This is a genomic window from Methylobacterium sp. EM32 (assembly GCF_040593685.1).
Classification (GTDB): Bacteria; Pseudomonadota; Alphaproteobacteria; order Rhizobiales; family Beijerinckiaceae; genus Methylobacterium.
In genome coordinates, this window is record NZ_JBEXZS010000003.1 from 1 (window position 1) to 55,689 (window position 55,689).

52 protein-coding genes, 1 tRNA gene and 2 pseudogenes (1 of these 55 only partly in view) are annotated in these 55,689 nt (G+C 72.2%); 35 read left to right on the forward strand and 20 right to left on the reverse strand.

Translation table 11 applies throughout. The annotated features are described in order from the left end of the window. The first annotated feature begins 19 nt into the window (after positions 1-19). The 21 genes from ABZT49_RS00490 (at position 20) to ABZT49_RS00590 (ending at position 18,869) form a co-directional block, all read left to right on the forward strand. Positions 20-96: transfer RNA gene (locus ABZT49_RS00490), tRNA-Met, on the forward strand. 241 nt (positions 97-337) lie between these two features. Further along, the gene (locus tag ABZT49_RS00495) at positions 338-598 is read left to right on the forward strand and encodes a hypothetical protein (RefSeq protein ID WP_355281602.1); all 261 of its coding nucleotides are present in this window, start codon (positions 338-340) and stop codon (positions 596-598) included. Between the two features lie 233 nt (positions 599-831). Further along, complete coding sequence (locus ABZT49_RS00500) at positions 832-2,943, forward strand: caspase family protein (protein WP_355281604.1); 2,112 nt, start codon at positions 832-834, stop codon at positions 2,941-2,943. Continuing rightward, on the forward strand, positions 2,940-4,280 hold the full coding sequence (locus tag ABZT49_RS00505; protein ID WP_355281607.1) for a hypothetical protein: 1,341 nt from the start codon (positions 2,940-2,942) through the stop codon (positions 4,278-4,280). The genes ABZT49_RS00500 and ABZT49_RS00505 overlap by 4 nt, the downstream gene beginning before the upstream one ends. Positions 4,281-4,303: 23 nt before the next feature. Continuing rightward, entirely contained in the window at positions 4,304-4,801 is a 498-nt protein-coding gene (locus tag ABZT49_RS00510; RefSeq protein WP_355281609.1) for a hypothetical protein, read from the forward strand. Between the two features lie 73 nt (positions 4,802-4,874). After that, a complete protein-coding gene (locus tag ABZT49_RS00515; RefSeq protein ID WP_355281612.1) occupies positions 4,875-6,272 on the forward strand; it encodes a hypothetical protein in 1,398 nt (465 codons plus the stop codon). Beyond that, complete coding sequence (locus ABZT49_RS00520) at positions 6,269-6,793, forward strand: hypothetical protein (protein WP_355281615.1); 525 nt, start codon at positions 6,269-6,271, stop codon at positions 6,791-6,793. Before ABZT49_RS00515 ends, ABZT49_RS00520 begins: the two co-directional genes overlap by 4 nt. A gap of 133 nt (positions 6,794-6,926) precedes the next feature. After that, positions 6,927-8,111, forward strand: a complete 1,185-nt coding sequence (locus tag ABZT49_RS00525; protein ID WP_355281618.1) for a hypothetical protein — start codon at positions 6,927-6,929, stop codon at positions 8,109-8,111. A gap of 83 nt (positions 8,112-8,194) precedes the next feature. Next, positions 8,195-9,190: a serine protease gene (locus ABZT49_RS00530; protein ID WP_355281620.1), complete on the forward strand. Its 996-nt coding sequence runs from the start codon at positions 8,195-8,197 to the stop codon at positions 9,188-9,190. A gap of 102 nt (positions 9,191-9,292) precedes the next feature. Then, positions 9,293-10,117: an OmpA family protein gene (locus ABZT49_RS00535; RefSeq protein WP_355281622.1), complete on the forward strand. Its 825-nt coding sequence runs from the start codon at positions 9,293-9,295 to the stop codon at positions 10,115-10,117. 29 nt (positions 10,118-10,146) lie between these two features. Beyond that, a complete protein-coding gene (locus ABZT49_RS00540; protein ID WP_355281625.1) occupies positions 10,147-11,085 on the forward strand; it encodes a hypothetical protein in 939 nt (312 codons plus the stop codon). A gap of 17 nt (positions 11,086-11,102) precedes the next feature. Further along, positions 11,103-12,065, forward strand: a complete 963-nt coding sequence (locus tag ABZT49_RS00545) for a hypothetical protein (protein ID WP_355281628.1) — start codon at positions 11,103-11,105, stop codon at positions 12,063-12,065. A gap of 8 nt (positions 12,066-12,073) precedes the next feature. Beyond that, complete coding sequence (locus ABZT49_RS00550) at positions 12,074-12,328, forward strand: hypothetical protein (protein ID WP_355281630.1); 255 nt, start codon at positions 12,074-12,076, stop codon at positions 12,326-12,328. A 62-nt stretch (positions 12,329-12,390) separates the two neighbouring features. Then, positions 12,391-12,654, forward strand: coding sequence for a hypothetical protein (locus tag ABZT49_RS00555; protein ID WP_355281633.1), 264 nt, complete (start codon positions 12,391-12,393; stop codon positions 12,652-12,654). Next, the gene (locus ABZT49_RS00560; RefSeq protein ID WP_355281635.1) at positions 12,651-13,247 is read left to right on the forward strand and encodes a hypothetical protein; all 597 of its coding nucleotides are present in this window, start codon (positions 12,651-12,653) and stop codon (positions 13,245-13,247) included. Before ABZT49_RS00555 ends, ABZT49_RS00560 begins: the two co-directional genes overlap by 4 nt. Positions 13,248-13,279: 32 nt before the next feature. Then, positions 13,280-14,695: a hypothetical protein gene (locus tag ABZT49_RS00565; protein WP_355281638.1), complete on the forward strand. Its 1,416-nt coding sequence runs from the start codon at positions 13,280-13,282 to the stop codon at positions 14,693-14,695. A gap of 74 nt (positions 14,696-14,769) precedes the next feature. Next, on the forward strand, positions 14,770-15,237 hold the full coding sequence (locus ABZT49_RS00570; RefSeq protein WP_355281640.1) for a cytochrome c family protein: 468 nt from the start codon (positions 14,770-14,772) through the stop codon (positions 15,235-15,237). A 132-nt stretch (positions 15,238-15,369) separates the two neighbouring features. After that, positions 15,370-16,050: a Crp/Fnr family transcriptional regulator gene (locus tag ABZT49_RS00575; protein ID WP_355281643.1), complete on the forward strand. Its 681-nt coding sequence runs from the start codon at positions 15,370-15,372 to the stop codon at positions 16,048-16,050. Between the two features lie 26 nt (positions 16,051-16,076). Next, positions 16,077-16,598: a FecR domain-containing protein gene (locus ABZT49_RS00580; RefSeq protein ID WP_355281645.1), complete on the forward strand. Its 522-nt coding sequence runs from the start codon at positions 16,077-16,079 to the stop codon at positions 16,596-16,598. Continuing rightward, positions 16,599-18,464 (forward strand): adenylate/guanylate cyclase domain-containing protein, encoded by a 1,866-nt coding sequence (locus tag ABZT49_RS00585; RefSeq protein WP_355281648.1) that lies wholly within the window; start codon positions 16,599-16,601, stop codon positions 18,462-18,464. A 66-nt stretch (positions 18,465-18,530) separates the two neighbouring features. Then, positions 18,531-18,869 carry a hypothetical protein gene (locus tag ABZT49_RS00590; protein ID WP_355281651.1) on the forward strand — a complete coding sequence of 113 codons (339 nt, stop codon included), beginning with the start codon at positions 18,531-18,533 and terminating at the stop codon, positions 18,867-18,869. A 1,196-nt stretch (positions 18,870-20,065) separates the two neighbouring features. Here ABZT49_RS00590 and ABZT49_RS00595 read toward each other — a convergent pair. Then, a complete protein-coding gene (locus ABZT49_RS00595; protein WP_407943411.1) occupies positions 20,066-21,286 on the reverse strand; it encodes a replication initiator protein A in 1,221 nt (406 codons plus the stop codon). A 326-nt stretch (positions 21,287-21,612) separates the two neighbouring features. Here ABZT49_RS00595 and ABZT49_RS00600 point away from each other — a divergent pair, with 326 nt between their 5' ends. From ABZT49_RS00600 to ABZT49_RS00630, 7 genes are read left to right on the forward strand one after another with little or no spacing between them, the layout of a single operon-like run. Continuing rightward, complete coding sequence (locus ABZT49_RS00600) at positions 21,613-22,272, forward strand: helix-turn-helix domain-containing protein (protein ID WP_355281656.1); 660 nt, start codon at positions 21,613-21,615, stop codon at positions 22,270-22,272. Further along, positions 22,269-23,069, forward strand: coding sequence for an ABC transporter ATP-binding protein (locus ABZT49_RS00605; protein WP_355281658.1), 801 nt, complete (start codon positions 22,269-22,271; stop codon positions 23,067-23,069). Before ABZT49_RS00600 ends, ABZT49_RS00605 begins: the two co-directional genes overlap by 4 nt. Continuing rightward, positions 23,069-23,803 (forward strand): ABC transporter ATP-binding protein, encoded by a 735-nt coding sequence (locus ABZT49_RS00610; protein WP_355281661.1) that lies wholly within the window; start codon positions 23,069-23,071, stop codon positions 23,801-23,803. Before ABZT49_RS00605 ends, ABZT49_RS00610 begins: the two co-directional genes overlap by 1 nt. A gap of 10 nt (positions 23,804-23,813) precedes the next feature. Continuing rightward, positions 23,814-25,004, forward strand: a complete 1,191-nt coding sequence (locus tag ABZT49_RS00615) for an ABC transporter substrate-binding protein (RefSeq protein WP_355281663.1) — start codon at positions 23,814-23,816, stop codon at positions 25,002-25,004. Positions 25,005-25,006: 2 nt separating this feature from the next. After that, positions 25,007-25,870, forward strand: a complete 864-nt coding sequence (locus ABZT49_RS00620; RefSeq protein ID WP_355281666.1) for a branched-chain amino acid ABC transporter permease — start codon at positions 25,007-25,009, stop codon at positions 25,868-25,870. Positions 25,871-25,874: 4 nt separating this feature from the next. After that, positions 25,875-26,774 carry a branched-chain amino acid ABC transporter permease gene (locus ABZT49_RS00625; protein ID WP_355281669.1) on the forward strand — a complete coding sequence of 300 codons (900 nt, stop codon included), beginning with the start codon at positions 25,875-25,877 and terminating at the stop codon, positions 26,772-26,774. After that, complete coding sequence (locus ABZT49_RS00630) at positions 26,771-27,259, forward strand: GAF domain-containing protein (protein ID WP_355281671.1); 489 nt, start codon at positions 26,771-26,773, stop codon at positions 27,257-27,259. Before ABZT49_RS00625 ends, ABZT49_RS00630 begins: the two co-directional genes overlap by 4 nt. A 66-nt stretch (positions 27,260-27,325) precedes the next feature. Here ABZT49_RS00630 and ABZT49_RS00635 read toward each other — a convergent pair whose 3' ends face one another. Both ABZT49_RS00635 and ABZT49_RS00640 read right to left on the reverse strand, forming a co-directional pair. After that, positions 27,326-28,135, reverse strand: coding sequence for a TIM barrel protein (locus tag ABZT49_RS00635; RefSeq protein WP_355281674.1), 810 nt, complete (start codon positions 28,133-28,135; stop codon positions 27,326-27,328). A gap of 14 nt (positions 28,136-28,149) precedes the next feature. Then, on the reverse strand, positions 28,150-28,842 hold the full coding sequence (locus ABZT49_RS00640) for a GntR family transcriptional regulator (protein ID WP_355281677.1): 693 nt from the start codon (positions 28,840-28,842) through the stop codon (positions 28,150-28,152). Between the two features lie 421 nt (positions 28,843-29,263). Here ABZT49_RS00640 and ABZT49_RS00645 point away from each other — a divergent pair, with 421 nt between their 5' ends. Continuing rightward, on the forward strand, positions 29,264-30,148 hold the full coding sequence (locus ABZT49_RS00645) for a dioxygenase (RefSeq protein WP_355281680.1): 885 nt from the start codon (positions 29,264-29,266) through the stop codon (positions 30,146-30,148). Positions 30,149-30,176: 28 nt separating this feature from the next. Beyond that, positions 30,177-30,959: a 2-oxo-hept-4-ene-1,7-dioate hydratase gene (gene hpaH, locus ABZT49_RS00650; RefSeq protein ID WP_355281683.1), complete on the forward strand. Its 783-nt coding sequence runs from the start codon at positions 30,177-30,179 to the stop codon at positions 30,957-30,959. A 28-nt stretch (positions 30,960-30,987) separates the two neighbouring features. Here the strand turns inward: hpaH and ABZT49_RS00655 are convergent. The 8 genes and pseudogenes from ABZT49_RS00655 to ABZT49_RS00690 all read right to left on the reverse strand — a co-directional run. Continuing rightward, positions 30,988-31,179, reverse strand: a pseudogene (locus ABZT49_RS00655) (hypothetical protein); the annotation flags it as partial. Positions 31,180-31,389: 210 nt separating this feature from the next. Beyond that, on the reverse strand, positions 31,390-31,749 hold the full coding sequence (locus tag ABZT49_RS00660) for a hypothetical protein (protein WP_355281686.1): 360 nt from the start codon (positions 31,747-31,749) through the stop codon (positions 31,390-31,392). A 46-nt stretch (positions 31,750-31,795) separates the two neighbouring features. After that, a complete protein-coding gene (locus ABZT49_RS34250; RefSeq protein WP_407943412.1) occupies positions 31,796-32,080 on the reverse strand; it encodes a hypothetical protein in 285 nt (94 codons plus the stop codon). A gap of 179 nt (positions 32,081-32,259) precedes the next feature. Beyond that, on the reverse strand, positions 32,260-33,090 hold the full coding sequence (locus tag ABZT49_RS00670; RefSeq protein ID WP_355281689.1) for a heme ABC transporter ATP-binding protein: 831 nt from the start codon (positions 33,088-33,090) through the stop codon (positions 32,260-32,262). Next, the gene (locus ABZT49_RS00675) at positions 33,083-34,150 is read right to left on the reverse strand and encodes an iron ABC transporter permease (RefSeq protein ID WP_355281691.1); all 1,068 of its coding nucleotides are present in this window, start codon (positions 34,148-34,150) and stop codon (positions 33,083-33,085) included. Before ABZT49_RS00675 ends, ABZT49_RS00670 begins: the two co-directional genes overlap by 8 nt. Then, the gene (locus ABZT49_RS00680) at positions 34,143-35,045 is read right to left on the reverse strand and encodes an ABC transporter substrate-binding protein (RefSeq protein WP_355281694.1); all 903 of its coding nucleotides are present in this window, start codon (positions 35,043-35,045) and stop codon (positions 34,143-34,145) included. Before ABZT49_RS00680 ends, ABZT49_RS00675 begins: the two co-directional genes overlap by 8 nt. Positions 35,046-35,050: 5 nt before the next feature. Then, positions 35,051-35,248, reverse strand: a complete 198-nt coding sequence (hemP, locus tag ABZT49_RS00685; RefSeq protein WP_355281697.1) for a hemin uptake protein HemP — start codon at positions 35,246-35,248, stop codon at positions 35,051-35,053. Between the two features lie 442 nt (positions 35,249-35,690). Next, positions 35,691-37,115: a phosphomannomutase gene (locus tag ABZT49_RS00690; protein WP_355281699.1), complete on the reverse strand. Its 1,425-nt coding sequence runs from the start codon at positions 37,113-37,115 to the stop codon at positions 35,691-35,693. A 765-nt stretch (positions 37,116-37,880) separates the two neighbouring features. Here ABZT49_RS00690 and ABZT49_RS00695 point away from each other — a divergent pair. The 5 genes from ABZT49_RS00695 to ABZT49_RS00715 all read left to right on the forward strand — a co-directional run bounded on the left by ABZT49_RS00695 (position 37,881) and on the right by ABZT49_RS00715 (position 43,730). Beyond that, positions 37,881-38,822, forward strand: coding sequence for a DMT family transporter (locus ABZT49_RS00695; protein WP_355281701.1), 942 nt, complete (start codon positions 37,881-37,883; stop codon positions 38,820-38,822). 619 nt (positions 38,823-39,441) lie between these two features. Next, positions 39,442-41,559: a M48 family metallopeptidase gene (locus tag ABZT49_RS00700; protein ID WP_355281764.1), complete on the forward strand. Its 2,118-nt coding sequence runs from the start codon at positions 39,442-39,444 to the stop codon at positions 41,557-41,559. Next, positions 41,556-42,065 (forward strand): hypothetical protein, encoded by a 510-nt coding sequence (locus tag ABZT49_RS00705; protein WP_355281704.1) that lies wholly within the window; start codon positions 41,556-41,558, stop codon positions 42,063-42,065. Before ABZT49_RS00700 ends, ABZT49_RS00705 begins: the two co-directional genes overlap by 4 nt. 135 nt (positions 42,066-42,200) lie before the next feature. Beyond that, on the forward strand, positions 42,201-42,680 hold the full coding sequence (locus ABZT49_RS00710) for a hypothetical protein (RefSeq protein ID WP_355281707.1): 480 nt from the start codon (positions 42,201-42,203) through the stop codon (positions 42,678-42,680). 6 nt (positions 42,681-42,686) lie between these two features. After that, a complete protein-coding gene (locus tag ABZT49_RS00715; protein WP_355281709.1) occupies positions 42,687-43,730 on the forward strand; it encodes a zinc ribbon domain-containing protein in 1,044 nt (347 codons plus the stop codon). 19 nt (positions 43,731-43,749) lie between these two features. Here ABZT49_RS00715 and ABZT49_RS00720 read toward each other — a convergent pair. The 9 genes and pseudogenes from ABZT49_RS00720 to ABZT49_RS00760 all read right to left on the reverse strand — a co-directional run. Beyond that, a pseudogene (locus ABZT49_RS00720) lies at positions 43,750-43,971 on the reverse strand (helix-turn-helix domain-containing protein); the annotation flags it as partial. A 246-nt stretch (positions 43,972-44,217) separates the two neighbouring features. Next, positions 44,218-45,054 (reverse strand): alpha/beta hydrolase-fold protein, encoded by an 837-nt coding sequence (locus tag ABZT49_RS00725; RefSeq protein ID WP_355281711.1) that lies wholly within the window; start codon positions 45,052-45,054, stop codon positions 44,218-44,220. 24 nt (positions 45,055-45,078) lie between these two features. Next, a complete protein-coding gene (locus ABZT49_RS00730; protein ID WP_355281714.1) occupies positions 45,079-47,373 on the reverse strand; it encodes a TonB-dependent siderophore receptor in 2,295 nt (764 codons plus the stop codon). 163 nt (positions 47,374-47,536) lie between these two features. After that, entirely contained in the window at positions 47,537-48,418 is an 882-nt protein-coding gene (locus ABZT49_RS00735) for an AraC family transcriptional regulator (protein ID WP_355281717.1), read from the reverse strand. A 467-nt stretch (positions 48,419-48,885) separates the two neighbouring features. Beyond that, positions 48,886-51,111 carry a TonB-dependent siderophore receptor gene (locus ABZT49_RS00740; RefSeq protein WP_355281720.1) on the reverse strand — a complete coding sequence of 742 codons (2,226 nt, stop codon included), beginning with the start codon at positions 51,109-51,111 and terminating at the stop codon, positions 48,886-48,888. Between the two features lie 161 nt (positions 51,112-51,272). After that, positions 51,273-53,411 (reverse strand): Fe(3+)-hydroxamate ABC transporter permease FhuB, encoded by a 2,139-nt coding sequence (fhuB, locus tag ABZT49_RS00745; protein ID WP_355281723.1) that lies wholly within the window; start codon positions 53,409-53,411, stop codon positions 51,273-51,275. Continuing rightward, positions 53,408-54,229, reverse strand: a complete 822-nt coding sequence (locus ABZT49_RS00750) for an ABC transporter substrate-binding protein (protein ID WP_355281726.1) — start codon at positions 54,227-54,229, stop codon at positions 53,408-53,410. Before ABZT49_RS00750 ends, fhuB begins: the two co-directional genes overlap by 4 nt. A gap of 71 nt (positions 54,230-54,300) precedes the next feature. Continuing rightward, complete coding sequence (locus ABZT49_RS00755; protein ID WP_355281729.1) at positions 54,301-55,101, reverse strand: ATP-binding cassette domain-containing protein; 801 nt, start codon at positions 55,099-55,101, stop codon at positions 54,301-54,303. After that, positions 55,085-55,689, reverse strand: partial view of a siderophore-interacting protein gene (locus tag ABZT49_RS00760; RefSeq protein WP_355281732.1) — the 3' portion only. Its footprint extends 175 nt past the window's final position; 605 of the gene's 780 nt are visible here — the last part of the coding sequence; its start codon lies beyond the right edge, outside the window; the stop codon is at positions 55,085-55,087. Before ABZT49_RS00760 ends, ABZT49_RS00755 begins: the two co-directional genes overlap by 17 nt.

Here is a 55,689-nt window from a genome sequence, read left to right on the forward strand (position 1 = left end):
CACTCAGATTACACCCTGGCGCGGGGTGGAGCAGCCCGGTAGCTCGTCAGGCTCATAACCTGAAGGTCACAGGTTCAAATCCTGTCCCCGCAACCAAGACGACGACAAAAGCCCGTCAGCGAAAGCTGGCGGGCTTTTGTCGTCGTGCCCGCCCGTGAGAGGCGACACGGCAGCCGGGCCGCATAACCACCGCAGCGCGTCGTCTGATCTGCTCGATCCGCGGCATTCACCGGCAATCCAGAAAAATCCGCGTCCCGGCCGCATCCGCCGCACGAAAACCAGTCTGACCGGCCCATGGCCTCGGTGAGGGCGAACAGCGCCCGATCGGAGATGTGCCATGAGAACGATCACGATCCTCACCGTCCTCGGCCTGCTCTGCGGCACGGTCCCGGCTCTCGCCCAGGACCATGACTCGTCGGGCGGCCGCGGCAACCAGGAATTCATCGGTGTCGACCTCGACAACGGTGGCGTCTACTACAACGGCCGCAATTCGGGGCGCTATTGCGTTTACCAGACCGTCGAGGTGTTCAACCGCCTCACCGGCTACGTCGAGCCGCGGCGGGTGCGCCGGTGCGGGCGCGGCCTCTATCTGCGCTGAGGGAGCTCGCGATGCTGACCACCCTCTCGCCGCTCCACCTCGCCCTCAGCCTCGCCCTTGGGCTTATCGCACGGTAGCGATGGCGACGCCGACAACCGCGACTTCGATAATCGCTACGCCATGCAACGGCCGATTTTTCCTTCCACGCTCCGGCTGCTCGCGCCGGGATGCCGGCCATCGCAGGAGCCAAGATCGGGAGGCCGCCTCCCGCTGAAGGGGCAAGGAGACCACGCATGACGAAAGCCATGGCGGTGCGGGGGCGTGTCGCCCGCATCGGGTTCGCCTTCCTGCTGCAGGTCGCGGCAGCCCTGGCTCCGGCCGCGGCGCGGGCCGCGGCCGAGGCGCAAGCTCCCGAAGCCTTCGCCGACAACGCCGATTCGGTCGCCGTCGTGATCGGGAACAGCCGCTACAAGCAGACGGTGCCGGTCGATTACGCGCATCACGACGCCGAGGCGATGCGGTCCTGGCTCGTCCAGCGCCTCGGCTACCGCGATGCCAACGTCTTCGTCCTGAAGGACGCGACGCTGAACGAGTTCAACCAGGTCTTCGGCACCGAGCGGAACCCGCAATCCGGCCGGCTGTGGCGCAGCGTGCGCGAGGGACGCTCGAACGTCTTCGTCTACTATTCGGGCCACGGCGTGCCGGATCTCGCCAGCCGCCAGCCCTTCCTCCTGCCGGAGGACGGCAACCCGAACCAGGGCGAGAGCGGCTACGCCCTCGAAACGCTCTACCGCAACCTCGACCTCGTGAAGCGCAAGATCGGGCCCGGGCGCCAGCTCGTGGTGATGGTCGATGCCTGCTTCACCGGCGAGACCGGACGGAAGGGCGAGAGCCTGCTCGCGGTCTCCGCCCCCGGCTTCGCCCCGGCGAAGCCCAAGGCCGAGAGCGGAATCGTGCGGCTGGTCGCGACCTCGGGCGCGACGCCGGCGAACTGGGACGAGGCGAACCGCCTCGGCCTCCTCACCAGCCGCTTCCTGATGGGCGTCTCCGGCCTCGCCGACCGGACGGACCGGCAAGGAGACCGCGGCGGCGACGGCGACGGGCAGGTGTCCTGGGCCGAGCTGAAGGGCTACCTGCGCCGCGAGGTGGAAGAGGCGGCGCGGCGCGCCTCCGGCCGCGAGCAGGTGCCGGAGATCGACGACGCGCCGATCGTGCTCAAGGCCTCGCTGCCGGTGGACGCGGTGGCCAAGGGGGTCGCGACGGTCCGCGACGAGGCGGCGTGGCGGCGGGCCGAGAGCGCGGGCACGCGGGAGGCGTTCGAGGCGTATGTCGGCACCTGCGGCGAGGTCTGCGCCTACCGGCCCCAGGCGATGGACCGGCTGCTCGCCGGGCGCCAGCGCGACGCGGCCGCGATCGACCAGGAGAATTGGGCGAAGTACGGCACGGCGCGGCAGTACCAGGCCTATCTCGATACCTGCACCGAGGTATGCGCCTATCGCGGCCTGGCGGAAGGCTATCTCGGCGGGTCCGATCCGAACGGCGACAAGCGGGTGAAGACTTGCGACGCGCTCGCTGCCGGCACCGACGATCCCGACCGGCCGAGAGGCGTGACGGGCGTGAAGTACGGGCGGATCGAGGCGGCGTCCGCGATCGACGCCTGCCGCGGGGCGTCCGCCGCCTATCCCGGCTTGCGCCGCCTCGCCTACCAGCTCGGCCGTGCCTACGACCGGGCCGACCGCTCGAAGGAGGCTTTTGGGGCCTACGACAAGGCGGCCAAGGCCGGCAGCACGGCGGCGATGAACAACCTCGCCACGCTCTACGAGAACGGCCAAGGCGTGAAGCGCTCGCAAGCCGAGGCCCTGCGCCTCTACCGCCAGGCCGGCGAGGCCGGCAACGTGGTGGCGCTCGCCAACGCGGCCCGGATGCTCGAATACGGCAACGGCGTCCCGAAGAACGAGGCCGAGGCGGTGGCGCTCTACAAGCGTGCCGTGGAGGGCGGCGACGTCGCCTCGATCAGCAAGCTCGTGCCGCACTACGCCACCGGCGCCTACGGCTTCCCGAAGGACCTGCGCCAGGGCTTCGACCTCTTCCGCAGGGCGGCCGAGAAGGGCGATCCCGTCGCGATGGCGACCATGGCGACCCTGATCGACAACGGCTTCTCCCGCTACTTCCCCGGGGTGAGCGCCGCCGACATGGTGCTGCGGGCGTTGAAGCGCGGCGAGATCGGCGCCGCCTCGGTCTCGGCCACCGACACCGCGGCGCAGAAGCTGAAGCCGGAGACGATCCGCACCGTGCAGCGGGCGATCAAGCAGGCCGATTACTATCCGGGCGCGCTCGACGGGCGCTTCAACCCGGTCTTCGTGCGCGCCCTCGACCAATACGCCAAGGCGAACGAGGCGGAATGAGGCGCCGTCTCGCCGCGTCGCTCGCCGGGCTCCTGGCGGTCCTACCGGCCCGGGCCGATCCCGGCACCGAGGCGCTCGCGCCCTTCCTCGACGCGGTCGCGGCTTGCGCCGGGCGGCCCGATCCGTTGCTCGCCGTGATCGGCCCCGAGCCCGGCCAGACCGCGTGGTCGCGCGAGCAGGCCGAGGAGGTGCGGCTCGCGGTCGAGAGCCGGCTGCAGGCGACCGGCCGGGTCCGGCTCGCGGCCGCCGCCGACGTGGTGCGGGTGAAGGCCCTACGCGAGGGCACGACCGGCTTGTCCGGTCCGGAGGCCGAGGCGCAGATCCGCGCCGCCTTCGCGGGCGATGCCAGCGTGTTCCTGGTCGAGCCGCGCCGGGCCGGCGAGACCGCGTCGCTCCGGCTCCAAGCGATCACCCGCTCCGCCGCCTGCAAGGCGACGAGCGAACCCCTGACGGTGCCGATCCACGTCGGCGCCGGCGTCGCCGACGTCGATGCCGAGATGGAGCGGGCGGTGAAGGCCTTCGGGCAGGCGGCGCCGAACGCGAGCGCGATCGAGGTCTGCCCGTTCGAGGCCGAGGGCGGCCACTCGACCTGCGCCAGCGCGCTCACCGACCGCCTGCTCATCGCCCTCGACGCCGAGGCGCGCTCGGCCAACCGCATCCTCAAGGGCGGGCGGCTCGAGGTGCGCCGCCGCCCGCCCGGCACCGCCTGCGCCGGCCCGGTCACGGCGCGCGGGCGCTTCCTCACCGACCGCGAGCGCCGCTCCTGGATGGAGCTGGAGTTCCAGCGCGACGGCGCGGTGCTGGCGCCGACCGGGCGGCGGCGCATCGCCGTCGAGGGTTTGGGCTGCGACCCGACCCCGCGCCCCTTCCTCGACCACCTCGCGGCGACCGCGCGCACCGATGGCGGCCGCCTCGCGGTCGCGGCGACCGCCACGCCGTTCTCGGCCGGCCAGCGGCTGGAGCTGCGCATCGAGTCGCGGGCGCGCCAGACCCTCTATTGCTGGGTGTTGGCGGCGGACGAGACCGCCTTCGTGGCGCTGCCGGTGCGCGGCAACCCCACCTCGCAGAATCCCCTCGGCCCCGGCGACGTGCGGCGCTACCCCCGCGGCTACGGCCTCGATGAGATCGTCGCGGGCGAGCCGTTCGAGAATCTCTTCGCCTGCTTCGGCATCCCCGGCGGCCTGCCGCCGGAGCTCGCCGCGCGCTGGCTCGCCGCCGCGCCTAGCAGCGAGGGGGAGGCGCGCCTGCTCCAGCCGCCGGAGGTGCTCGACCTCGTGGAGAAGATCCGGGCGGTGCCGGGCGTGACCGAGGCGACGGCGCGGATCGTGGTCCGGTGATGGGGCTTCGTGGGGACGATCGCATGCGAAACCTCTTCATCGCCCTCCTCTGCCTCGCCGCCGCACCAGCTCATGCCGAGGGCTTCGCGATCCGCGACCTCACCGCGGTCGCGATCGAGGCCGGAGCGGCCCTGGGCACCGGCTACGTCTCACGCGCCGCGCCCGACCGGCTGACCCTGATGTGCACGGCCTGCGAGGGCGCGCCGGTCGTCGATCTGCTCCTCGGCCGCCAGGCCGACGGGACCGAGGAGCGGGTGCGCGCAGGGCAAACCGCGATGGCGCAGCTGGAGGCGCTCTGCCGGGCGCGCCGCCCGGATTGCCGGCTGTCCGGGCTGTCGGTGGCCCCGGCGGTCGGCTGGGTCACGCGCTACGGCGTCGGGTCGAGCGCGGGCGCGACCGCCATCATCCTGCGCGGCGGCGACCTGTTGACGATCCGGGTGCTCGCCGGCAGCGGCGAGGCGGCGTCCCGGCCGGTCGAGATCCTGGTGCGCACGGTCGCAGCCCGCATCGTCGGCCCCTGAGAACAGCCTCGGGGTGACGGATGAGCAGGCCCGGAGTATGCGAAGGACGACGCGCAAGGCTGAAGGCGGGCGCATGACCGGCGGATACGACGAGCGCTGCGCGGCCGACCTCGCCGCGGTGGCGGAGGGCCGCGACCTCTCGCGCGAGGACCGCGCCTGGCTCGCCCGGGTGGTCGCCGGCGCGGTGCGGCCGAATCGCGACAAGCCGCTCTGGGACCTCGCCCACGCGCTCGCCGCCCTGGCGGGGCTCACTGAGGCCCGGGACGGGCGCGACCTCGTCACCCTCGCCCTCGATCCGGGGCTGGCGCGGGCCGACCGGCTGGAAGCGCGCTTCGCGGGGACGGGCACCGCCGTCGATGCCCGCGGGCTCAACGGGGCCTCGGGCTGGCGCACCACCTGGGCCGGGCTCGCCCGGCTCCTTGCGCTGGCCGAGTTCGTGCTGACGGCGGAGGACCTCTCGCATTTTCCCACCCTCTCCGGCTGGCTCGGCGACCTCGCCGCGGCGCCGGACGCGGAGGGCGCGGCGGCGTTCAGCCGGCGGCTCGCCCGCCACCTCGCCGCCTACCGCCAGGCGCACCTGCCGCTCGCGCCGCTGGAACGGCGCTTCCGGGCGATCCTCGGTTTCCTCGACGGGCGGCGCGCCTTCACCGACGACGACATCCTCGCGTGCTGGCGAGCCGAGATGAGCGAGGGGGAGCGGCCGGGCTTCCGGACGGTGGCCGAGCATTTCGTGACCTTCGAGGCGGCCTCCGCGCTCCTCGGCGGGCTCGCGGAACTCTCCGCGCCCGCCTCGCTCGACGCGGTCGAGGGCTGGGAGGAGCGGCTCGACGCCTCGCTGGCGGATCTCGCCGCCGCCGAGCCGGCCGAGGCCCTGGCCGCCCTGCTCGAAGGCCTGCCGGAGGGGCCGAAGATCCTGACCGGGGCCGAGCGCGACGACCTCGCCGAGTTCCTGCGCCTGGAGCCGTTCCACCGCACCCGCCCGCTCACGACCCTGCGGGCCGCGAGCTTCGGGCGGGTGCAGTCGGGCCTCGCCAATCGCCTGCGCCGCGGCGGCGGAGGCCTCAGCATCGCCGAGCGCACCGCCTGCGCGGACGCCGAGACCTACCCGGCGCTCGCCGCCCGGGCCGAGGCGCTGACGGCGCATCTCGACCGGATGCTGCGGATCGCGGCGGCCCTCCGGGTGCCGGCGGATGCCGACGGGCTGGCGCCGGAGATGCGCGACGCCCTCGCGGCGGCCCTCGCCGACATCCGCCGGGTGCGGCGCGCCGGCTTCGACGATCCCGCGCGCCTCGCGGCGGGTTTCGCGGCGGCGGATGCGGCGCTGCTGCGGCTCGCCGCGGAGGCGGGCCGGCTCGCTCGCGCCATCGACGGCCTCGCCCGGCACCGGCCGCTCGACGCGGCCTTCGCGGCCGACCGGGACGTCTTCGCCCGCACCTTCGCCGAGGCCTACGCGGCGGAGGCGGGCGCGTGAGCGACGAGGCGCGCCTGCTCGCCGAGATCCACGCCGCCCGCGCGCTGATGCGGGACAGCGGGCCGCCACGCGGGGCGGGAACCGGCCCGAGCGCCGCGTCGCTCTGGGCCTACGCCACCCGCGCGGCGGGCGGGCCGGTCGACCTCGCGGTGGTGCGGGCGATCCGCACCGATCCGGCGACCGCCCGGCGCTACCGGGCGCTGCTGGCCGGGCAGGCCATCGCCCACGCGCCGCTCGCGGTCGCGGCCTCGGACGGTGCGATCGCTGTCCGGCGCGTCGGCGCCTTCACCCTCGAGATCCTCCCCGAGACCGAGGACGGGCCGCCGCTCCTGGTGCTGCGGGGCGAGGAGGCGCAGGCCTTGCGGGCGATCGAGGCGATGCTCGGCGACGAGGCCGTCCGGCTCGACCTGCCGCCAGCCCTCGACGATGCGATCGTGGTCGCCCTCGATCCCGAGGTTCCGGAGGCGGCGCGGCTCGGCGCGATGCTGCGGGATCCGGCCTGCGCGGTGTTCCTGCTGTGAGAGAACGCCTGCGAACCGGCCAGACGCCTGAATCTTTCCGGGCCCGTCGTGAGTCTGCAAGCCTCTCCCTCTTTCCCGGATCTCCTTTGACTTCGTTTCAGTCGTCCGGGGCAGGGGCGGAGCCCGCGACGGGATGAGCCCGACCTCGATTCTGATCGTGGTGCCGACGACCGGTGGTCCGGTGGTCGTGCGCAGCCTCAAGGCCCGCCCCGGCCTGCCGGCCGCCGCCGCCTTCGCGGCGGGCGATTACCGGCCGCTGCCGTGGTCGGCGGACTACGCGCGGCTCGCGGCCGGCGGCGGGCCGCTGTCGCGCCTCGCGGAGGCGGGCCCCTACGAGCTGCGGCTGTCCGGCTCCTTCGATGCCGGCCGCTCGTGGGAGGTGCCGGTCTGCCTCGCCCACGGCCTCGTGGCGCAGGGCCACACGCTCACGTCCGAGCCGGAGGCGGCCGACCTCGTCCTGTGGGCGACGGGAGCAGTCGACCTCGACCTCGCGGTGCTGGCGGGCGATTACGCGCTCCTCGACAAGATCGCGCGCTCCCGGGCGCTACTCGACGCGGCCGAGCGGTCCGAACTCGCGGTGCTGTTGCCCGATGGGCCCGAGAGGGCCGAGGCCGAGCAGGCGTTTCGCGCGCTCGGCCGGACCCGGCCGCCGGTGTTCCTGCCGGGCACGGACGTGCCGGGCGCGCTCGCGGCCCTGGCGCGACCGGCGCCAGTCCCAGCCGTTCGCCGGCTCCCTCTCCTTCCCCTGGCGCTCGCCGCCGTCTCGATAGCAGCGAGCTTCGTCGCTGGATTCGCGCTGCTCCGCGCGCACACGGCAGCGGACCGGCCGGTCGTAGCCGACACGACCTCCACCGCGGTCGCGCCGCGCCCCGACACGGCACCCGTAGCGGAACCGGTCAGCCCGGTCTTGGTCGAGGAGCTGGCCGCCCCGGCGGGCTCGTCGTGCCGGCGCGTCGCCTTCGGGGCCGATCCGCCCGCGCGGCGCCCGGTCTCCCTCGAAGGGCCTGGTCGGCTACGGGCGAGCCGCCTCGCGCCGGAGCTGTGCGGCCTCGCCTTCCGCCCCGCCGCGCCCGGCGCGCGCGTCGCGGTCGGTCCCGAACTGGCGGCCGCCGCGCTCCCCCCGACGCGCCTGCCCGACGGCGCCGAGGCTTATTTCCTGCGCGAGAACGGCCGGCGAAACCTCGTCTACGCGGTCCAGGTCATTGCAGACCAAGTCGGTCCATCAGGCTCGGCCGTTTCCGGCCAAGTCGTTGAGAATTCAGTCGAGACGGGCGCCCGGATTCCGGGCGGGCGGCTCACCCATGCCCTCGTCCCGTAACGACTTGATCGGTCCGAAAAACGACTTTCTTTGACTTGCGCGTCGGCAGACGGCATAAAGCCGCCGCCGAGAGGAGGACAGCGATGGCCACAAGCCACCGGACACGCCGCTCGACCAAGGGGGAAACTTGGACAATCATCGGCCTGATCCTGGCGCTCGGCGCCGCTGAGCCTGCGCGGGCGCAGAGCGTCGGTTTCGATCCTGCGGATTACGGTCGCGCGCAGCTGCCGCTGCGGCAGACGACCGGCGATGCGGCGGCCTATGTCGACCGCAACAAGGGCGCCTTCGAGCCGATCGCCGAGCTCGATCCGAAGGACGGTCTCGCGGCGCTCGCCCGCCCGATCGGCCGGGTCGACATCGTGCTGAAGAACGGTCGCACCGGCCAGATGGTCGGCGCCTCCTGTACCGGCACGCTGCTGCCGGGCGACTACGTGCTGACCAACCACCACTGCCTGCCGCAATCGGGCGACCTGACCCCGGTCAAGGCCTCGATCCTGATGGATTACCTGACCCTCGACGGGGCGGGCTCGCGGCGGTTCGAGATCGACCCGAAACCGGTCGAGTTCGACGCGCGCCTCGACTACGCGCTCGCCCGCACCGCCGGCAACCCGGCCGCCACCTACGGCGCCGCCCGGCTCTCGGGCGAGGCGGTGGCGGGCAACCGCTCGATGCTGGTCATCCACCACCCCCTCGGGCGGCCGAAGGTGATGAGCCGCTTCCGCTGCTTCGCCCTCAAGGAGCAGGACGGCGGCCCGGACCTGCGCCACCGCTGCGACACGCTCGGCGGCTCTTCCGGCTCGCTGATGTACGACGCCTCGGTGGCTGGCGTGGCTTTGCACAAGGAGGGCGGCCTCGACCCGAAGGATCCGTCGAGCTTCAACGCCGCGACGCGCCTCTCGGCGATCCTCGGCCGCAGCCGCATCCTGTCCGAGATCGCCGCCCGCCAGGGCCGGCCGCCCGCCGCCACGGCCGCCGCCGACCCGGCGCCGCAGCCGGCACCGGCGGCCAAGGCCGTCCCGCCCAAGGCCGACGGCCCCCTCGATCCGGCCGGGATGAACGCGATCCTGCGCGGACGCTGACCTCGTCACGAAAAAACCGTCCGCCGGCGCGGCGAAAGCCGCTCTGGCTCGTCCAGGCACGGGGTGTGGGGGCGACAAGCAACGCCCGCGAGGAGAGCCATCATGGAGAGGATCGACGCGCGGCCCGCCCGGCCGGCCGCCCCGGAGGAGAGCGCGCTGCGGCGCACGGCGCAGCGGCGCCTCGGCCGCTCCTGCCTCGCCCTGCTCGTCGGCCTCGCCGCCGCGCTCAGTGGCACGGCGCGCGCCAACCCGCTGACCGAGGCGCCGGGGCTCCCTGAGCGGGCCGACGAGGCCGGGCCGGCGGAGGCGCAGGCCCGCAACCCCTCCGCCACCGCGATCATCCGCTCGCTCGCCCCCTTCGCCGACGGCAATCCCGGCCTCCCCGCGCGGGCACTCAGACCCGACGACGGCGGGCCGTCGGTCCGGGTCGCGGGCCGCTCGGTCGATCTCACGGTCTTCTTCGCCTATGACAGCGCCCGCCTGACGCCGGAGGCGCGCATCCAGCTCGAGCCGCTCGGCCAGGCTTTGGCCTCGCGGGAGCTTGCCGGCCACGGCTTCCTCATCGCCGGCCACACCGATGCGGCGGGCGCGCCCGCCCATAACCGGCGCCTGTCGCTCGCCCGGGCGCGGGCGGTGCGCACCCACCTCGTCGAGACCTACGGCCTCGATCCCGCCCGCCTGCGCGTGCACGGCTGGGGCCCGAGCCGCCCGCGGGATCCGGCCGCGCCGCTGTCGCGGGTCAACCGCCGGGTCGAGGTCAGCCTGCTCGCCCCAGCCCGCCACGGCGCGCTGCGCTTCATCGGCCCGGCCGTCGAGGCGGATTGCGGCGAGCCCGTTGCAGACACCTTGGCCGACCCGCGCCTGCGCGTCGCCCTCGACCTCGACGACTTCGCCGCGGCGCCGACGCCGCGCCCCTGCTCCGAGTGAACCGACATCCCCGCTTCAGGAGGACCACGATGCTGCCCATCCGTGCCGCCGCGCGTCTCGCCGCGCTCTCCCTCGGCCTCGCGCTCGTCGCCGGCCCGGCCCTCGCCCAGCCCAAGCCCAACGTCGTGGTGATGGGCGAGGATGCCGACGAGGACGCGGTGCCGCGCGGCAACCGCATCTTCCAGCGGGTCATCGCCGAGCTCTCCGAGACGATGAACCTGCGCGGCTACAACGTCTACGACGAGACCGCCGTGGCGATGGGCTTCACCCAACCCAACCGAGTGCGCCGGCGCGACGCCGAGCTGATCGAGGTCGCCCGGGCGGTCTCGAACCCGCCCCTCGACGTGGTGGCGGTGTTCCAGATCTACGCCTCGGCCTCGAAATCGGCCTATTCGGACATCGTGCGGCCGGAGGTGCGGATCCCGGGCCGGCTCCTCAACGTGCGCACCGGCCAGTCCCTCGGCTCCTTCGAGGTCGCGGGCGTGCAATTGCCGCCGCTGCCGCAGGGCTGCGACCGCGAATGCCTGCTGGAGCGGGTCGGCGCCGAGGCGAAGGTGATCGCCGGCGACGTCGCCGCGGCGCTCACCGCGAAGCTCGACGGGGTGGTGGCGCCGCGCCGCGGGGCGGAGCCCGGCGCGGGCGCGGCGCCCGGCGCAGGCGCGGCGGTGGCCGCCGCGCCCGGGGCCGAGGCCTGCAGCGGCCTGCCGACGGCCTACGTGGTGCGGATGACCGGCTTCTCCGCCCAGGAGGTCCAGGCGGCCGAGGAGTACATGGCGGCCTTCCGCTGCTACGAGCACCACCGCCCGGTGCGCGCCGGGGCATCCGCCGCCGAGTACTGGTACGAGACCCGCTCCGATTCCGCCCGGCTCGGCCGCAACCTGCGCCTGATGCTGGAGCACATGAGCGCGCCGGGACAGGTCCAGTTCTCCGGCAACACCTTCGTGCTCAGCCGCGTCGCGACCCGCTGATCCTCCGGAGATCCACGATGACCACGATGACCTCCGCCCTCCGCGCCGCCCGGGTCCTGGCCGTTCTCGGCCCGCTCGCCTGCGCCACCCCGGTTCTCGCCGCCGAGGCGGTCTTCCCGCCCGCCGCCTCCGTCGGCCTGGCGCCCCCGCCCGGCATGACGCCATCGAAGGCCTTCGCCGGGTTCGAGCACCGCTCCGGCGCCTCGATCCTCATCACCGAGATGCCGGCCGAAGCCTACGGCCAGCTGGTGGAGAAGTTCACGCCCGACGCCCTGCGCGCCACCGGCTTCGAGGCGAGCGGATCCGGCGCGGCCCTGACCGTCGCCGGCGGCGAGGGCCGGGTGCTGCGCGGCCGCCAGGCGGCCAACGGGCAGAGCTACACCAAGTGGGTCGCGGTGGTGCGGGGCGGAGCCGGGACCGGCCTCGTCACCGTGCAGGTGCCGGAATCCGCGCGGGCGCAGGTGCCCGACGCGGCGGTTGAGGCGGCGCTGACCACGATCGCGTTCCGGGCCCCCGGCAGCCTCGCCGAACAGATGGCCGCCCTGCCCTACACCGTCGGCGACCTCGCGGGCTTCCGCCCGGTGCGCACGCTGATGGGCAACGCCCTGATGCTCACCGACGGCCCGAAGGACATCGATCCCGACGGCGCGCAGCCGCTGGTCGTCGTCGCCCCGGCGATGGGCCGCGCCGCGATTCCCGCCGGCCAGGAGGGCGCCTTCGCCCGCAAGGCGCTCGCCACCTTCCGGGAGATCACGACCGTGACGGTCACCGACGAGGAGCGGACGACCCGCGACGGCACGGTCTTCCTGCGGCTGCGGGCCAACGGGACCGATCCGAAGAGCGGCCGCCCGGTCGCGGTCACGCAGGTGATCCGCTTCGACGGGCCGGGCTACCTGCGGGTGCTCGGCCTCGCGCCGGCGGACCGCGCGGAGGCGCTGGCCCGGACCGAGCGGGTCGCCGCCTCGGTGGCGATGCGGTGAGGCGGGGCGTGGCGCTCCTCTTGCTGCTGCTCGGCCCCGCGACGGCAGCACAGGCCGGCGGCGTCGCGCCGCTGCTGCGGGACTGGACCGCCCTCAACGGCGCCTGCCGCGGCGGGCGCGGCGACGATCCCGCCACGCTCGCGGCCTGCGAGCGGCGCGACGCGCTCCATCGGCGGCTCACCGCGGCGGGCTGGTGCTACGGCCGGCCCGGCGATGCCGGCTACCAGCGAGCCTGGCGCACCTGCGGCGGGACAGGGCGGTGAGCGCATGGCCTCTCCTCCGGCTCGTCGTCCGGCCCCTTCCCCGGCGCAGAGGGACCCGGCTGATGCTCCTCCTCGGCCTGGCGATCGTCTGGACGCCGTTCCTGCTCCTCCTCCTCTCCCTGGCGATCGCCCGCCTGACGGGGTGCGAGGTCAACGAGGGGCGGGCGAATCCTTGCCGGATCGCCGGCCTCGACATCGGCGGCGCGCTCTACGCGATGATGGTGATGGGCTGGCTCGTCCTCCCGCTCCTGCCGTTCATGGCGCTCTCCCTGGTCGGCGGCGCCGTCGCCGGGATCGTGGCCCTCGTCAGGGCGTTGTGGCCGTGAGCCGGGTAGGTCGTCTCGCGCTCGCCGCCGCGGGATGTCTCGCCGCGCTCCTCGCGCCGCCGGGCGCGTGGGCGGGAGTGGTCGTCGCCGAGCGTGCCTTCCCGCCGGCCGGGGCCTGCTACGGGAGGCACTACGACGCCGCTCACCTCGCCCGCCATCCCGGCCAGGTCGTGACCGGCCTTCGCCTCGGCGGCTCGTCGCGCGGCCTGATCCGGATGCGTGCCGCCGCGAGCCGGGTCGATCCCGAACTGACCCTGACGCTGCGCATCGACTTTTCCGACGGCACCTCGTCCACGGGCGAGATCGGCTGCCTGGAGGAGCGGGGCCGGATCCGGCGCTGCGGGCGGGCGGCGAGCTGCGCCGGCGATTTTGCGCTTCACGCCCTGCCAGACGGCCGCCTGGAGATCGTCAACGACGATGCGGCCTCGCGGGAGCCCGGAGCCGTGACCGCAGGCGCGGGCTTCAGCCTGGACGCCGGATGCCCGCCGGGCGGCCGGGCCGGGCGCTTCGTGCCGCCCGATGCGCAGAACCGGCTCTTCCGACTCGAGCGGCTGCCGCTCGCGGCCTGCGCCGCGGCGGGCCCGCGCCGCTGACCATCCCTCGTCGCCTGAGCGCGGAGCGCGTCATGATCCTCAACGCCCGGCTCGTCGCCGTCCTCCTCCCGCTGCTGCCAGCCGCAGCGCTCGCCCAGGACGCTGGCGGCCCACCGCTCCCGGCGCAGATCCGCGGCAACGCGCCGGACGCTCCCTCGGCCGAGGCCCCCGCCCTCCCCTTCGCCACCTCGGCGGCCTTGCGCGCCGAGACAGTCGCGCGGCACGTCCGGGAGCTGCGCGCGACCAACCCGATCGCGGCCGCCGAGGTCGCCCGGGAGATGGCCCGGCACGATTACGACGCGATCTTCCAGGGCTTCCTCGACGGTACGGAGCTTCGGGCGGGCGATGCCGGGGACGTGCTCACCGCCTTCATCGTGCTGCAATGGATGGTCGCCAACGACGCGACGGTCGAGCCGAGCGCCGCCGCGCTCCGGGCCGTGCGACGGCAGATGGTGGTGCCGCTCGCCGACAAGCCGCCCATGTCGCAAGAAGCATCGCGCGCCGCCTTCGCCGAGCAGGTGAAGCTGCGCGCCGTGCTGCACCATGCCGGCTGGCAGGCGGCGAAGCGGCTCGGGATGCTGCCTTCCTTCCTCGCCGGTCTGTCGAAGGATTTCATCCCGCCGGCCAAGCTCCGGGCGGTCGTGCTCACCGATGAGGGGCTGGTCGGCAAGGGCGACAGGCGACCGGCGTGGGAGGCACCGGCCACCGCGGCCGCCCCTCATGCCGCCCCTTCTGCCGCCCCTCCTGCACCCGCCGCTCCGGAGCCGCCGGCCGAGCCGCGCCATGCGGAGAACTGGGCCGGAATCGAGGGCGTGTATTTTCGCGCCGCGACGGGCGTCGGGGTCGGCGGCATGGTGGTGATCGAGTACGAGCCGCTGATCCTGTTTCGCGATGGCACCAGCTACGAGATCGCGGATGCCGCCCTCGAAGATGTCGACCTCGCGGCCGAGCGGGCGGCCCATCCGCGCCGGTTCGGCCGCTGGACCCGCACGGGCGACGCCTACCGGCTGACCGGTCAGGACGGCAAGCCGCAGGAGCACAAGCTTCAGGACGGCTCGTTCTTCCGCGCCTTCCCGGCGGAGGACGGGGAGCGGACGATCGCCCGCGCCTACCGGCGCCTGTCGGGCGGCGGCACCAGCGCGATGGGCGGCGACGTCACGGTCGCGGTCTCGAACCGCTACGACTTCCGCCAGGACGGGACCTACGGCCGCGGCGGCTCGGTCGGGGCGACGAATTCGGGGGCGAGCACCGGGGTCGGCTCGGCGATCGGCCGTCGGCGCGCACCGGAGGGCGGGCGCTACGTGCTCGACCGCCACACGCTCACCCTCACCGGCCCGGACGGACGGAGCCGCCGCCTGTTCTTCGCCTTCGGCTCGCAGGGCGACCCGGCGCGCCCGGACCGCGAGATGGCCTTCATCGGCGGCAGCGTGTTCTCGAATCCGGATTGAAGTCACGCCTCGCCATTCGCGTCCGGCTCGTGCATGGCGGGTCCATGGGTGGCTGGCGGGACGGAGGGGCGCGGTTGAGTCGGGGAGCACGAGTTCGTCGCTGGGTCATCCTGCTCGTCCCGCTCCTGCTCGCAGCCTGTGCGGACGACGACGGGGCGGAGCGGCGGCGGGCGCTCGGCGAGCGTCCGGGCCTCGACGCCGCGATGCGGGTCGCGGATCCACGCCGGGGCGGGCACCTCTTCGCCCGGTGCGCGGCCTGCCACACCATCGGCCCCGGCGCGGGCGACCGCAACGGTCCCAACCTGTTCGGCGTGATGGGGCGGCCCGTCGCGAGCAACAGCCCGCGCTACGGCTACACGGCGGCGTTGCGCTCCGTCGGAGGGACCTGGACGCCGGAGACGATGGACCGCTGGATCGCCGACCCGGCGAAGGTCGCTCCCGGCACGCGCATGACCATCGCGGGTCTTCCCGATCCGTTGGACCGGGCCGATCTCATCGCTTACCTGAAATCGCAGTCGGCAGAACGGCACTCCACGCGATGACGAGCCCGGATGAGCGCGATCCGACGCTGTGCGACGTCGCACAGGGCGGGCGCCGGCATTGGCGGCGCCGCTTGCACTAACATCGACGGCACGCTCATAAAGCACGGCGACCGAGAGCCGGGAGGCGATGTCATGAGCGCGCCGCAGGGGCTGGCCCGGCTGCTCGCCACCAACGCGTTCTTCGCCGAGATGGGCGAGGACGCGATCGCGGCCATCGCCGGCCTGTGCCGGACGCGCAGCCTCGCGCGGCACGAGGTGCTGTTCCAGAAGGGCGACCCGGGCGACGCGCTCTACGCCCTGCGCCGCGGCCAGATCCGCATCGCGACCGGCACCGCCGATGGACGCTCGGTGACGCTCAACCTCCTGGGGCCGGGCGACGTGTTCGGCGAGATCGCGCTCCTCGACGGCCATCCGCGCACGGCGGAGGCGGTCGCGCTCGAGGCCGCCGAGCTGTTCGTCATCGAGCGGCGGGACTTCCTCGGCCTCCTCACCCGCGACGCGGCGATGGCGGTCCGAATCATCGGGTTCCTCTGCGGGCGGCTGCGCTGGATGAGCGAGCGCATGGAGGAGGCCACCCTGCTGCCGCTCGACACGCGGCTGGCGCGGCGCCTGACCCTGCTGTCGGAGGATTACGGCGCGGAGATCCAGGTGACGCAGACCGAGCTCGCCGCCTTCGTCGGCGCGGCGCGGGAGAGCGTCAACCGCGTCCTCCAGGACTGGCGCCGCGCCGGCATCATCGATCTCGGCCGCTCGCGCGTGACCGTGAGGACCGCCCGGCGCCTGGCCGCCCTCGGCGCGCGGTCGGGGGTCTGACGGGTGGCGAGAAGGAGTTTCACCGCATGAGACACGTCGCCCGCGCGGCGAGCGCCCTCGCCCTCACCCTCGCCGCCGGGGCCGCCGCGGCCCAGGCGCCCTGCCGCGAGGAGACCCGGTTCGATCCGCCCCTGCGCGTGCTGCGCTGCGCCGACGGTCTCGTGCTCGAGACCGAGCAGGGCAGCGGGTTGCGGCCGATCGACCGCAACGGCGACGGGCACCTGGAGGGCGCCGAGCTCGGCGGCCGCGCGGTCCTCGTCACCCTGCCGCCGAGCCGGCGCGTGCGCCGGGACGGCTTCCAGATCCTGACCCCGCACGCCATCGCCTCGGTGCGCGGCACGGTCTACGCCGTCGACGTGACCAACGCGCGGAGTTCGGTCTTCGTCGAGCGGGGGCGCGTCGCCGTCGCCCGGCGGCAGGCCCCGGAGAGCGCGGTCACGCTCGGGCCGGGCGAGGGCGTCGACGTCGATGACGAGCAGGGCCCGCTCACGGTGCGGCGCTGGCCGCAGGAGCGCGTCCGGGCGCTGCTGGAACGCTTCGGGCGCTAGATGGCGTCCGCCCGGCCGGGACCGCGCCGCCGGGGGGACCGGCTCTTCGCGCTCGTCGCGCTCGCCGCCGCCCTCTCCTGGAGCGGCTGGCTCGCCCAGATGCACCTCGCGGGCCGCGCGACACCCCTCGACCGGATCGAATCCGCCCTCGTCGACCTGCGACTGCGGCTCGCCGGCCCGCGCCCGCCGCCGCCCGGCGTGGTGATCGTCGCCATCGACGACGAGACCGTGCGGCGCGAGGGCGGGTTCCCGGTCTCGCGCGCGACGATGGCGCGGCTGATCGACGGGATCGCGGCGGCCCGGCCGCGCACGCTGGCGGTCGACATCCTGTTCCTGGAGGCCGGCCGCCAGCCGGATTCCGACCGGGCGCTCGGCGCCGCCCTCGCCCGGGTGCCGGCGGTGCTGGCCGCGGCGGCCGTCTTCGAGGGGCTGGCGAGCGAGGACGGCATCCCGGTCGCCGCCTCCCTGCACGCGCCGATCCCGGCGATCGCCGGCGCGGCGGCGTCGGGCATCGTCAACGTCTCGGAGGACGCCGCTGGCGTGCCGCGCCACCTGCCCCTCGTCGTGCGGACGGGCGAAGGGATCGCCGCCGCCTTCGTGCTGCGGGCCGCCGCCCTGGCGGCCGGGCACGATCCGGTCGTCGACCGGGACGCCGTCCGGATCGGGGACAGGACCGTCCCGCTCGACCTCGGCCGCTACCTCCCTTTGCGCCCCTACGGGCCGCGGCGCACGATCCCGACGGTGAGCGCCGCCGGCCTCCTCGACGGGACGGTGCCGTCCTCCACGCTCGCCGATCGCGTCGTCGTGGTCGGCGTCACCGCGCTCGGCGGGAGCGACACCTTCGCCACCGCCTTCGATCCGGTCCTGCCAGGAGTCGAGCTCCTGGCGACCGGGATCGGCCAGCTGACGACCGGCGACGAGCTCCGGCGCGACGTCGGCGTGCGCCGTCTCGATGCCGCAGCCAGTGTCATTCTCGCCGCCGCCGCCGCGCTCCTGATCGCGCTCGCGCCGCCCGGCCCAGCCATCCTCCTCGTGCTGCTGCTCCTGGCGGGGTGGCTCGCGGCGGGCGCCGTCGCCTTCGCCCAGGGCGCGTGGTGGAGCGCCGCCCTGCCGCTGGCGGCGGCCGGGCTCCCGGTGCTGCCGCTGGCGGTCGCCCGGCAGCTCCTCGACCGCCGCCGGGCCGCGGGTCTCGCGCGCTCGGAGGCCACCTTGCGCCGGCTGCAGCCCGCCGCGCTCGCCGACCGCCTCGCCTGGGATCCGGGCTACCTCGCCGAGCCGGTGGCGCGGGACATCCCGGTCCTGTTCATCGACCTCTCCGGCTTCACCCGCCAGAGCGAGCGCCTCGGGCCGGGCCGCACCCGGGCAGTGCTGAAATCGTTCCACGACCTCGTCGACGAGACCGCCGCCGGGCATGGCGGCCTCGTGGTCAACTTCATGGGCGACGGGGCGATGGTGGTGTTCGGCGCCCTCGACCCCGATCCCGCCGCGGCCGCCGGCGCCGTCGCCTCGGCCGCGGACCTCGTCGCGCGCACCGCCGCCTGGATCGCGACCGACCCGGAGCTCGCTGGCGCCGGGCGCGCCCTCGACGTGCGGGTCGGCGCTCATTACGGCCCGGTGATCCTCTCCCGGCTCGGCAGCGACACCAACCAGCACGTCACCGCGACGGGCGACACGGTCAACGTCGCGAGCCGCCTGCTCGCGATCGCCTCCGAGGCGGGAGCCCGCCTCGCCGTCAGCGCCGACCTCCTCGCCGCCGCCGGAATCGCGGCACCGGGCCCCCTGTTCGAGCGGCGCCAGACGATGGCGATCCGCGGTCGCGCCCAGACCCTCGACGTGTGGCTGGGGCGCGGCGCCGGGTCTGTGTGACCCGGATCACGGATCGCCGGCGGAATCGGATCCAGGGTGGCGTCACCCCAACAGGGAGACACGACCATGACGACGACCTCGACGACGATGATGATGGCGGCCGGCCTCGCACTGGCGACTGTGGTGGGCGGTGCCGGTCAGGCCGAAGCCCGCGGATTCGGGCATGGAGGCTTCGGGCGCGGTGGATTCGGCCACAACGGTGGCTTCGGCACTCGCGGCGGGTACGGCCACCGCGGATTCGGGCATGGCGGGTTCGGCACTCGCGGCCGCTTCTACGGCCGCGGTTACCGCCACCGCTTCGGCGGCCTGGGCTTCGGCTATCCCGTGAGCGTCGGCGCCTATGACGGCGAGTGCCGCGTGGTCTTCAGTGCGGTGCTCGGCGGCTACACCCGCATCTGCGGCTGACCGGACCCGTGCCCTCCGCACCGCCGAGGCTGGACGGTGCACCGTGACATCGGGGAGCGGGCGGATCGGCCCGGCCGCTCCTTCAGGCGAGGGCCTGAATCCGAAAGCTTTTGGGGCCTCTCATGCGGTGAATTATGCATATTCACCGCACGGTCTCGCTCGTCAGGAACTGGGCCCTGTGAGTTCCTGGTGGCTCGCTGCCTGGGACACGATCGGGCGGGTTCGGCAGCGCAGCCGAGCTTGCCATCCTCGAACCCGCCGTGCGCGGACCGATGTGAAACCCTCCTTGTCATCCCGGGTTCCGCTCCGCGGCCCCGGGATGACAAGGAGGGGCGCAGGTCGGACCGCGAACTTGACCAAGCTCTTGCGTGACTGTCGTGGCCCCGCCGGGTAGCGCTGCTGCCACTCTTCGGTCTTGCCGCATCGTCCGCGACGAACCGGTATCCACATCATCGGACGAGGCGCCGGAGCCACCTCCGACTGAGCCGGTCGCCGCATACACGGCGCGGCGCGGCGCGATTCCAACCCACGACCATGCTCACCGGCTCCTTCGCTCGAATCCAGTTCCGGCGGAGGAACGCCGGATGGCGGCGGCGGGTTCGGACGCGCTGCCGGAGACACCGCGGTTATCCACGGCGCAAAGTAGCGCGCGGCGGCGTCATGGTTCTCGATGATCGACGCTCTCGGGCGCGGGTCGAAGTTCCCGACGATCGCGAATCGTGACTCCGGAAGGCCTGCCTTGTCTGGCACATTCATCTTGCCGTTGCGAGTCGACGGCGCAACGGATCGAAATACGCTCCCCTCTTTGTCTTCTGAAGATTCGAAAAATCTGTCAGCCGCAGGCGTTTCAAGAGTCTGTTTCTATAGTTTTGATTCTAGGTTTTAGGTCCGCGAGACCCCCTCAAGCCGCTGGCGGTTAAGGTAAATTTTCGAATCCAAGAGTCCCAAGTACGGCGCTGCCGGATCGATCTACGCCGCCGACAGAATGATGTACGGCGCGCCTGGGAGCGATGTACGCCGGAATCCGACTTATCCACAGGTGTCCACAGGCCCGGTTTTTGTCACGCCGGGGCCGGACCGATGTACGGCACCTGCCAAAACCGGAAGCCCGCCGATTCGCTTTTTGGCAAACCCGGGCGGACCGAAATACGGGGGTTTTGGCAGCCCCCCTCCCCGCGCCCTGCCGGCCGGTTTTGTCACGTATCGGCGGACCCATGTACGGCCGATTTGTCAGTGGCCCGGTTCACCATGCGCAGCACCGGCTCGCGCTCGCCGTCGATGATGCTGAGGTCGTAATCCGGCAAGGGCACCGCCGCCTCGACGATCTCCTTGATCGCCTGACGGAACTTGTGCTTGGGCAACTTCGAGCCGCTGCGCTTGTGCAGCTCGGTCATGCCGTAGCGCGCCTCCGTCTGCCCGGCGGCCTTGCGCGCCAGCCGGTACAGGAACTTGGCGATCGGCCGGGTGATCAGGAAGTAGTCCGGATTCAGCGTCAGGATCGACGGCTTGCCGTCCGGCTTGACGACGCCCTCGTAGACCCAGTCCGGAATGTCGATCTCGACCTGGTCGATGCGGTCGGCGCTGGTGCGCGACACCACTTTGTAGCGGCCGATCAGCGGGAACGCCTCGGTCTCGCGGCGGCGCGTCTTCGCCCGGTCGCTCGACAGGTTGGTGATCTTGATCCGCGTCGCCTGGAGGCGGTCGAGCGCGCGCTCGAGGTCCTCGTACTGCTTGCCGCCGAGCTCGCGCCGGCAGAACTTCAGGATCTCGGACGCCGCGGGACGGTAGGTCCGGGGCGGCAGCGACGGACGCAACCCCTTCGAATCGTCGATTCGGTACTGGCGCGTCTGTTCCGCCAGGTGCGAGATCATGTTGATGACGATGTCGTAGTCGTAGGCCGTGGCGAGCCCGACCTCGGCGCCGCCCTCCACCGTGATGACCGAATCCTTCAATTCGTAGCGGATCACCCCCTCCCCCGTCGTCTTCGACAGGGCGAAGGGCGCGATGTCCATCAGGTTCATGTCGTCCTTGATCGGGGCGTCATGGACGGTCGGCACGAAGAACGCCATCTGGGCGTCGTCGATCGGCGGCGGGCGGACGAGGGCGCGCGGCTGGCGCGGCACCTCGTGCTCGATGATCTTGGCGACCTCTTCGGAGCGGATCGCCTCGGCGAGGATCGTGAGGGACTTCCGGAGCGGCTCCCCCTCCTCGAATTCCGCGAGCTTCAGGTCCGCGAAGGAGCGGCGGCTGTAGAAGCGCCGGATGCGGCTGAGCCCGTCCTTCGGCAGGGGGATGAACGCGTCGCCGCGCAGGTGCGCGACCTGCTGGGCGATGCCCTGCAGGTATTCGTTCTTCTCGTGCAGCGAGAGTTGGGCGAACTCCTCGCGCGTCTTGAGATGCAGCTTCGCCATCGGCACACCAGTTCCTCAAGCGCTACCATAGCACGGCACCGCCTTGCGCATTCGTCTCGCCCGGTCCCGGCCCATGGTCGCACCGGTCTTCCCCCGGAATCGTGTCGCGCGACGCGATGCATGGATGAGCATCCGGTCTCGGCCCGGGCGATTGGGCGGCTTCGAACCCCCCTCCCCTCCTCTCGTACGATCGTTGGGGGGAAGGCGGCGCCGGACGCCCCACCGGCAGGCACGGTGCCGCAAAAATAAACAAGCAGCGATGTATAAACATACTTGCATGTTTGTTTATGCTCGACGATGCTAACCCGAGGTGAGCGCAGGAGCCGGTGGACATGGCCGAGGCCCGCAGGCGCCGAACGCAGCAGGAGCGGTCGGCCGACACAATCGACGCCATCCTGCGCGCGACGATCGACCTGCTCTACGAGCGCGGCTTCTACCGCACCTCGGCGACCGACATTGCGGAACGGGCCGGCGTCTCGCGCGGCGCGCTGAACCACCACTTCGCCTCGAAGGAAGACGTCGTCGTCTCGGCGATCCGGCACCAGCTGCAGGCGAGCACCGCCCGGCTTCATGCGATGGCGCGGACCATCCGCGAGCGCGGCGGATCGACCGACGAGGTCGTCGACTTCATCTGGTCGCTGATGACCGACCGGCTGTACTTCGTGACCATGGAGTACCTGCCGGAGGTCCGGCACAACCGGGACTTCAAGGACAAGGTCGTCGTCGTCGTCAAGGAGTTCCACGCCGGCCTGGAGGCGATCTGGTCCGAGCTGGCCGAGCAGTTCGGCACCGACGCCGTGCGCACCGCGACGGTGATGAACGCCACGATGTGCACCGTGCGCGGCATGATCGCCCAGTCGGCGAGCAAGGACGACGCCCGGTACTTCGACGATCTTCTGAATTACTGCAAGGAGCAGGTCGCCCGTGAGATCGACAGGATGAAGCCCGCCTCCGAGCCGTCCCGGCGGCACCGCGTCGGGGGCCGGCCGTGACCCGCCCTGCCCTCTCGAAACCCGCCTCCTCGGACTCCGTCGCCCTGTCGGTCCGCGACGTGACGCTCTCTTTCGGCGGGTTGCGCGCCCTCGACGGCGTCAGCTTCGACGTCGCGCCGGGCCGGGTGACCGGGCTCGTCGGCCCGAACGGCGCCGGCAAGACGACGCTGTTCAACGTCGTCTCCGGCCTCCATCGGGCGCAGTCGGGTGCCATCACCTATGCGGGGCGACGCATCGAGGGCGAGAGCCCGCACCGCATCACCCAGGCCGGTCTCGTCCGCACCTTCCAGATCGCCCGCGGCTTTCCCGCCCTCACGGTGTTCGAGCACCTGATGGTCTACGGCGTGCGCCAGCCCGGCGAGAGCCTGACGACCGCGATCCTCGGCTCCGCCGCCGCGCGCCGGCGCGAGGCCGAGCTCGCCGAGACGGCGCTGGCCGTCGCCCGCCGCCTGCGGCTGTCGCACGTCATCGACAACCGGGTGACCGACCTGTCGGGCGGCCAGAAGAAGCTCCTGGAGATCGGGCGCGCGCTGATGGCCGAGCCCGGCATGATCCTGTTCGACGAGCCGGCGGCCGGGGTGAACCCGACGCTCGCCGAGGAGATCGGCGACGAGCTGCTGGCGCTCGCGGCCGAGGGGATGACCGTCCTGCTCATCGAGCACGACATGGCGCTGATCGAGCGCCTGTGCCGCCACGTCGTCGTCATGGCCCGCGGGCGCACCCTGGCGGAGGGGACGTTCGACGAGGTCCGCGAGAACCGCGAGGTCCAGGACGCCTATCTCGGAGGACGGCGCTGATGCTGCTGGAGGCCCACAACCTCGTCGGCGGCTACCCGTCGGCCGAGCAGATCGTGAAGGGTGTCGCGCTCTCGGCCGATGCCGGCGAACTGGTGACGATCATTGGCCCGAACGGAGCCGGCAAGTCGACGGCGCTCAAGCTCGTCTCCGGCCTGCTCCGGCCCGCCTCGGGGACCGTCCGGCTCGCCGGGCAGGACATGGCCGGGCGCTCGCCCCAGGCTCTGGCACGCGCCGGGCTCGGCTTCGTGCCGCAGGAGCGCAACGTCTTCGCCTCGCTCACGGTGGCGGAGAATCTCGACATGGGCTGCCTCTTCGCGCCGCGCGAGACCAAGGCCCGGGCGGCGGAGGCGTTCGCGCGCTTCCCCATCCTCGCCGAGAAGCGGCGGGCGGCGGCCGGCACGCTGTCGGGCGGGCAGCGCCAGATCCTCGCCATGGCGATGGCCCTGATGGCGCGGCCGACGGCGCTCCTCCTCGACGAGCCGACGGCGGGCCTGAGCCCGGCGGCGGCCCACGACCTCTTCAGGACCATCCGGGCCATCGCCCGCGACGGGCTCGCGGTGCTGATGGTCGAGCAGAACGCCCTCGAGGCGCTCGCGATCTCCGACCGCGCCACGGTGCTGGTCGACGGGCGCAACCACCTCGACGGCCCGGCGGCCGCAGTCGCCGACGACCCTGACATCCGCCGCCTCTTCCTCGGCGGCCGCTCCTCGAAGCCCACCACACCGAACAGTTGAGCCAGGAACCATGATCGCTCGCCGCACCTTTCTCGGATCGGGCCTCGCGCTCGCCGGCACGCTCGCCATGCCGGCGGTCCTGCGGGCCCAGTCGGGCCCGATCCGCATCGGCACCCTCACCCCGCTGACCGGCGCGGGCGGCGCCTACGGGCCCGTCATGGCGAACGTCGCCAAGCGCGCGGCCGAGGAGATCAACAAGGCCGGCGGCATCAACGGCCGCGAGCTCGTGGTCGTCTCCGAGGACGACCAGACCAACCCCGAGGCGGGCCTGCGCGCCGCCCGCAAGCTGATCGACGTCGACAAGGTCGCGGCGATCATCGGCACCTGGGCTTCCTCGGTCACCACCGCGGTCGCGCCGGTCTGTTGGGAATCCGGCACCTTCCTGGCGACGGTCTCGGGCGCCGATTCGATCACGCTCCTGCCGCATCGCGGCTTCCTGGTGCGCACCCAGCCGAACACCACCCTGCAGGGCCGCAAGTTCGGCGAGTTCGCCCTCGAGAGCGGCGCCAAGACCGTCGCCTTCCTATCGCCGCAGACCCCGTTCACCGACAGCCAGTACGCCGAAATCACCAAGGTGGTGACGGCGGCCGGCGGCAAGACCTCGAAGCTGATCTACGACGACAAGAAAACGACCCTGCGCACTGAGGTCGATTCGGTGCTCAGGACCAAGCCCGACGCGATCGTGATGGGCGGCTACACCACCGACACCGCCGTGCTGGTGCGCGACCTCTACCGCGCGAGCTACCGCGGCAAGCTCCTGGGCTTCGGCTACGCGGTCAACAAGCAGCTTGTCGAGGCGCTGCCGCCCGACGTGAGCGAGGGCATCCTCACTCTCTCCCCCTCGGCCGCGGCGGATTCCAATGGCTATAAGCACGTCGCGCGCCTGGCCGGCGTCGAGACGCCCGATACCTATAGCTGCCAGGTCTACGACCAGCTCAACCTCGTGGCGATGGCGCTCGGTCTCGGCCGCGGCGACACCGGCAGCGTGATCAAGGCCAACATCCGCTCCGTGTCGCAGGGCGGCGGCGAGCGCGTCGACAACGCGGTCGACGGCCTCAAGCTCATCGCCGCCGGCAAGAAGGTCGATTACGACGGCGCCTCCGGCCCTTGCGACTTCACCGAGACCGGCGACGTCGCCGACGCCAAGTTCCGCTACGAGCAGGTCCGCGGCGGCAAGATCACCCTGATCAAGATCGCCTGACCATGGAGGCCCTCCTCCAGACCCTCGTGAACGGGCTCGTGGCGGGATCGCTCCTCGCGGTCCCGGCCTTGGGCTTCAGCGCGATCTTCGCCGTCCTGCGCTTCCCCAACTTCGCCGTCGGCGCGCTCGCGACGGCGGGTGCCTACGGCGCCTGGCTCGCCAATACGAGCCTCGGGGCGCCGGTCGCTCTGGCGATCGTCGTCGGCTTCGTCGTCGCGGGCCTCGTCGGCGTCGCGGTCGAGGCCGCGGCGCTCGACCGGCTCGGGCGGGCCGGTCCCCTGATGAAGGCGATCGGCTCGCTCGCCGCCGGCATGCTGCTCGAGAACGTCATCCGCTTCGCCTTCGGCAACGACCTCAAGGCGTTCGACCTGCCGCTCGCCCGCGACATCGTCTTCGGGCCGATCCGGATCGGCCCGCAGCAGCTCGCGAGCGTCGGATTCGCTCTCGCCGCGATGGCCGCTTTCTGGGCCTTCCTGTCGCTCTCGAGCCTCGGCCGGTCGATGCGGGCGGTCGCCGACAACCCGGACCTCGCCCGGCTCAAGGGCGTCGATCCGACTCGCGTCGCGCTCGTGACGGTGTTCCTCGGCGCGGGGCTCTGCGGCGTCGGCGGCACCCTCGTCGGGCTCGACGCCTCGCTCGATCCGCTGACCGGCGGGCGCGTGCTGCTCTCGGTCTTCGCGGCCGCGGTGGTCGGCGGCCTCGGCAGCATCCCGGGCGCGGTCGCCGGCGCCTTCCTGATCGGGATCACCGAGGAGATGTCCTCGCTCGCCCTCGCGCCTGCCTACCGGCTGGCCGTCAGCTTCGCGGTGATCTTCCTCGTCCTCAGCTTCCGGCCCTCGGGCCTCCTCGGCCGGGCCGTGCGGTGACGCGATGCTGACCTACCTCCTCTTCGCCCTCGTCATCGGGTCGATCTACGCGCTCCTCGCGCAGAGCCTGATGCTGTCCTGGGGGCTCGCGGGCCTCGTCAATCTCGGGCTTGCCGGCCTCTTCGCGGTGGGCGCCTACGCCTCGGCCATGGCGACGACCTGGGGTCACGCGCCGATCCCGGTGGGGATCGCCTTCGCGATGGTCGCCGGCGGCGCCGTCGGCCTCGTCGTCTGCTTCTCGACGCTCAAGCTGCGGGACGACTACCTCGCCATCGTGACGCTGGGCTTCGCCGAGGTGGTGCGGGTCGTGGCCTCGAACGAGGTCTGGCTGACCGGCGGGACCGACGGCATCCCGGGCGTGCCCGTGATGGTGCCGCGCGACCTCGGCCTCGGCTTCCATGCCGGCACGCTCGCCATCGTGCTCGCGGCGGTCGCCCTCGTCTACGCGCTCCAGCGCCGCCTGCTCGCCGCGCCCTGGGGCCGGACGTTGCGGGCGATCCGCGAGGACCAGATCGTGGCCTCGGTCGCCGGCAAGAGCACCGTGCGCTTCAAGGCCCAGGCCTTCTGCATCGCCTCCGCGATCGCGGCGCTCGCCGGCGCGCTCTACGGCCACTACACGAGCTACGTCGCGCCGGACCAGTTCCAGCCGCTGGTCACGATCTACATCTTCCTCGCGGTGACCGCCGGCGGCAACGCCCGCCCGGCCGGTGCGGTGATCGGCGCCTACGCCCTCGTCGCCTTCCTGGAATCGACGCGCTTCCTCGCCGAGCTGGTGCCGGGCCTCGCCCCCGTCCAGGCGGCGGCCTTGCGCGAGATCATCGTCGGCCTCGGCCTCCTCCTCGTCCTCAGCGTGCGGCCGAACGGCATCCTGCCGGAGCGGTCCCAGAAGGCACCCGCCCGATGAACGATTGGCTCGATCCCCTCACCGCCGTCGCCGAGGCCCTGGCACGGGACGCGCGCCCCGAGGCGGCCTTCGCGGCCGTCGAGGGCGCGCTCCAGACCCTCCTCGGCCACCGGCTCTTCACCGTGCTCCTGTGCCGGCCCGGCGACGAGGTCGAGCGCGCCTACTCGTCGGACCCGGTCAACTATCCCCTCGGCGGCCGCAAGCGCTTCGCGTCGACGCCCTGGGGCGAGCTGGTGCTCCGGCGCCGCCAGCCCTTCCTCGGTCCCGACCGGGCGGCACTCCGCTGGGCCTATGCCGACCACGCCCTCATCGAGAGCCTCGGGCTCGGCAGCGCCATGAATGTCTGCGTCGAGCACGGCGGCGACCTCCTCGCCGTGCTCGCTCTCCTCCACGAGGAGGGGCACTTCCACGATTCGCGCCAGGTCGCGACCGTGCGGGCGGTGACGCCGTTCCTGATTCCGGCCCTGCGCGCGCTGCGCGGCTGATACGACGTCCGGACGAGTGCGTCCGGACGTCGTCGCGTCATTCCGGGGCCGCGGGAGCGCAGGCCTTCAGCCGGCGAGCAACCGTCGGGCCGCCGCCAGGTTCGCCCGCACATGCGCCTCCGGCGAGACGGTCCCGGTGATCGGCACCTCGATCGAGAGGGAAGCCGTGTGCGGCAGGGCCGCGATCAGCGCCCCCAAGGGCAGCGCCCCCTCCCCCGGCGGCAGGCGCCCCGCCCGTGCCTCCTGGATGACGGCATCCGTCGATCGCGGCCTCGCGGCGGGTGCGTCGCAGAGCTGTGCGTGGCGGATGAGGCCGGGCGGCACGGCGCGCACGTCCTCGGGCGATCCGCCGGTTCGGGAGAGGTGGAGCGCGTCGACGAGGACGCCGCCATTCGGCCGGGCGGCGGCCTCGACCACCCCGACGGCATCCGGCAGGCTGGCCACCCGGCGCCAGGCCATGCATTCGAGGTCCACCCCCATGCCGAACCCGGCCGCGAGATCGCAGAGTTCCGCGAACCGGGCGACGAGGCGCGAACGGTCGGGATCGTCGCCGCACACGCTCAGGCGCCGGGCGCCGAGCCCCGCGGCGGCCTCGAGGATGCCGGAGAGCGAGGCCGGGACGAAATCCTCCCCGATGGTGATGAACTCGATGTCGTGGACGCGCATGCCCTCGTCGGCGAGGGCCCGCCGCATCGCCCGGAAGGCGTCGGTCCCGGTCGGCAACTCGTAGAACGGAGCACCCGGGAAGGCCGGGGAGAGCCGCAGGCCCACCGACGCGCAGCCGGTCCGGCCTGCGAGCCGGACGAGATCGACGGGCGGCACCCCGATGCAGGTGAAGTGGGCGAGGCCGAGCGGCCAGTCGGGAGAGGCGTGCATGGGGGCTCGGGACATCAGGGGGCGAGCCTGTCGGCGAGGTGCCGCTGCAGGTTGGTGCCCGTCCGGTGGATGTGCTCGCGCAAGGAGTCACAGGCGAAGTCGGCGTCGCGCGCGACCGCCCCTTGCGCGATCTCGCCGTGCTCGTGGGCGACGTCGCGGTCGCCGCCGGGCGTCCGGCGCAGGAACGAGCGGCGGTAGCGGTCGTTCAGGTTCAGGAGCACGCTGCAGAACCGGACCAGCAGCGGCATGCGGCAGCCGGCGATCAGCGTGAGGTGGAACTCCCGGTGATACGCCTCCCACCGCTCCAGCGTGTCGGGCTGATCCGGGACGCGCTCGATCCGGTTCATGCGGTGGAGCGCGCGCATCACGTCGCCCTCCCAGTCCACGGTGCCGATCGCGATCGCCTGGCGCAGGGCCAGGACCTCGAATTCCTCGCGCAGCCGCGTGATCTCCGCCAGGTTCGACAGCGAGACCGGCGCGACGCGGTAGCCGCGATTGTCCTCGAACACCACGAGCCCGTCGGCGATCAGCCGGGCCAGGGCCTCTCGGAGCGGGCTCAGCGAGACCTGGAAGCTCCCACGGGCGCGCTCCAGGTTGATCTTGCTGCCCGCTTCGAGCTGGCCGGACACGATCGCCTCGCGCAGCCGGTCGACGAGCTGGCTCGCCATCGTGTTCTTGCCGTCGTCGACCAGGGCGAGGCCCGGCATGGCCGATGCGGGAACAGGCTGGATCCCGTCCCGGTCACGTGCAGCGCGTCGCCTCCTGGCCTCGGTCAAGGCGCACTCCCTCCGAGACGACGGCTCGCCTCTTCATCGATGATCCGTATGAAAAACGATTTTTTCTGTCAATCGTGATGGTGCTGCCCGTGCGGAGAGACGCCGGAGGGCGCGACCGCGTCCCGGCCGTGCCGCCGGCTCTTACCGTCGCGGGCCGGCTATTCGAAGGACATCCTTCCGATCCCGGAATGCATGTGCCGATCCACCGACCATGACCGTGCGCCTGCCGGCGAGCGACCCGACGCAGCCCCGCCCGGCTCGTCACGGCATGTCGGCATCCATCGCAGACAATCGTTTCTTGACCGATAATCGATGATATGGGACCAGGGTCGAGTGTGAGGGAGGCAGGACCATGCGCATCGAGCGCCAGCAGGACGTGACGCCGGCCGTTCTGGAGGTCATGGCGCGGACCCGCGACCCGCGCCTGCGCGAGATCATGACCTCGCTCGTCACCCACCTGCACGGCTTCGTCCGCGACGTGCGCCTCACCGAGGCCGAGTTCCGCGACGCCACCGCGATCCTCAACGAGATCGGGGCGCTCGCCTCCGACACCCACAACGAGTTCGTGCTGATGGCCGGCTCGCTCGGCGTGTCGTCCCTGGTCTGCCTCCTCAACAACGGAGACCACGGCAACACCGAGACCTCGCAATCGCTGCTCGGGCCGTTCTGGCGCCTCAACGCGCCGCGGGTCGAGAATGGCGGCACGATCGTGCGCTCCGACACGCCGGGCGACCCGCTCTTCGTCGATGCCCGCGTGGTCGACGGCGAGGGGCGGCCGGTCGCGGGCGCGGAGGTCGATATCTGGCACGCCTCGCCGGTCGGCCTCTACGAGAACCAGGATCCCGAGCAGGCCGAGATGAACCTGCGCGGCAAGTTCACCACCGATGCCGAGGGCCGGTTCCGGTTCCGCTCGGTGATGATGATCGGCTACCCGATTCCGACCGACGGGGTCGTCGGCCGGCTGCTGGCGGCGCAAGGCCGCCACCCGATGCGCCCGGCCCACCTGCATGCCCTGATCGTCAAGCCGGGTTTCAAGGTGCTGATCTCGCAGGTCTACGACGCGAACGACCCGCACATCGCGTCCGACGTGCAGTTCGGGGTGACCAAGGCCCTCGTCGGTCACTTCGTGCGCCATGACGGGCCGCATCCGGACGCTGCGGCGCCCTGGTTCTCGCTCGACTACACCTACGTCATGGAGCCCGGCGAAGCCGTGCTGCCGCGTCCGCCGATCAAGTGAACCCGACATTCCCCCGGAGCGAACAGCCGTGCTGAGCGACGACGACCACCGCAAGGCCGCCGAGGCCATCCTCAGGGCCGAGCGCGAGCGGGTGCCCTGCCCGCTTCTCTCCAAGACCTTTCCCGGCATGGAGATCGCCGACGCCTACCGGGTCCAGGACCTCTGGGCCGAGGCGCGGCTCGCCGCCGGCGCGCGCCTGGCCGGCCACAAGATCGGCCTGACCTCGCGCGCGATGCAGATGGCCTCGAAGATGACCGAGCCGGATTACGGCCGCATCCTCGACGACGCCCTGTTCAACGACGGGGCGCAGATCCGCACCGACCTGTTCATCAAGCCGCGGCTCGAGGTCGAGCTCGCCTTCATCATGGGCGAGGACCTGTCGGGACCGGGCTGCCGCATCTACGATGTGATGCGGGCGACCGAGTTCGTGGTTCCGGCCCTCGAGATCATCGACTACCGGACCGAGGTGCCGCGGGCGATCGTCGACACCATCGCCGACAACGCCGCGTTCGGCGCCATCGTCGTCGGCGGGCGCACGATCCGCCCCTTCGACGTCGACGTGCGCTGGATCGGCGCGACCTTGTCGCAGAACGGCATCATCGAGGAATCCGGCGTCTCGGCCGCCATCATGGGCCACCCGGCCGCCGGCATCGCGTGGCTCGTCAACAAGCTCGCGGCGGTCGATGCGGGGCTCAAGAAGGGGCAGATCGTGCTCGGCGGCTCGTTCACCCGCCCCGTCGACATCAGGAGGGGCGACGTGATCCAGGCCGATTACGGCCCCCTCGGCGGCATCGGCGTTTCCTTCGTGTGAGGCCGTAACGGCCCTCCCTGCCGGAATAGGCGTAGGGGCCGATCGCCTCCAGGGCGACCTTGTGGATCCCGCGCTGCTTGAGCGTCGAGATCAGCTTGGTGATGCCGGTCTCTGTACTGTCCTTACGTACCGGCTTGGCGGCCGGGAAGAAGCCGAGATCAAGGAAGTGCTTGCCGACATCGATGCCGGCTACACTGGGGATGGTAGCACTGTGTGACATGGGTGATCCTGTCCTGTACGCGGGCGCCTGCACGAGGCAGGGCCCGATCGACTGTTCGGAGCATCCATCAGGACATCCGAGATCAGGCCGGAAGGCGATCGTGCGGCCATCGCCGTTGAGCGACATTGGACGCAGACCGGGAAACCGTGAGACTGCCGGATGCCCCCGCCGTAGCAGCCTACGGCCACACATCAGGTGCAGGACATCGTATCACGGGTTGGCCTGGGCGGTCTTGCAGGTGACGGCGGGCTTGCTCCTCTCGGACCAGGTCACCTCGCGTCCCCGGCCGCGCAATTCATGGCCCGCATCGCTGTACCGGAAGCCGTCACCGCTCTGCAGGCTCGGCAAGGTGACCGCCGGCCCCGCGGATGGACGAACGAGAGCGGGAGCCCGCGGCTCACCCATCGCGAACTCGACCACGAGCGTGAGATCACCTGGACAGGCGAAGGTGACGCGCTGAGTCGAAGGCGATGTGGCCTGCGCAGGAGGCGACAGGAGATCCCCGCCGATCGGTACTGCGGCGATGGTGAGTGCGAACCAGACGCAGGATCGTGAACTACGCTTCGCCATGTCGTCTCCTTGCCCCATCGATGTCGAGACGAGAGGATACGTACGACTAGCCGCACACGGTATAAGGCGCCACCGCCTGCGACTGCGGCCCGGTGAGCGGATCGCTCGGCGAGGGCTCGGTGTCGACGAGCAGCCAGTCGTGGCCCAACCCCGTCACGGCCTCGGCGGCGCAGGAACCCATCGGGCTGGTGTCGAGGGCGATCGGCGCCTCCGACGGAATGGTCGCGGATGGCGGGGCCGCGATCTGCGCGTGGGCGGATCCGAGGCAGAGGAGCGAGACACTGACCCGGAGACCGGGTCGGCACGACGGGAGGGTACGGCGGGAGATCATCACCAGTTCCGCGAGGCAGGGCGCAACGTCGAAGAGTTGGCTGGCTGGCGGAGGGCTGGCTGGCTGGGACTCTTCATGCGAGCCCGGTTGCGTCGGCGTCAACGCGTGCCGCGAAGAACAGGATTAGTCTCGCTCGAACCTACGATGGCGCGGGTTCGTAGAGATTCCAGAGTGGTCGTCTAACCTGCCGTGGAGTTGCCGTCGGGCAACATACGGGCCGGCAGGAGGAAGGGCTTGCCGCCGGCCGGGACCCGTCCGACGGGCCACCTCACGCCGAAGACAGCGCGGATCAGGTCGTCGCGCAGGATCTCGCCGGGGGCGCCGCGCGCGACGAGCCGGCCGCCGTCGAGCACCAGCAACGTGTCGGCGTAGGCCGCCGCGAGATTGAGGTCGTGCAGGATCGCCACCACGCCGACACCCGTGCGGCGCAGGCCGTCCACGGCCTCGAGGATCGCGCCCTGATGGCGCAGGTCGAGGCTCGCCGTCGGCTCGTCGAGGAACAGCACCTGTCCCGCTGCCATCGTGCGGCCCGCCGCCAGTTGGCAGAGCACGCGCGCGAACTGCGCGCGGGCCTGCTCGCCGCCCGAGAGGCTCTGATAGGAGCGCCCGGCGAGGTGCAGGATGTCGGCCTGCCTCAGGGCTTGCTCCAGCAGCGCATCCCTGTCCCGGCGGTTCAGCCCCCGGCCGATCCCGTCGAGGCCGATGCGCGCCACCTCGGCGACCGCGAACGGAAAGGCGATCCTCGTCTGCTGGGGCAGCACGGCGCGCAAGGTCGCGAGGCGCCAGGGCGGGATCCCGGCGACCGCCTCCCCCGCGTACGCGACGCTGCCCGATGTCGGGCGCAGTTCCCCGCAGAGGAGGCGCAGCAGGGTGGATTTGCCGGCGCCGTTCGGCCCGATCACCACCTGCAGCGTACCCGGCTCGACCGTCAGCGAGACGCCATCGACCAGCATCGTGTCGCCTGCCGCGAAGCCGAGGTCGCGGCAGGCGAGGAGCGGCGGCTCACCCATCGAGGCCTCGGTGTCCGGAGACGAGCAGCCACAGGAAGACGGGCGCCCCGACGAGCGCGGTGACAATCCCGATCGGCAGCTCGGCCGGGGCCACGACGAGGCGCGCCGCGACGTCCGCCAGGACGAGCAACGCGCCGCCCAGAAGCGCGGCGGCAGGCAGGAGGCGGCGATGGTCGGGTCCGATGACGAGGCGCAGCGCATGCGGCACCACGAGCCCGACGAACCCGATGACGCCGGCCGCGGCGACGCCCGCGCCGACGGCTACGGCGACGAGCAGTATCGCCGCACGCTTGAGGCGCTCGACCGGAACGCCGAGGTGAAAGGCCTCCGCCTCGCCGAGGACCAGGGCATTGAGGCCGCGCCCCAGGAAGGGCACGGCGAGGAGAACCGGCAGGATCGCCGGAGCCGTCGCCGCGACCTTGGTCCAGCTGGCCCCCCCGAGGCTGCCGAGCGACCAGAAGGTAAGGTCGCGCAGCTGCCGGTCGGTGCTGGCGAAGACCAGGAGCCCGGTCATCGCCCCGGTGAGCGCTCCGAGGGCGATGCCGGCCAGAAGCATCGTGGCGACCGAGGTGCGCCCGGACCGGGTCGCAACGCCGTAGAGGACGAGTGTCGCGGCAAGGCCGCCCAGGAACGCCCCGGCCGGCAGGGCCGCGTAAGGAAGCGGTCCCGGAAGGCCGACGCTGCGCAGGGCGCCGTCACCCAGCACGATGATGGTGGCCGCCGCGAGGCCCGCCCCGGCCGAGACGCCGACCAGCGCCGGGTCGGCCAGGGGGTTGCGGAACAGCCCCTGCATCAGCGCGCCGGAGACGGCGAGACCCGCCCCGACCATCAGACCCAGAAGCGTCCGGGGCAGGCGGATGTTGAGGATGACGAGGGCATCACGCGCGAGAGCCGGATCGGCGCCCGTGCGCGTCACGAGATCGAGGATGCGCGCCGGCGGGATTGGGACCGCCCCGACGCCGACGGAGAGGAGAGCGACCGCGGCGACCAGCCCGAGGAGACCGGCGACGACCAGGGCGCTCCGCCGACGGGCCCGCCCCGGCGCCTGGATCTCAATCATGGGCCGGATCGCGGGCCAGATCTCGGGCCAAGTCGGGGTAGACCGCCCGCATCAGGGTCCGCGCGGCTTCCGGGGTTCGCGGGCCGAACCCGAGCAGGGTGAGGCCGTCCATCGCCACGAGCGCGCGCCGGGCGGCGGCCGGCGTCTGGCCGAGCGCCGTGCCGGGCGCGAAGACGGTGTCCGGGCTCGGCGCCTCGGCCCCGTTCTGCATCATCACCACGGCATCAGGCGCCGCCGCGAGGATGGCCTCGTCGGTGATCGGCTTGTAGCCGTCGAAGCCCGTCGCGGCATTGTCGATCCCGGCGAGCGCCAGGATGCCGTCGGCGCTGCTGTCGCGACCGCCGACCATGATGCGGCCGTTCGCGACGGACAGGATTATCAGCGCCCTGGCCCGCCGGTCGAGCCGGGCGCGCCGCTGCGCCAGCTCCGCGAACCGGGCGCCGACCTTCGCCGCAAGCCTCTCGGCCGCCGGCGCGAGGCCGGCGAGGTTGCCGATGGTCAGGATCTTGTCGAGGACGCCCTCGGGCGTCGGCGGCTCCTTGACGATCGACACCGGGACACCGGCCTCCCGCACCAGGGCGAGGACCTCCGGCGGCCCGGCGCCCTCCGCGGCGATGACGAGGTCCGGCCCGAGGGAGAGCAGCCCCTCGGCCGACAAGGCCCGCTGGTAGCCGACATTCGGCTTCTCGCGCAGGGCCTCGGCCGGGAAGAGGCTCGTCGTATCGACCGCCACCACCCGTTCGGCGGCGCCGAGCCGGTAGAGGATCTCGGTGACGGCGCCGCCGAGCGAGGCGATGCGGTCGGCAGGACTGGCTGCCCGTGACGCGCTCGGAACGACGGCGAGGACCGCACCGGCCAGAAGGGTGCGTCGGCTCCACCATGGCGGATTGGGCATGATCGTCATTTCGTGAGGATCAGCTTGTTGTTGGCGGTGACCCGGAGTCGATAATGCTCGCCGGCATGCAGGATCGTCACCTCGCGGGTCCCGCTCATGAGGACGGCCGGGACGATCGTAACGGCCGCCTCCGCACGCCGTGCGCGCGCGCTGCCGTCTCGATCGCCGCACGCGCGACCGGCACCATCCTCTTGTTTCGTCATGTCGTAAACTTCAAGACACCCCGTATTTGAAATATTCTATTTCAAATACGGGTACGTTGCTGATGGTCAGTCCTATGAGACATTCCTCTGCCGTACAAGGCGCGTTCCACTGGGGCTGCCGACGTCACGCCCCCATCTGGATGGCGGACCGCCCGCGGCTGGAGCGGGGTGTCGCCAGGTCGAGACCGGTGCGCCCCGGCGGCGTGGACGGCGAGGCCCCAGTGTCCGCGGCACCGGGCCATCGGCACGGTCACGAGGTCGTTCGCCGCCGCCCGGTCCGCGGAAGCCGATGACGCCGCCTCGTCGGCCCGCCTCCGGCGCCATCGCGGGGACGCGCAGGACGAGGACCGTGCCCTCGCCCTCCCCGGTCCTCACCGCGATGTCGCCACCGGGCGGCCGGGCGAAGGCACGGCTTGCCTGCCGGTCGGAGCCGGATCGGACGCTACTTTGCGGTGCCGTCCATCACGCTCGCCGCGGCCGCGAGACCCCACCGAACGAGATCTTCGGCGTCGCCGGCCGATTTCGCCTCCGCGTAGCACCGGAGTTCCGGTGCGTTGCCCGACGCCCGGAAGTGGATCGTCCGATCGCCGTCGAGCCCGATCCTGATCCCATCCTGCTCGTCGACCGCTTGCGGCGATCCGACAGGGCGCAGGAAGTCCCGGCGGAACGCCTCGTCCTTGAGCTGCCCGAGGAAGGCGCCGCTTCGCTCGGCCGCGATGTTCTGAAGCCGATTGCTCGCGGTCTCGCCCACATCGAGCGCGACGACGAGATCGGCCAGCGGCATGGCGGCCTGCCGGGCGGCGGCCAAGGTCGCGAGGATCGGCAGGACCGCGTCGCGCGTCGGCAGGCCGGGAAGGATGTTGCCGCCGATCGGGCTGTCCGATCCGAGCAGGAACCCGCCATTGGCCTCGAAGCCGCAGACGACCTTCGACCCGTCCCGCCGCGCCTGCTCCATGCCGGCGATCACGAAGGGGGATCCGACCTTGGTGCGCAGCACGCGCTGAAACCCACCCGCGCGCTCGATGGCGGAGCCGGCCGTCACGGGCACGACGACGGCGTCGGCGCCGAGGTAGCGAGCCGTGATGAGCCCGAGCACGTCCCCGCGCACGATCCGGCCGGCGCCGTCGGCGAGCAGGGGGCGATCGGCATCGCCGTCGGTCGTCACGAGGGCGTCGAACGCGCTGGATGCCATGACGTCGCGGATGAACGCGACGTCCTCCGGGCGATGGGCCTCGGTGTCGATCGGAACGAACGTGTCGGATCGGCCGATCGACACCGTGTCGGCGCCGAACCCGGCGAGCACGTCGACGAGCAGGTCGCGGGCGACGGAACTCTGCTGGTAGACGGCGATCTTCAGGCCGGACAGGATGTCCGCCGCGAAGGCGTCGAGGTACCGGCGGCGATACCGCGCGATCGCGCCCGGCTCCTGCTCGGCCGGGACGTCGGGAGGAAGAGGAGCGCCGGTCGCGACGTCGCCGAGCGCCGCCAGGATCGCGGCTTCGTCGGCCTTGGTGATCTCGCCTTCGGGCCGATAGAATTTCAATCCGTTGCGGTCTTCCGGGATGTGGCTGCCGGTGACCATGACGGCACAGCATCCGCGACGCCGCGCCTCGAGCGCGAGGGCGGGGGTCGGCAGCGGGCCGCAATCGATCGCCGTGAGGCCGGCGGCGGCCGCCGCCGTGGCGACGGTCGCGGCGATCCCCGCGCTGCTGTTGCGCAGGTCGCGCCCGATCACGACCTCGCGGCTGGCCCCGGCCTCCTTGCCGACCGAGGCGAAGAACGCGGCGGCGTAGGCGAAACTGGCCTGTCCGACGAGATCCGTCACGAGGCCGCGCAGTCCGGACGTTCCGAATTTCAAACTGCTCATGTGTCTTCAACTCGCTGGACGATGCGAGACCGCTCCGGTCGGGATGTGCCGGTGCTCGGACTCACAGCGCGTGTGAATGCCCCCGCCCCCTTATCACAAGGACGTTGCCGGGGCCTGTTGCCGGCGCGAATCAGCGATCCGTCGACGAGTCGTTGGCCATACCCGCCGCGCTTGCCGCCTCCCGCCGGAGCCGGCTCATGATCCTCGACGCCCGTGCCCTCACGCTGAGAGCCTGTTTGACTGGCCTCTACAGACTGATCACGCTCCGCGTCATTCCGGGGCCGCGTAGCGGAGCCCGGAATCCAGAACCGCAGATGGTATAGGACAAAGCTGACGCCTATCCGCCTCGTTCTGTACGACCTGAGCGTCTGGATTCCGGGCTCCGCTGCGCGGCCCCGGAATGACCCTGAGGGTGGAAAGAGAGTTGAGAGAGTCAAACGGACTCTGAGGCGGCCCGAGGCTCTTCGTCGTTCATGGACGAGGTCCGGCTCGGGCCGCAGGGTGCCGCGGCCGTCGCTGGTGATGCGGGGCGGCGTCCGTCAAGACTTGATTGCGCGCCGCTCACGGACGCGGCCGATCCCGATCGTCGCGATGGAGTGGGCGGCCTCGACCGCGTATGGCAATGGACCGGCAGCCAGGATGCATCGGGGGATCCGATCGGTCGCCGTGGCCCGGCCGATGGGGCGCATGAGAGCCGCGAACCGGCCGACGATGCCCGATGGCCTTCTGCTGCGAGACAAGGACCAGGGGTAGGAAACCGTGGCTGTGAGTTTGGGTCGTGCCGCCGTGCCCGTGGGCGCCATCGGCGGCATCGTGATGATGCTCCTCGGCGTGCTGTTCTTCGCGTTGAACGACACGATGGGCAAATGGCTGCTCGGCACCTACGCGGTCGGTCAGCTCATGCTCGTGCGCAGCATCTCCGGCTTGTGCGTGATGGCGCCCGCCATCCACCGGGTCGGGCTCGGCGGGTTCCGCGACGCACCGCGCCCAGGGCTGCAGCTGCTGCGAGCGGCGTTCTCGACGCTCGAAGCGTCGCTCTTCTTCTGGGGCGTCAGCACGCTGCCGCTGGCCGAGGTCATGACCTACTACATGGCCGGTCCGATCTACGTCACCGCCCTCTCGCCCCTGCTGCTCGGCGAGCCTGTGGGCTGGCGCCGCTGGGCGGCCATCGCGGTGGGTTTCTGCGGGGTCGCCCTCGCGCTGCACCCCTCACCCGGCTCGCTGTCCACCGGCGCGGTCTGCGCCCTCGCCGGCAGCTTCTTCTATGCGCTGTTCCTCATCACCACACGCAAGCTGGCGGCTGTTCCCGGGACCGTTCTGATGACGAGCCAACTCGTGTCGTCCTTGATTTTCGGGGCGGCGCTCGTGCTCGCCTATGGCTGGACGTCGACCGGACTCACGGACTTCGCGCTGATGCTCCTGCTCGGCGTCGGATCGCTGCTCGGCAACCTCTGCGTGAACCAGTCCCTTCGGCTGGCGCCCGCGACGACGGTCGTGCCGTATCAGTACACGTTGATCCTCTGGGGCATGCTGTTCGGCTACCTCTTCTTCGGCGAAATGATCGGCCCGCTCACACTGGCCGGCGCCGGCATCATCGTGGCCAGCGGACTCTTCATCTTCCTGCGCGAGCAGCAATTGGGGCGGACGTCGAAGGCCCGTCTCGCGCTCTCGGAGCCGACAATCGCGAAGTTGCATGATCTCGACTGAGCGACGCGCGCCGAGCATCTCCGGCCGCGTGGACGATGAGGGAAGAGCGGCGGGCCGTCTATGACGCCCGATCACGCAGCTTGCATCCGCATATTCGTCCGACCGATACCGCGGCGTGGAGGACGGGCACCGTCTGGTCGGGGAGGATCCCGGGCGGCGGTGGCCGGTTGCCCGCCTCGTCGCGGTCGATCGCGGAGGTACGCCGGGTCTCGTCCCGGGAGCGGGCGGATCTGTCGCGATTGCACTTGGCCCGGATCGGACCCGGTGCGCCATCGCCGGCCCACTGCATCGGCGTGGGTAGCCCAACCGCTGGGAAGGCCTCCACTGCTCTACCCGCAGACCGGATGAGAAACATCTGGTTGACCTGCGCACTCATACCGGTAGAAATCCTGCCACCAGCCGAGACGTCGGGCGCGCTGCACCCGATCTTCGACCTCTTTGTGGGCGCTTCGACCGACGCACAGTCGATGGCATGGCCCCGTCGTCTTGCAATCGTCTGACGCATCTCGCGTCGCGTCGGCAGCTGATCTCGCGCGCCCAGGAGGTGACCATCCCCGAGGCAACGATCCCGCACGCGCCCTCGCGACCGAGAGCCTTCGCCGGCCTGATCGCCGCCACCGTGCTGCTGCCGCTCGTCATCCTGCTCGTCGGCCTGTGGGAGCGGCAGCGCGGCGCCGATGACTGGGCCGAGTTCGCTGCCGAGCACGACCGCCTCGCCAGGGTCGTGGCGGATCTCGAGGCGCGCACGCCGCGCGACGGGCGCCCCGATTACCGCCTGCAGTTCCGCCACGACGGCAAGTCCTACGGCGGGCCCCTCGCCGTGGTGAAGGCGCGCGAAGCCCGCGACGGGGCCGGAACGCTCGTCGCCGTGATGGAGTGGCGCCGCCGGCTGCCGCCGGTCGCGATCGCGGGCGGCGGGATCGCGGCCGGGCTGTCCCTCCTCGTGCTGCTCGCCGGGGCGTCGCTCGGGCGGCTCGGGCGCGGTTCGCGCGACGCGCTGGTGCGCGGCTTCTCGCTGGTGCGCCGGCTCCTCCCGGCGACGCTGGCCGCCCAGATCCTGGCGGCGACCCTCGGCTTCGTCGCCGTCGTCGTCTTCGAGGCGGGGCTGCTCGTCCAGGGCGGCCTCTCCGGCGACGGCATGAAGCTCCTCGGCGTCGCCGCCGTCGCGGTCGGCGCCACGCTCCTCGCGGCGGGCGGGGCCCTCCTCGGCCTGCGCCGCGCGCTCGGTGCTTTCGCGCCCGACCCGCTGACGATCCTCGGCCGGCCGATCGTGCCCGCCGAGGCGCCGGGCCTGTGGCGCCTCGTCGAGGGGCTCGCCGGGCGGATCGGAGCGCTGAAGCCCGAGGCGGTGGTCGTCGGCCTGACGGACGGCTTCTTCGTCACCGCCGGCCCGGCGGCGCTGGAGCCCGGCGGCGCGCGGCTCTCCGGCCGCATCCTCTACCTGCCGCTGCCCCACCTCGCGCTGATGCGCGGCGACGAGATCGCGGCGGTCATCGCCCACGAGCTCGCGCATTACGCCGGCGGCGACACCGCCTACAGCCAGCGCTTCCTGCCGATCTATGCCGGGGTCGCGCGCTCGCTCGACGCGGTAGCGGCGCGCGAGCGCCACGCCCTCGGCCTGCTCGGGCCGTCGCTGCGGCTCGGCCGGTTCGTGATGGAGCGCTTCCACCTCGCCGTGCGCCACTGGAGCCGGGTGCGCGAGTTCGCCGCCGACGCCGCGGGAGCCGGGGTGACGTCGCCCGAGGCGGCGGCCCGGGCGCTCCTGCGCAGCGGCGCGGTCGCCCCCCGCATCGCCGAGACCCTCGCGGCGGCGGCCGAGGCGCCGGACGCGGCACCGCCCGACCTCGTGGCGGCCGTGCTCGCGCGCACCGTCGATTGCGGCCTCGACGACCCGGCCCGTCACCTGGAGGCCGAGCAGGCCCACCCGACCGACACCCATCCGCCGACCCGGGAGCGCATCGCCGCCCTCGGCCAGGCGCTCGACCCGGACCTCCTGAGCGCCGCCGGCCTCACCCCGCCGCCGCACGCCATCGGACAGCTCGCCGCCTACTTCGCCGATCCCGCCGGCCTGTGCCGGGCGGCGAGCGCGGATTTCCTCGGCGCGGTGCGCGCCCGCGACGCGGCCTTCCGCGCCGAGCTGGAAGCGAGGGCCGCTGAGATCGGCCCCGAGGAGCGGGTGCTGCGCGCGAATCATCGGCCCCGCGGCCTCGTGCTCGCGGCCGCCGGCGGCCTCTTCGCCCTGGCGGCCCTCGCCATCGCCGTGCTCGGCATCCCGGGGATCCTGCCCCGGGAGGCCACCGTCGTCCTCGCCACGGCGCTCGCCCTCGCGATCCTCATGGGCGGGGCCGGGGCCTTCATCCTGTCGCGGGGCGAGCCGGTCATCCTGGTCCTGAGGCCCGAAGGCCTGGCCGCGCCCGGGCTCGACCGGACGATCGCCTGGGACGACATCGCCGACCTCGACCTGACGGGGAACCATACCGGCCTCGTCCTGCGTGTGCTGCTGCCCCCGGCGGTGCCCTGGCCGCAGCGGCGGCCGGGCCGCCCCGCCGCGAAGCTCGATCCCAAGCGCCGAATCGTGACGCTGCCGCTTCCGATGCCGCGGGGGCTGAACCTGCGGAGCTTCGCCGGGCTCATCGCCACGTACCAGGTGGCGGCGCGCGCCCGGACGATCCTCGCCGGCAACGCCACGCCCGCGACGGCAACCGAGCCTGCCCGAGAACCGGAGAGGACCCCATGACCGGAACACCCGAGACCGCCTCGTCCTACCGCCCGGACGCCCTGCGGCTGCCGCCCCGGGGGCATGGCTGGATCAACACCTTCTGGGTCCTGTTCGGCGTGGTGGCGCTCGGGGGCATCCTGGTCGCCGGCGCGGTCTACACGGCGCCGGCCGTGATCTCGGACTGGCAGGTCCGCGCCGCGGCCCGGCCCGCCCCCGAGGCCCGGGTGAGCGAGGGCAAGTGCAGCGCCAAGCTCGTCATCCACATCTGCGACGCGACCCTCAGCCTGCGCACGAAGGCCGGGACCGTGACGCGGCGGGTGAACTACGTCTTCTCCGGCCTCCATGCCGGCGATTACCGCGTCGGGGTGATGGCCGACCCGGCCCGGCCGGACCTCGTCACCACCGATCTCGGCCTCGACCGGCTCTGGAATCGGACGATCACCCTGCTGGTGGGCATGGGGGCGATCGCGGCCTGCATCATCGGCGCGCTGCTCTCGCTGATCCGCGCTCGGCGCACGGCCTGAGTCCGGTGCGTGCGGCCCGGGCCGGCGAAACCGGGTCTGCACGACGCATGCCCCATCGGAGCCCGGAACGACGCGGCTGCCCGGCGCGCGTCGGACACGATCGGTCGGGCCATCCATCATGAGGAGTTCGGACACATGATCATCTGGTCAGGCTGGGGCATGCTCTCGGCGCTCATCGCGGCCGCGGGCCTCGTCGGCAGCGTGCTCCTCGATCCGGCGCTCGCGCGCATCGGCATCCCGACGCCGACCGGGGTCGTCCTCGTCTGGATCGTCGCGGCGGCCTTCAACTGGTGGCTCGGCACCCGGCTCAACAACCGCCCGGGTCGCGAACTCGTCGATCCGCGCACGGGACAGATCGTGATCCTGCGCCGGCGCCACACCTTGTTCTGGATCCCGATGCAGTACTATTCCGTGCTCATGGTGCTGCTCGGCGCGCTCTCGGTGCTCGGCGCCCTGCATGGCGGCTCTCCAAGACGCAAGGCCGGCCAAGCCGCACGGGCGTCCATCCCCGCTGCCGGCGCCCCGCTCCTCGCCGCGTCGCCGGACACGGCGCCTGCCGCCTGGCCGCAAGGGCGCCGCGAGGCCGGATGGATGTCGATGCGCGGCAGGGGCTGAACCGGCATGCGCTCCGCCTCTCGCCTTCCGGAACGCTGGTTCAACCTCGTTCTCTGGCTCATCGCCCTCGCCTTCGCGGTTTTCCTGATCGGTCTGGGGTCGCTCGTGGTCGGCGACCTGCCGCAGGTCGAGCAGCGCTACACCCTGGACCAGTTCCTCGACCGTGATCCGGCTGCGGCCTCGGCCGAGACCCTGAAGCGCCTCCAGCGTGAGCAGGAGGATGTCGGACGTCGGGCCGAGCAAGCCCGCCTCGCCCTGGAGGCGGCGCAGTCGGCCTCCCGCGCCGCCCGCGAGACCTTCGGCAACTGGTTGCAGACCCGTGATGCGACCCAACGCGTCGATCAGGATCCGGGCCTGATCGCGCGGACGGAGCAGCTCGACCGGCTGAAGGCGGGCGAGCGCGCGGTGGAGGAGCAACTCGACGACTTGAACAGGTCGATGCTGGCGCTCGCCGACCAGGAGACGGCGCAGCGGCGGATCGACCAGGATCTTCGTGCGGCCGCGCAAGGCAGGCTCGATGCGGCCGAGAGAGGCCAGGAACTCCGGGTCTTTGCCTATCGCCTGGTGCTGACCCTGCCGCCCCTCGCCCTCGCGGGCTGGCTCCTGATCAAGCGGCGGCACACGCGCAACTGGCCCTTCGTGTGGGGTTTCGCGCTGGCCGCGACGTTCGCGTTCTTCGTCGAACTCGCTCCCTACCTGCCGAGCTATGGCGGCTACGTGCAGTACGGGGTCGGCGTCGCCCTGACCTTGGTCCTCGGGCGCGCGGCCATCAACGCGCTGCAGGCCTATCAGGAGCGGCAGCGCGCGGCGGAGGCACGACCGAACGAGGAGCGTCGCACGCAGATCGCGACCGACCAGGCGCTGCAACGCCTGGCCAAGCAGGTCTGTCCCGGCTGCGAGCGGCCCGTGAACCTCGCGAATCCGGACGCAAATTTCTGTCCGCATTGCGGCATCGGGCTCTATGAGCAATGCTCCGCATGCAGCCATCGCAAGAGCAGCTTCGAACGCTTCTGCTACGCCTGCGGCGTGTCGAATGAGCCATTGCCGTGAAGGCCCGGTTCGGCGCTGCGCCACGATCCCCCGGATCGGCGTAGCGCTGTTGCCAGCGCCAGACAGCCGGTCGGCTGACGCCCGCCTGGTGGGCGACGTCGAGGACGGAGAGGCGCTCGGCCGAGAGCAGGATGATGCGGGCGCGCCGGATGTGCTTGAGGGGCCGCGCCCGATCGGCGACGATGGCGGACAGGTGCGCCAGGTCGGCGGCGCTGGGGATCACGCAGACAGTCCGAGCCATGCCTCAGACTCGCACGGCTCACGCCTGCCGTGAATCATCTGAATGCGTCCATGCACTGGAAACCGAGATCGTCCTGCCGGATTTCCGATCGGGGATCGATGCCGCGGCTCCGCAACGACGCCGGCGGCGCGCTTGCCCGCGGCCGTGTTCCCGGCCGAGCAGGCGCATCACGGGGGCGGTGTCGCGCCGAGGGTGCCCGTGCAGGTCGATCACCGCGACCGGAAGACCGGCCGCCGCGACCGCGCGTCAAACGGTGCATCGAGTGGCCCCGGGAGGGGCGAGGAGGAAGGGCAGCGCGCGGCCGAGCGCGACGGGGACCACCGAGGCGTGGTTCTCGTCCTCGAAGACGTGGAAGCGGATGTCGGCCCCCGTGCCCGCCCGCCTCCGCAGGCCTTCGGCGGCGGCCCGGGCATTGGCAACCATCGCGCGGTCTTCGAGGCCACCCTCGGCGGGCGAGGCCGACCGCGCCGAGCGCTGCTCGAGGGCACCGACCGCGATCATCAGCCGGACGGCGTGCGAGAGCGGCGCCGCGCTCCAGGCCCGCACCAGGGCCCGGTCGTCGAACCACAGCGACGGGCTGGCGGCCGCGTAGGCAGCGAAGGCCGAGGGCCGGGTCAGGACGGCGTGGAGGACGAAGAGGCCGCCGAGCGAGTGCCCGAACAGGGCGCGGCGCTGGCCGGAGAGGCGGAAGCGGGCCTCGACCATCGGGGCGAGTTCGCCGGTGAGGAAGTCGAGGAAGGCCTCCGCTCCCCCGGTCTCCCGGTCGTTCCCCGCCTCACCGATGCGAGGAGGCGTGAAATCGTAGAGGCGCCGCGGCACGTCCACCACGTCGTCCGTCGGATAGCCGATGCCGACGGCGACCGCCGGGCCCACGCCGGTGACGTCAGGCCGGCGCGCCCGCATCCGCAGGCTGTCGACGAGCGTGCCGAACCAGGCATTCCCGTCGAGGAGGTAGACGGCGTCCCAGCCGTCCCGCGGCATCGGCGTGTCGGGCCAGGCGAGGAAGATGCGGTAGGGCCGGCCCGACCGCGAGCGGATGTCCCACCGCTCGGTATTGGGCAGTTGCACGGGAGTCGGGAGCACGGGCTCCCCGCATGTCGGCATGGCTCACCAGCGATAGGACACGGTGGCGAGGATCGTGCGGCTCGTCCCGTAGAAGCACTGGTTGGCCGAGGCGCAGGCCGAGACGTACTGCTTGTCGAAAAGGTTGGTGGCGTTCACGGCGGCGGTGAGCCCCTTGAGCGACGGGTTCACGGCCCCGAAATCGTAGTGGACCTGGGCGTCGGCGAGCAGGACGCCCGGCACCTTGTAGGCGGCCGAGTTGATCGCGTCGCCGAACGAGGAGCCAATGTAGCGCAGGCCGCCGCCGAAGCCGAAGCCGCGCCACGCTCCGCTCTGGATGGTGTAGTCGCCCCAGCCGCTGATCGTCTGGTCCGGCACGCCGACCGGGCGCTTGCCCCGCACCGCGACCCCGTCCGTCACCACGGAGCTGCGGGTGACGGTGACGTCGGCGTAGCCATAGGCGGCGATCAGCGCGAGGCCGGGCAGCGGCGAGGCCTTGGCGCTGAATTCCACGCCGCGCGAGTTGATCGCGCCGGTCTGAACCTGGCAGACGGTGGCGCTGCATCCGGTCACCGCCGTGTTAGTACCCGTATGTGCCGTGTCGGTGGTGAGGACGTTGTATTGCGTGAGGTCGAAGGCCGCGACCTGCAGCAGGGCATCGACGCCCGGCGGCTGGTACTTGAGGCCGGCCTCGACCTGCTCCGCGGTCGTCGGCCGGAACGCCACGCCGCCGAACCCGGTCCCCGCCTGCGGCTCGAACGACGTCGCGTAATCCGCGAACGGCGCGAGGCCGTTCTCGAACTGATAGAGCAGGCCCACGCGCCAGGTCGTCGCCTCGCTGTCCGTCCTGGCGAGCGTCGTGCGGCCGGTGGACAGGGTCGTGGTCTGCGCCCGGTTGCGCGCCCAGTCATGGCGCAGGCCGACCTGCAGGTTCCAGTTGCCCCACTGGATCTGGTCCTCGCCGTAGAGGCCGAGCTGGCTGTTGTCCTGGCGCTGCTCGGTGGTGATGGTGGGCGCCGTGAAGGCGCCGTAGGCGGCGGTGAGGTAATTGACGTAGCTCGTCGTCCCGGTGCCGTAGCGGGCCGTCGGCCCGGTCCAGAGATAGCCCAGCCCGGTCAGCACCGTGTGCTTGAGCGGGCCGGTCCAGACATGCGCCTCCGCCTCGTTGTCGAGGGCGACCGCGTCGAGGCTCTCGACGTAGACCTGCGGCGTGCGGGCGAGGCACAGGTTGGTCCGGCCGCCGCAGAGGGAGGCGGCCGCGAAGGCGCTGCCGCTCGCCGGGACCGAGAATGCCTTGAAGTCGGTGTCGAGGTGGAAGTAGCGGAAGTTCTGGCGCAAGGTCAGCGCGTCGTCGACGGCGTGCTCGAACTGATAGCTGAAGGCCGATTGCTCGCGCCGGAAGCTGTTGTAGAGCGGGTTGCCGCTCTGGAAGGTGAAGGGGATCTGGCCGTTGGGGTTGCGCAGCAGGGTGCCGAGAGCCGGCATCCAGTTCGACTGGAAGCTGTTGGGATCGCGCTGATAGAGGCCCTGCACCGACAGGGTCGTGCCGGCATCCGGGCGCCAGGTCAGCATCGGAGCGATCATCACCCGCTGGTCGGCGCTGTCCTTGACCGCGTTGTCGGTGTCGCGCGCGAGGCCGATCAGCCGGTACAGCAGGCGCCCCTCCGGGTCGACCGGCCCGCTCAGGTCGAAACCGCCCTCGGCGTGCCCGAAATTGCCGATCCGGGTGATCACCTCGTTGGTGGGCACCGGGAGCGGGCGCTTGCCGACGAGATTGACGAGGCCGCCGGGATTGGACTGGCCGTAGAGCACGGAGGCAGGCCCGTGCAGCACGTCGATGCGCTCGAGGAGGTACGGCTCGATCGACGGGATCGCGTAGTTCACGCCCTTGGGCAGACGCAGGTTGTCGAGGAACTGCACGTAGCTGGCATTGCCGCCGAAGCCGCCGAAGCCGCGGATGAAGACGCTGTCCGAGCGGTTGCCGCTGCGGGTCTCGGCCGCGAGGCCGGGCTCGTAGCGCAGGGCCTGGCTCACGGTGAGCGAGGCCTGCGCCTCGATCTGCGCGCGAGGCACCACCGTGATCGACTGGGGCGTGCGCGCGGTCGGCGTCGCGGTCTTCGTGCCGGTCGCCGTGACGGCCGGGGCGTAGTCTCCCGGAAGGATGCCGCCTGCCCCGTCCACCGAGATCGCGTCCAGCGCGATCTCCCCGACCGGCGGGGCAGGCTCGGCCCGGGCAACCGCACCGGGAAGCGAGGCGAGCGCGCCACCGAGCAGGAGCAGCGTCGGCCAAGCCTCGCAACGAGCATGTGACCCGCGGCGCGGATGTGAGATGTGCGGCACGTTCGTCGTTCCCGGATGGGGGCCTCGCAGGTTCGAGCGTCGTCGAACACCCGCAGGGCGCAGGGCCGCTCATAAGAAACGAGGGCCGATGCCGACAATTGCTGCGACTTTCGGGATCCAGACTTTCCCTTTCGGTCCGAATCGGAACAATTCCGATCTGACCTCAGCGCAAGTCGCGCGGCGAGACGCCGAAACGACTGCGAAACAACGTCGAGAAGTAGGCTGGTGTGTAGCCGATCCGGTAGGCCGTCTCGGCGACGCCGGTCTCACCCGCCGCCAGCAAGGTGTAGGCGAGCTGCAGCCGGTATTCCTGGAGGAATTCCGGGATGCCCGTCCCGAACAGGCGCCGGAACGCCAGACCGAGGGCCTTCGCGTTCAGGCCCACCATCGCGGCGAGCTGCGACACGACGAGGGGCTCGGCGTAGCGCTGCACCAGGATGTCCCGTACGGCGGTCGCGCGCTCGACCTCGCTCGCGGACAATCCGCGCCCGGCCTCCGACAGGCCGTCGGAGGGCAGGCAGCTCTCGATCGCGCAGGCCACGAGTTCAAGGCCCTTGCCGAGGAGGAACAGGTCGCGGGCCATGCCCTGGATCGGGCACACCATGATCTGCGCGGCGATCGAGCGCACGACGGCATCGGCGCCCGCGGTCAGGAAGGCAGGCGCGTGGCCACCGGCGTGCTGCGTCGCGCGCGCGAGCAATGCGTCGAAGGGGATGCCGGTATGGGACTGGGCGGCCCCGACCGACAGATGGACCAGGGCGTACCGGAAGGTCTGCTCCGGCGGAAAGACCTGCTCGCGGCGATGCGCCGAACTGCTGAGGATGAGGCTGACGGATGGCGCCTCGACCCGGATCGCGGGACGATCGTCGATCCGGCACGACATGCGCCCGTCGAGGGTCACCGCGACGGTCAGGCCTCTCTTGAAGGGTTCGATCACGCGCCGCTCTTCGACGAACTCGTTCTCGCCAGTCGAGATGACGAGCTCGCCGCCGAGCAACGGTATGAAATTTCTCGGCAGCAGGATGCTGTTGATCGGGGCCGACATCGCGTCACGGTCTTCATCGGCCCGCCCTCGTCAAGAAATTCAGGCTCGACTTAGAATGATATGAATGTGCAACACCGATCAGCCTACGGATTGATCCGCTCCGAGCTTTTGACGCTGCGCGGGTGAACCTACCGCATGGCGGGAACGGTCGATAGCCTTGATCTTCGACCTGCATTCCGAGGGCCGGGCGCCGGTCCCGCGCGTTTCGTCGGGCGTAGGGCTGACGGCGCACGGCTGCTGCCGCCGCGTCGACGGCCCATCGACGGCAACGCCTCGTCCCGTCGGCCTCTCCCGCCTCCCCCGGGCACATCAGCGTCTCCACGCCCTCAGCGGTGTGCATGCCGTCATCGCGGCGGCGATCGAACGGCTCGTCGCCGCCCGTCGCTCCGAACATCGGACGGTCGATCCCGCGCGCGGGGCAGACCGCCGACGCGGCCGGAAGGGGACGGGACTGCGCCGTCCCGCAATCACCAGCGGTAGCTCGCACTGGCGATCACGCGGCGCGCATCGCCGTAGTAGCAGGCATTCGCGGAGATGCAGGCGCTGACGTACCGACGATCGGCGACGTTGGTCGCGTTGACGGTGAAGCGCCAGCCGTCGCGGACGTAGTGCACCTGCGCGTCGAACAGGACGAAGTCCGGCACGGTCAGGGAATTGTCGACCGTGGCGTAGGACTTGCCGACGTAGCGCACGCCGCCGCCGAAGCCGAAGCCGGCCAGGGGGCCGGTCGGGATGGTGTAGTCGGCAAACAGCGACGCGAAGGTCTGCGGGACGCCGACCGGAATGCGGCCGATGCGGGCGGCCGAACCGTCGGCGACCGTCTTCAACTCGTAATTCGTGAACGACGCCGTGATGGCGAAGTCGGGCGTGACATTGGCCTGCAGCCCGAGCTCGACGCCGCGCGAGCGCACCGCGCCGATCTGGATCGTGTTGTTGACGTTCGCCGGGTCCGATGTCGACACGTTGGTGCGGATGAGGTCGAACACCGCGGCGGTGGCGAGCAGCGGCAGGCCCGGCGGCTGGTACTTGATGCCGGCCTCGTACTGGTCGCCGGTCTCCGGCTTGAACGGCTGGCTGTAGAAATCGACGCCGATCACCGGGTTGAAGAAGGTCGCGTAGCTCAGGTACGGCGCCAGCCCGAAATCGAAGTTGTAGATCAGGCCGTAGCGCTGCGTCCCGGCGGCGGCGTGCTGCTCGGTCGCGCCCCGGGTCAGCTTGTTGAAGACGTCGTTCTCGGTGAAGTCGCCGCGACCGCTGGCGACGAGGGTGAGCTCCGGCGTCAGCTTGATCTGGTCCTGCGCGTAGACGCCGAGCTGGTTGAAGAAGCTGCGCGTCACGGAATACGGGACCGCGAGCGGGGTCGGGACGCCGTAGACCGGCGACAGGATGTTGAACCGGAGGCCGGGCAGGTTCGCGGCGGTCGAGCTGCGCGCGTTCGTGCCGTCGAGGTCGGCCTGCTTGTAGTCGAGGCCCATCAGCAGGGTGTGGCGGAACGAGCCGGTATCGAAGTGGGCCTCGATCTGGGTGTCGACGTTGAACACGCCGGCGCGGCCCGAGGATTGCGAGCGGTAGCGGTTGAGCACCGTCTGGTTCGTGCCGGCGACGTAGCTGCCGAAGATCAGTGTGTTGTCGTAGGCCTCGGTGAAGGCGTAGCGCAGGTTCTGCCGGACCGTGAACACGTCGTCGAAGCGGTGCTCGAACTCGTAGCCGGCATAGGCCTGCGTGCGCCGGTAGCGGTTGGCCTCCGGGTCGTTGACGTTGAGGTTGAGCGGGATGCGCAGCCCGAGCGCCTGCGGCCGGACCGTGCCGACATACGGCAGGAAGCCGCCGATGCGGCCGCTCTCGTCGTGCTGGTAGCTCGTGAGCACGGTGAACGTCGTTGCGGCATCGGGCCGGTAGGTGAAGGACGGGGCGATGGTGCCCCGGTTGTCGTCCGTGCCGTCGAGCTGCGTCCCGCCGTTATGCCCGATGCCGGTCAGGCGGTAGAACCAGTGGCCGTCCGCGTCGGCGGGGCCGCCGAGGTCGATCCCGAGATATTTCTGCCCGAAGGAGCCGCCGCCGGTCTCGATGTATCGGAGCGGCTCAAGCGTCGGACGCTTGCTGATCAGGTTGACGAGGCCGCCGGGACCGCCCTGCCCGAACAGCACTGCGGCGGGGCCGCGCAGGATCTCGATGCGCTCGAGCCCGAACGGGTCGACCTGGAAGCCGGCAAAGCCGTAATTCAGGAGTTGCAGCGAGTTGAGGTAGAGGCCGGTGTCGTTGGCGGTGAAGCCGCGGATCAGGAAGAAGTCCTGGCGTGTGCCGGGTCCGTAGGTCCCGCCATAGACGCCGGGCACGTAGCGGAGCGCCTCCGCCACGGTGAGGTCGCGCTGGGCATCGAGCTGCTGGCGGCCGATGACGCTGATCGATTGCGGCGTCTCGATCAGGGGAGTGTTGGTCTTCGTCGCGGTCGCGGAGCGGGTCGCCACGTAGCCGTCGACCGGGCCGCGCGGATCCTCCGCGGCCGGGCCGCCGGTCCGGGCGGGGCCGCCCGTGCCCGAGCCGGCCACGGTGATCTCCTCCAGCGCCACGACCGGCTCGGACGATGCCGCCTGCGCGTGTGCGACACCGACCGGGGCCGCGAGGGCGCCGAGCGAAACGCCGGCGAGCGCGAGGCGGCGCAGGATGCGCGACGGCATCGGAGAGTCCTTCATGATGTCACCCCTCGTGCATGACGCGAACCGGCCGCGCTGTTCTTCGATGTTACTTCGTCAATTCTTGTTCGTCCGGGCATCACTGCCCGGCTGATCTCGTTCGGCTGGATCCGGCCGTTGCTGGCGGTCCTTCCCGCGGGAGGGATGGGAGGCGGCGGCACTCAGCATCGCGGGCCCGCTTTGCGCAGGACGGCGCCGATCAGGTACGGCGCGCCGATCAGCGAGGCGAAGAGGCCGACGGGCATCTGGTAGGGGTAGAAGACGAGGCGCGAGAGCAGGTCGGCCCCGGCCATCAGCCCGCAGCCGATCGCGACCGAGCCGGCGAGATGCCACCGCGCCCCGACGAAGCCAGTGGACCGAGCGAGGTGCGGCGCCATCAGCCCGACGAAGCTCACGGGCCCGACCGTCAGGGCGCTCACGCCCGTCGCGAGGGCGGCGATGGTGAGCAGGACGAGCTTGGCGCGCCCGAGCGGCAGGCCGAGGGCGAGGGCGGCGGAATCGCCGAGCGGCAGCACGTCGAGCCACCGCGCGAGCAGGGCCAGGGCGGCGATGCTGGCGAGCGCCCCCGCGACCGCCAGTCGCGCGAGGGCCGGATCGACCTGCGTCGAGGCGCCGGTGATCCAGGCCAGGATCATCGCGGCCTCCAGGCCGCCGCGGGTCATGATCACCGTGAGGCCGGCACCGGCCAGGGCACCGAGCGCGATGCCGCCGAGCAGCATGCGGCTGCCCTGGAGCGCGGCGCGGCGCGCCACGGCGAGGAGCGCCGCGAGCCCGATTCCGGCGCCGAGAGCGGCGCTGCCGACCTGCGCGGCGAGGCCCGCGGCCGGCGCCGCGAGGATGCAGGTGGCGAGGCCGAAGCTCGCCGCGCCGCTGACGCCGAGAACCTCCGGGCTCGCCAGCGGGTTCGCGGTCATGCGCTGCAGGACGCAGCCGGACGCGGCGAGCATGGCTCCGCCCGCCATCACGGCGGCGAGGCGGGGCAGCCGCCAGGGCAGGAGGAGCGCGAGGTCCGATGGACCGGCGAGCACGAGCCCGGTGCGATCGCGCCCGAGGACCAAGCCCGCGAGGACGAGGACGACGACGGCGCCCGCGAGGAGCGTCAGCGAACGCCACGGCCTGGCGAGGCTCCGGGGAGCATGGGCCGTCCCCGACGCGATGGGGCGCAGGCCGGAGAGCCGGGGCAGCAGCAGGAGCAGGAACGGACCGGCGAGCAACGCCGTGACGGCGCCGGTCGGCAGAGCGAGACGGCTGCCGCGGTCGATCGCCTGCACGATCCCGTCGGTCAGGAGCAGGATCAGCCCGCCGAGGACGGGTGCGGCGACGAGGAGGGCGCGGGGCGTGCGCAGGCCGAGCATCCGCGCGAGGTTCGGGGCGGCGAGGCCGACGAAGCCGATGACGCCGACCTGCGCCACCACCGATCCCGCCAGGACGACGGCCAGCAGCAGCAGGGCGGTCCGGATCCGGGCGACGGGCAGGCCGAGGCCGCCGGCGCCGGCATCGTCGAGGGTGAGCAGGGCGAGGGGGCGCAGGAGCAGGGCGGCGAGCAGCCAGGCCAGGGCCAGCCGAATCCCGAGGCTTTTCGCCGGTCCCCAGTCCTGCTGCGCCAGCGAGCCGCCGCCCCAGAGGAACAGGGAGGTCAGGTATTGCCCGCCATACAGGACGAGCGCCGCGCTCGCCGAGGCGCAGACGAGGCCGACCAGCATGCCGGCGACCACGACGCTCGTCGGCTCGAAGGCCTGCCGCGCCGTGAGGCCGAGCACCAGGGCCGCTGCGGCGAGCGCGCCCGCGAAGGCGACCGCCTCGCGGCTGAGCCCGCCCAGATCCGGCGCGAAGGCTGTCGCGGCGACGATCGCCAGATGCGCACCGGCCGCGACGCCGAGCGTCGAAGCGTCGGCGAGCGGGTTGCGCTGCACCCGTTGCAGCAGCATCCCGGCGAGGCTCAGGGCCGCTCCGGCCGCGAGCGCGACGATGGCCCGCGGCAGCAGGCTGTGGAGCACGACGAGATCGCGCAGGGGGTGGCTCGCATCGTCCAGCATCGCCCGGATGCCGAGGCCGTGCAGGAGGGCGCCGAGCCCCGCGAGCCCGGCGCAGAGACAGGCGAAGCGCAGCGCGAGCGCCCGGTCGCCTGGAGGCGGGGCGCACGCGGCTCGGGAGGGATCGGCGACGGCGCCGGCGCGGGACCCTAAGCAGACTTGCGTTGGCAGGCCAACGCTTCGTCCGCTTAGGGTCTTGTTTTGTCGCAGATTTTTATCGCAAAACCGGCAACCACTTTTGCGGAATCTGCTTAGGTCGCAGGTCATGCCAGCGCCTCCGCGAGCAGGCGGGCGAACCGCGCGGCGGTGGGCAGGGCGCCGAAGGGATTGACCGGGGCCAGCACCCGGACGCGGTTCTCGCGCACCGCCGGCAGCGCGTTCCACAGGGCGCTCTGCGGCAGTGCCCGGGCGGCGTCCGGCGGCAGCGGACCGACGATGAGGATGCTGGCCCCCGGATCCTGGGCCAGCGCCAGGATGTCGACCGGGGCCTGCGCGACGTAGCGGGTGTTGCCGGTCCAGGCGCTCGCCAGGCCGAGCCGGTCGAGCACGGCACCGTGCATGCTGTCGGGTCCGAAGGCCCGGAAGTGGCGTGGATCGCCGACGCTGATCACGAAGACCCGTTCCCCGCGCCGGGATGCGAGCCGCTGCGCCGCTGCGGCGAGCGCCGCCTTGGTCTCGGCGACGACCCGCTCGGCCTCGCCCTCGCGCCCGACCCGGGCGGCGGCGATGCGGGTCGCCTCGATCGCCGCCGCGTAGGGTGGACGCCCGCGCTGGTCGATGCGCAGCGACAGGACCGGGGCGATGCGGCCGAGCTGGCCCTCGATGCGGCCGTACCAGGGGGCCGACAGGATCAGGTCGGGCGCGGCCCGCAGCAGGGCCTCGAAGTTCAGGCTGCCGCGCAGGCCGAGATCCGCGACGCGGTCGGTGACCGGCGGCTCGACCACGAGCCTGCGGTAGAGCACCAGCTCGGCGCCCGCCACGACCTCCGCCCCGAGGGCGAGGGCCGTCTCGAGCATCGCCCAGTCGATCGCGGCGATGCGGGGCGCCGCGGCCCCGGCGGCGCAGGCCGGGGACCGGGGGAGCACGGCGCCGGCCGCCGCAGCGAGCAGGGCCCGCCGCGTCGGGAGGAGCGCCCCGGATGCGGGGTCGCACCGGCTCACAGGGGATATCCGACGACGTCGCCGGTCCCGGGCAGGCGGTGGATGCCCATGCGCAGGCCGTAGATCCGGGCCAGCACATCCTCCCGCATCACGGCATCCGGGGTTCCCTGCGCGACGATGCGGCCATGGCCCAGCGCCACGATGTCGTCGCAGAACCGCGCCGCCATGTTGATGTCGTGCAGGATCACGATCACGCTGAGGCCGCCCTCCCGCCCCAGCGCCCGAACCAGGGACAGCACGTCGATCTGGTGGGCGATGTCGAGGGCGGAGGTCGGCTCGTCGAGGAGCAGGCAGGCGGCGTCCTGGGCGAGCAGCATGGCGAGCCAGACGCGCTGGCGCTCGCCGCCGGAGAGCGAGGAAACCGCCCGGCCGCGGAAGGCCCCGGTGTCGGTCCGGCGGAGCGCCTCGTCGACCTTCTCCCGATCCCGCGCCCCGAAGCGGCCGAGAAGGCCGTGCCAGGGAAAGCGGCCGAGCGCGACCAGTTCCTCGACCCGCATTCCGTCCGTCGGCGGGGTGAACTGGGGCAGGTACGCGACCTGCCGGGCGAACTCTCGCGGGCTGATCGCGGCGAGGTCCTCGCCGTGGAACCGGATACGGCCCGAGCCGGATGGAGCCTGCCGGGCGAGCAGGCGCATCAGCGTGCTCTTGCCCGAGCCGTTCGGCCCGATCAGCCCGCAGATCCGGCCCGGTGCGAAGCGATGGGTGATCCCGTCGAGCAGGGTCCGTCCGCCGGCCTCGACACGGATCCCGGCGAGCTCGAACAGGGCGGCCGGGCTCCCCTCAGCGTGCCGCCGCATCGTCGTCCTGCCGGCGCCAGTAGGTGACGATCCGGGCCTGCGCGCTGCCGAGGGCGAGGCGCTCGCGCATGATGGCGGTGAGGTCGCGGGCCGTACCCGCCTCGACGCCCGCATAGAGGAAGGAATCGCGACCCGCGTCCCGGGCGAGGCCGGCAGCCGCCCGAACGAGCTGCGAGCCCCGCCCGGAGCGGTGGAGAAAGTCGAGCCGCGCGCCGGCGCCGCAGGCCACGGCCTGCTCCTCGTCCCGGTCCGCCACCTCGACGAGCGCGTCGATGCGCCGGCCGGGCGCCGCCTCCTCGATCAGGCGGCCGATCACCGGCAGCGCGGTCTCGTCGCCGACGAGGACGAGGCGGTCCGCCGGCGGAACGGGACGGCCGAGCGGCCCGATCAGTCCCACGCGGTCGCCGGGACGGGCCCGGGCGCCCCAGCAGGAGCCGGGACCCGCGGGCGCGTGCAGCACGACGTCGATGTCGATCTCGCCCGCCTCCGGCCGGACGAACCGCACGGTGTAAGTGCGCGACGCCGCCGGCGCTCCGTCCACGCCGCGCAACGGACCGCAGGGGCAGGGGACGAGGAGGCGGGCATGCA

Excerpts from the sequence above, each read along its gene's own strand:
- ABZT49_RS00495 (WP_355281602.1), top strand. The coding sequence starts at position 338 with ATGAGAACGATCACGATCCTCACCGTCCTCGGCCTGCTCTGCGGCACG.
- ABZT49_RS00500 (WP_355281604.1), top strand. The coding sequence starts at position 832 with ATGACGAAAGCCATGGCGGTGCGGGGGCGTGTCGCCCGCATCGGGTTC.
- ABZT49_RS00505 (WP_355281607.1), top strand. The coding sequence starts at position 2,940 with ATGAGGCGCCGTCTCGCCGCGTCGCTCGCCGGGCTCCTGGCGGTCCTA.
- ABZT49_RS00510 (WP_355281609.1), top strand. The coding sequence starts at position 4,304 with ATGCGAAACCTCTTCATCGCCCTCCTCTGCCTCGCCGCCGCACCAGCT.
- ABZT49_RS00515 (WP_355281612.1), top strand. The coding sequence starts at position 4,875 with ATGACCGGCGGATACGACGAGCGCTGCGCGGCCGACCTCGCCGCGGTG.
- ABZT49_RS00525 (WP_355281618.1), top strand. The coding sequence starts at position 6,927 with ATGAGCCCGACCTCGATTCTGATCGTGGTGCCGACGACCGGTGGTCCG.
- ABZT49_RS00530 (WP_355281620.1), top strand. The coding sequence starts at position 8,195 with ATGGCCACAAGCCACCGGACACGCCGCTCGACCAAGGGGGAAACTTGG.
- ABZT49_RS00535 (WP_355281622.1), top strand. The coding sequence starts at position 9,293 with ATGGAGAGGATCGACGCGCGGCCCGCCCGGCCGGCCGCCCCGGAGGAG.
- ABZT49_RS00540 (WP_355281625.1), top strand. The coding sequence starts at position 10,147 with ATGCTGCCCATCCGTGCCGCCGCGCGTCTCGCCGCGCTCTCCCTCGGC.
- ABZT49_RS00545 (WP_355281628.1), top strand. The coding sequence starts at position 11,103 with ATGACCACGATGACCTCCGCCCTCCGCGCCGCCCGGGTCCTGGCCGTT.
- ABZT49_RS00555 (WP_355281633.1), top strand. The coding sequence starts at position 12,391 with ATGCTCCTCCTCGGCCTGGCGATCGTCTGGACGCCGTTCCTGCTCCTC.
- ABZT49_RS00565 (WP_355281638.1), top strand. The coding sequence starts at position 13,280 with ATGATCCTCAACGCCCGGCTCGTCGCCGTCCTCCTCCCGCTGCTGCCA.
- ABZT49_RS00575 (WP_355281643.1), top strand. The coding sequence starts at position 15,370 with ATGAGCGCGCCGCAGGGGCTGGCCCGGCTGCTCGCCACCAACGCGTTC.
- ABZT49_RS00580 (WP_355281645.1), top strand. The coding sequence starts at position 16,077 with ATGAGACACGTCGCCCGCGCGGCGAGCGCCCTCGCCCTCACCCTCGCC.
- ABZT49_RS00585 (WP_355281648.1), top strand. The coding sequence starts at position 16,599 with ATGGCGTCCGCCCGGCCGGGACCGCGCCGCCGGGGGGACCGGCTCTTC.
- ABZT49_RS00590 (WP_355281651.1), top strand. The coding sequence starts at position 18,531 with ATGACGACGACCTCGACGACGATGATGATGGCGGCCGGCCTCGCACTG.
- ABZT49_RS00600 (WP_355281656.1), top strand. The coding sequence starts at position 21,613 with ATGGCCGAGGCCCGCAGGCGCCGAACGCAGCAGGAGCGGTCGGCCGAC.
- ABZT49_RS00610 (WP_355281661.1), top strand. The coding sequence starts at position 23,069 with ATGCTGCTGGAGGCCCACAACCTCGTCGGCGGCTACCCGTCGGCCGAG.
- ABZT49_RS00615 (WP_355281663.1), top strand. The coding sequence starts at position 23,814 with ATGATCGCTCGCCGCACCTTTCTCGGATCGGGCCTCGCGCTCGCCGGC.
- ABZT49_RS00620 (WP_355281666.1), top strand. The coding sequence starts at position 25,007 with ATGGAGGCCCTCCTCCAGACCCTCGTGAACGGGCTCGTGGCGGGATCG.
- ABZT49_RS00625 (WP_355281669.1), top strand. The coding sequence starts at position 25,875 with ATGCTGACCTACCTCCTCTTCGCCCTCGTCATCGGGTCGATCTACGCG.
- ABZT49_RS00630 (WP_355281671.1), top strand. The coding sequence starts at position 26,771 with ATGAACGATTGGCTCGATCCCCTCACCGCCGTCGCCGAGGCCCTGGCA.
- ABZT49_RS00635 (WP_355281674.1), bottom strand. The coding sequence starts at position 28,135 with ATGCACGCCTCTCCCGACTGGCCGCTCGGCCTCGCCCACTTCACCTGC.
- ABZT49_RS00640 (WP_355281677.1), bottom strand. The coding sequence starts at position 28,842 with ATGCCGGGCCTCGCCCTGGTCGACGACGGCAAGAACACGATGGCGAGC.
- ABZT49_RS00645 (WP_355281680.1), top strand. The coding sequence starts at position 29,264 with ATGCGCATCGAGCGCCAGCAGGACGTGACGCCGGCCGTTCTGGAGGTC.
- ABZT49_RS00660 (WP_355281686.1), bottom strand. The coding sequence starts at position 31,749 with ATGGCGAAGCGTAGTTCACGATCCTGCGTCTGGTTCGCACTCACCATC.
- ABZT49_RS34250 (WP_407943412.1), bottom strand. The coding sequence starts at position 32,080 with ATGATCTCCCGCCGTACCCTCCCGTCGTGCCGACCCGGTCTCCGGGTC.
- ABZT49_RS00670 (WP_355281689.1), bottom strand. The coding sequence starts at position 33,090 with ATGGGTGAGCCGCCGCTCCTCGCCTGCCGCGACCTCGGCTTCGCGGCA.
- ABZT49_RS00675 (WP_355281691.1), bottom strand. The coding sequence starts at position 34,150 with ATGATTGAGATCCAGGCGCCGGGGCGGGCCCGTCGGCGGAGCGCCCTG.
- ABZT49_RS00680 (WP_355281694.1), bottom strand. The coding sequence starts at position 35,045 with ATGCCCAATCCGCCATGGTGGAGCCGACGCACCCTTCTGGCCGGTGCG.
- hemP (WP_355281697.1), bottom strand. The coding sequence starts at position 35,248 with ATGACGAAACAAGAGGATGGTGCCGGTCGCGCGTGCGGCGATCGAGAC.
- ABZT49_RS00690 (WP_355281699.1), bottom strand. The coding sequence starts at position 37,115 with ATGAGCAGTTTGAAATTCGGAACGTCCGGACTGCGCGGCCTCGTGACG.
- ABZT49_RS00705 (WP_355281704.1), top strand. The coding sequence starts at position 41,556 with ATGACCGGAACACCCGAGACCGCCTCGTCCTACCGCCCGGACGCCCTG.
- ABZT49_RS00710 (WP_355281707.1), top strand. The coding sequence starts at position 42,201 with ATGATCATCTGGTCAGGCTGGGGCATGCTCTCGGCGCTCATCGCGGCC.
- ABZT49_RS00715 (WP_355281709.1), top strand. The coding sequence starts at position 42,687 with ATGCGCTCCGCCTCTCGCCTTCCGGAACGCTGGTTCAACCTCGTTCTC.
- ABZT49_RS00735 (WP_355281717.1), bottom strand. The coding sequence starts at position 48,418 with ATGTCGGCCCCGATCAACAGCATCCTGCTGCCGAGAAATTTCATACCG.
- ABZT49_RS00740 (WP_355281720.1), bottom strand. The coding sequence starts at position 51,111 with ATGAAGGACTCTCCGATGCCGTCGCGCATCCTGCGCCGCCTCGCGCTC.
- fhuB (WP_355281723.1), bottom strand. The coding sequence starts at position 53,411 with ATGACCTGCGACCTAAGCAGATTCCGCAAAAGTGGTTGCCGGTTTTGC.
- ABZT49_RS00755 (WP_355281729.1), bottom strand. The coding sequence starts at position 55,101 with ATGCGGCGGCACGCTGAGGGGAGCCCGGCCGCCCTGTTCGAGCTCGCC.